This window comes from Streptomyces sp. NBC_01241, from assembly GCF_041435435.1.
Lineage (GTDB): Bacteria > Actinomycetota > Actinomycetes > Streptomycetales > Streptomycetaceae > Streptomyces.
Map to the genome: position 1 here is coordinate 7626824 of NZ_CP108494.1, position 57281 is coordinate 7684104.

Sequence of the window (57281 nt, forward strand, 5' to 3'; positions counted from 1 at the left end):
CGTGCGCTCCGGGCTGCGGGCCTCCTCGGCGTAGATCGCGGTCGCCTCGAAGCCCGTGAACGCGCCGATGACCAGGACGAACATCCCGGCCATGCCGCCGGAGGAGGCCAGTACGGACGGATCGAAGGACGTGATGTCCAGGGCGTCGGTGCCCCGGTCCGCCAGCACCCCGACATCCATCACCAGCAGCACCAGGACCTCCAGGACCAGCGCAACCCCCAGCACCTTCGCGCTCAGTGTGACCCGCAGCCAGCCCAGCACCCCGGTGCCCAGTACGCAGAGGGTCGACAGCGGCCACCAGGGCAGTTCCGCACCGGTGAGATCGCTCAGGGTCGTCGAGGCGAAGTAGCCGAACCCGGCGGCGACACCGGGGGCGACGAGGTTGTACGAGAGCGTCGCCAGGTAGGCGGTGGCGACGCCGAGCGTCCGCCCGAGGCCCCGGGCGACGTACGCGTAGAAGGCTCCGGCGTTGCGTACATAGCGGCTCATCGCGGTGAACCCGGCGGCGAACAGCACCAGCAGTGCACCGGAGACGAGATAGCCGAGCGGGGTGCCCGGACCGCCGATGCCGATGGCGAACGGCGCGACACCGGCCAGCACGGTGAGCGGCGCGGCCGCCGCCACGACGAAGAAGACCAGATCGAAGGTGCCGATCTGCCCCTTGGCGAGGCGCCCCGCCGAACCGCCGGACGGCGGGGCGCTATCCGGGAGGTCGGAGGAGGGGGAGGCGGCCGGCGGGACGGCCGTCGAGGGTTGCGTCATCGGTGGTTCCTCAGGTGCGAACGGGCGGCTGGACGCCGAAGCCGATGCCTGCATCAGGCATGGGTCAGTGGAAAAGACCAGTTCAGGGCGGCCGGATTGGGCGCGGCGCTCAAGCTATCTGGTATACCGAATACCAAGCAAGGGTCTACGGAACCTTTCCGGAATCTGCGATGATCACGGCACGGCAGCCGGAAGAGACCGGCTCCGACGGGCAGGGAGCGAGTCCATGAGCAGCAGCCGAACCGCCGGCCTCACCGCCACCATCGGTGCGGCACATCAGTCGCTGCGCGACCAGGTCTATGTGGAACTGCGCGAGAGGATCATCGACGGCCGCTACCCCTCCGGGCACCGGGTCGTCGAACGGGAACTCGCGGACGAGCTGGGGGTGTCCCGTATCCCCGTACGGGAAGCCATCCAGCGACTGGAGACCGAGGGATTCATCGCTGCGCTGGCACGGAAGGGCGCGTTCGTCGCCCCGCTCGGCCCGGTCGAGGCCGCGGACTTCTTCGACATCCGGGAACACCTGGAGGCGCTGGCGGCCTCGCTGGCCGCCCGGCGCGCCGACCGGGACGGCCTGCGCACCCTGGAAAGACTCCTGAACCGCGCCCGCCGCGTCGCGGACTCCTCCCGCCGGACCCGCGAACTGAGCTCGGTCCATGCAGACTTCCATCAGCAGATCGTCGTCATGTCCGGCAATCCGCTGCTCCAGGGCCTGATGGCGCCGCTCGACGGCCGGTTGCGCCGGCTCTTCAGCCTCACCTCCGAGCCGGGCGACGCTCCCGTGATGTGCGGTGAGCACGAACTGCTCTACGAGGCGATCAGGAGCGGCGACGCGGAGGCGGCGGAGCAGATCGCCCGCCGTCATGTGGCCGGAACGCGCGAGACCGCGATGCAGATGCTCGCCGCCGCCACCGATGAACCCACGGATCCCGATCCCCAGCACCGGCCCTGACCAAGGCGCCCATCCCGCGCACGACGTCGCGCACCACATAAGGAGACCCCGCCCCATGGCGACGCCCGCCCCCGCCTGCCCCCATGTCCTGTTCACCGCCGTCCGGTCCCTCGACGGGCGCACCTGTGACCTGCTGGTCTCCGACGGCCGGATCGCCGCGTACGACCCGGCGGAGCTGCCCGACGGCTGCCTGACCGTGGACGCCGCGGGAGCCCTCGCCCTGCCCTCGCCCGTCGACGCGCACATCCACCCCGACAAGTCGACCTGGGGCGGGCCCTGGCTGAGCCGCGAACCCGCCGGGACGCTCCGTGACCTGATCGAGGGCGATGTCCGGGCCAGGACAGCCTTCACGACTCCGGTGGAGGAGCGGGCAGGGGCACTCATGGACCGGGCCATCGCCCGTGGCACCCGCGCCATGCGGGCCCATGTGGATGTCGCCCCCGTCCACGGCCTCTCCGGGGTGCACGGGGTGCGGGCGGCGGCCGATGCCCGCAAGGACCTCCTCGACGTCCAGATCGTCGCCTTCCCCCAGCTCGGGCTATTGAGCGAGCCCGGCACCGCCGACCTCATGGAGCAGGCCCTGTCCGAGGGGGCCGACGTCGTCGGCGGCCTCGACCCGATCGGCATCGACGACGACATGGACGGCCAGTTGGACTTCGTGTTCGGGCTGGCCGCCCGCAAGCGCGTACCGGTCGACATCCACCTGCACGATGGCGGGCCCGCCGGCCTGCGCCAGGTCACCGAGATCGCCCGGCGTACCGTCGCTGCCGGGATGCAGGGACGCGTCACCCTCGGCCACGCCTTCGCCGTGGCCGAGCTCGGGGGCGACGAACGCGACGCCATGGCGGCGCGGTTGGCCGGCGCCGGCGTCTCCCTGGTCACCTGTGCCCTGGGCGGTGACCCGGTCCTGGACCCCGCACGGCTCACCCCGCATGGCGTGCGGGTGGCCGTCGGCTCGGACGGCGTGCGCGATGCCTGGACGCCGTTCGGTGACGGCGACATGCTCGCCCGGGCCCATCTGCTCGCCTACCGCACGGATGCCCGCACCGATGCCGAACTCGCCGCCTGCTACGAGGCGGTGGCCCAGGGCGGCGCCTCCCTGCTCGGTCTGCCCGCCTCCCGGTTGGAGACCGGAGACCCGGCCGACTTCGTTCTGGTAGCCGCCGGTTCGCTGCCCGAGGCAGTCGTGGACCGCCCGATTCCGTCCATGGTCGTACGGGCCGGCCGGGTCATCGCCCGCGGGGGCCGGCTGATCTAGTGCCGCGACCGGCAATGTTTGCCCGGAAGGAGCGTCGTCCAGTGCGTGCGATCGCAAGGCGGCCGGAAGTCCTTGGACGGCGTCTCCCCTGCTTGAACGAAGTCGAGAGCTTGGGGAAGGAGCTACCAGGGCTTTTGGCCAACGCAGAAGGGGGTCCCCCTGGCCCTCAAGGCCTTGGGGGAGTGCGTGCTGGGCGGCGCGACGGGGCAAAGCTTGCCGGGAGGGGCACTAGCCAGGGCCTCTCGTTCGCACCGTGCCGCACGAAAGACCCCAGGGTCCACCGGGCCGGTCAGCCGCGGTCGAGGGCGCGGTCGGTGAGGGAACCCGCGCAGCCGGTGTAGCGGGCGGGATCGGCCAGTTCGGACAGATCGAGACCGGCGAGTTCGGGTTCCTCGTCCAGCACGTCGGCGAGGACGTCGGCCAGATCCGTGGTCTCCGCGCGGGCCCGGGCGGCGGCGTTCACCAGAACCTCCTTGGCACGCTTGCGGCCGATCCGCTCGGCGAACACGGCGGCCAGCCGCTCCGCGACGATCAGCCCGTCGGTGAGCTGGAGATTCTCCCGCATGGCGTACGGGACGACCCGCAGCCCGTCGGTGAGTTCGGCCGCCGCGTACGCGGCCCCGCCGACGAGCCGCAGCAGCTCGCGCAGCGGCTCCCATTCCGCGTGCCACGCCCCGGCCGGCCGCTCGTCCTCGGCGACGAGCGAGCCGTACAGCGTCGCCGCCAGGCCCGGAGCGCGGCGAGCGGCCGCCACGATGAGGGTGGCACGCACCGGGTTGGCCTTCTGCGGAATGGTGGACGAGCCACCGCCCTGCCCCTCGGTCACCTCGCCGATCTCGGTACGGGACAGGGTGAGCACGTCGGCCGCCAGCTTGCCGAGCGCACCGGCCGTGAAGGCGAGCGCGCCCGCCAGGTCCGCGATCGGGGTCCGCAGGTTGTGCCACGGCAACAGCGGTTCGGCCAGGCCGAGTTCGTTCGCGAATGCCTGGAGCAGGGGCAGCCCAGGTCCGTCGTCCTCGGCGGCAACGGTGCCGGACGCTTCGGCGCCGGCATCGGCTGCGCCCACGGGCGTGAAGGCGCCGAAGACGGCCAACGTGCCTGCCGCGCCACCGAGTTGTGCGGGAAGCGACTCCCGTACGGCGGACAGGCGGTCCCGTGCGTCGAGGATCAGCGCACGCCACCCCGCCGCCTTCAGCCCGAAGGTGGTCGGCACGGCGTGCTGGGTGAGCGTACGGCCGGCCATCGGGGTGTTGCGGTGGGCGACGGCCAGCCGGGCCACCGCGTCCGCGGCCCGCACCAGATCGTCGAGCACCGGGGCCAGGGTCCGCGCGGCGACCAGCATGGCGGCCGTATCGAGGATGTCCTGGCTGGTGGCGCCCCGGTGCACGTACGGGACGACATCGGGCTCCACCGCGGCGGCCAGGTCGGCGACCAGCGGAATGACCGGATTGCCGTCCGTACGGGCGCGCAGCGCCAGGCTCCGTACCTCGAACCGGCTCGCGTCGGCCGCCGCCGCGGTCACCGCCCGCCCGGCCCCGGCGGGCGCGAGCCCGCAGCCGGCCTGGGCGCGGGTGAGCGCGGCCTCGGCGTCGAGCATCGCCTGCAGAAAGGCGCGGTCGCTGGTGGCCGCCTCGGCGGGGGTGCCGGCCCGCCCGGGGGCGAGCAGTCCGGCATCGCTCTCGTACATCAGCTGAACTCCAGGAAGACCGTTCGCCGTTCCCGCCGACAGGCGGATGCCGAACCGATGGATACGCGGGGTCCGTGCGTGCCGGGCGGCGCGACGGGGCAATGCTCGCCGGGAGGGGCGCAGGAGGGTGCTGAAGATCTCGGCCGGATCAGCGAGCGGCGTCCGGTGCGTGCAGCTGCAAGGCGCCGAAGCGGCCTCAGATGGGGCCTCCCCTGCTCGAACGCAGTTGAGAGCTTGGGGAAGGAGCTATCAGGTCGTTTTGGCAACGCCGCAGATGTGCGTGCCAGGCGTCGGGAGCCCGGCCAAGATCTTCAGCACCCTCCTAGCCTTCGTCGCCCGCCCGGTGGATGCCGAACGCCGCGCCCTGCGGGTCCCGGATCACCGCGATCCGCGGCCCGACCGGAACGTCCGTCGGCGGCATCAGCAGCTCGCCGCCCGCCCCCTGCGCGGTGGCCGCCGCCGCGTCGACGTCCGGCACGGCGAAGTAGGGCAGCCAGCTCGGCTGCGCCTCCGGCGGGAACCTGTCGTCCATGATCAGCAGGCCGCCGAAGTCCTCGCCGGCCACGCCCCACTGCGGATACCTCCCGGAAGGGGCGTTCACCGTCCATCCGAAGACCGCGGGATAGAAAGCGAGCGCCGAGTCGGCCTGTCGGGTGACGAGTTCGACCCAGCCGAGCGCGCCCGGGGCGTTCAGCAGCTCGGCACCGGCGAAGGCGCGCCCCTGCCACAACGAGAACACCGCGCCCGACGGATCCGCGACCACCGCGAACCTGCCCTGGTCGAACACGTCCATCGGGCCGACCAGCAGCGAGCCGCCCGCCGACCTCACCTTTTCGACCGTGGCGTCGGTGTCCTCGGTCGCGAACGCAATCGTCCAGGCGGGTGGCTGTCCCGGCTGGTAGAGGGGGCTGAGCGCGGCCACGCGCGCGTCCGCGAGGTGCGCCATGGTGTAGCCGCCCGCCTCCTCGCGCGGGTCGGTCTCGGGGCGCCACCCGAAGAGTGCCGCGTAGAACGACTTGGCCGCGGGGATGTCGGGGGTACTCAGCTCGACCCAGCAGGGACCGCCGGGCACCGGTGCGGTGAGCTTCATTCGGTTTCCTCCATGGACGGGCGGATGCGTGGACGGGCCGATGGGCGGACGGCCGGATACGTGGACGTACCGATGCGTGACTCTCTGTCCTTGTGTCTGAACGCTATTGCTTCGCGGAGAGGTCAGCCATCGGTGTCGTGCGGCAGGGGCGCCGGAAGGAGGGTGATGTTTTACAGGTGTAATACCTGCTAAAGTGTTTGGGTGAGTGATACAACCATCCGGTCCCGTCGGGCCTCCGTCCGCAGACTCCCGCTGGCGGCCCCCCTGCGCCTCGCCCGGCCCTCGGACATGTGGTTCAAACCGGCGCTGAGCGTGGTCGTCGCCACCGCCGTACCGGATCTGGTGCTGTTCGCCATGGACCGACTGGACCTCGTGATGTACACGATGGCCGGTTCGCTCTGTGCGCTGTACGGCCACAACCTCCCGTACGCCCGCCGGGCCCGCGCCGTCGCCGGAGTCGTCGTCTCCATGGTCATCGGCCTGGCGATATCCCTGGTCGCGGCCTCGCTCACCGGATCGACCGCCGTGCTGATCGCGGTGGGCGCACTCCTCGCGGCCGGACAGAAGGTGCTCTGCGACGCCACCCGCATCGGCCCGCCCGGACCATTGATCTTCACGTTCATCACCTCGGCCGCGCTCTTCGCCCCGCAGCACCTCGGGCAGGTCCCGGGCCACCTCGCGCTGACCCTGGCCGCGGGCGCGGTCTCCTGGCTGGTCGCGGTCGGCCCCGCGGCGATCCGCAGGGAGGGCCCCGAGCGCCGGGCGACCGCCCGCGCACTCGACGCGGCCGCGGCATACGTCACTGCACCCGGCCACCGCACCCGGCATGCCGCGGTCGCCGCCGTGCACGCGGCCTGGCAGGCCCTGCTCGCCGCCGGACGCCCCACCCCCGTACGCCGGGCGCTCGAACGCCTCGTCGTCCACGCCGAAGCCGTCCTCGCCGGCGGCGTCCTCGGCGACTTCCCGGGCGGCCCCCTCTCCGCCGCCGCCCCCACCACGGCCGTCGATCCGGACCGGCTGCGCGCCTGGGCCGGGCAGACCCGTGCCCGCGGACCCGTCCCCACCGCGCCGACCGCCCCGGGTGCGGCGGAGCAACTGTTCGGCACCGAGGCCGAACGGGCCGCCCGGCGCACCGAAGGCCGCCGCGACGCCCGCCGCACACTGCTGCGCAGCCTCGCCCCGGGCTCCCCGCTACTGCCCATCGGCGCCCGCGCGCTCATCGGCTGCGCCCTCGCCGGATACGTCTCCCAGGCGGCCGGTGTCGGCCGCCCCTACTGGGCGATCGTCACCGCGGCCTCTCTCTACCAGGCCAATGTGACCCTGACCTGGAACCGAGCCCTCCAGCGGACCCTCGGAAATCTGCTCGGCGTCCTCGTCTTCGCCGCCGTCCTCCCGGTCAGCCGCACCGGCCCCCTGGCCCTCATCGGCTTCTGCCTGCTCTTCGGCTTCGCGGCCGAGGCCCTGATCACCCGCAACTACTGGCTCGGCTCCATCGCCGTCACCCCGATGGCCCTGCTGGTCCTGGAATTCGGCGGCACCCAACCGGCCGGTGAGCTCATCGGAGACCGGGTCCTGGACACCGTGATCGGCGCCGCGGTGGGCCTGCTTGCCGCCGTGCTGGTGACGAACCGCCGGGCCACCGGTCACCTGGAGAAGGCCCTCACCGCCACCGATCGGGCGCGTGCCCACGCCGTGCACGCGCTGGCCGCCCCGCAGCCCACGCCCGCCGCCCTCGACGCCGCCCGTCGCAGGCTGACCGGTTCGCTCGTCGAGCTGCGCGAAGCCCATGACACCGCGGCGGGCGAATGGTGGCAGCGCGCCCGTCCCCAGGAGCAGGTCCTTGCAGCCGAGCAGGCCGGACACCGTACGCTCGCGGCGACAGCAAAGCGGCAGGGGCTGATCGCCCCCGCCCAGGAGAACGGAGCGGTGTGACCGACGACATCGTCGCCTCGGTGGTACGGCAGTGGCAGGCCGTCAACCCGGAGCTGGACACCGGACCGATGGAACTCATCGGCCGCATCAACCGCTGCGCGGCCCTGCTCCAGCAGGCGGAGGACGCCCCGTTGCGCGCCGCCGGCCTGACCCGCGCCGAGTTCGACCTGCTCGGCGCGGTACGCCGTACCGACCGCGAGCTCACCCCCGGCGAGCTGGCCAGGGAGACGTTCTCCTCCGGTGCCGCCGTCACCAAGCGCCTGCGGGTCCTTCAGGAACGGGGCCTCGTCGAGCGCCGCAGCGACGTCCGCGACCGGCGCGTCGCCCATGTCCGCCTCACCGAGGAGGGACGCGAGATGGTCGATCGGCTGCTGCCGCGCCAGCTGGCGTACGAACGCACGGTGCTGTCCGGTCTCGACGAGCAGGCCCGCAGCCGACTCAGCGCTCAGCTCAGCGAGTTGCTGGTGCAGTTGGAGGGGCGTATCGGCGGTGCCGGACGCTGAACCGGTGACCGGTGCCGAACCGGGGGCCGGGCGGCCCCGGCGAAAAATCCCGCGCGACATCGGTACGTCGCTGCTAACGTTCCCCGCATGAAGCGCGCTGCCATGACGACGACGCCGGAGAGTGTCCCGGCGCGCTGACAGCTGTTCAGTCCGAAGCCCCGGGGCGAGTGCCCCGGGGCTTCGCCCTGCGGTCACCCGCCCGACGACCGCGAGGAGACCGCCATGCACGACCACCGCAAGCTCGGCCGCGAGCTGGACCTGTTCGACACCGATCCGCTGATCGGCGCCGGGCTGCCGTACTGGTTGCCCGACGGTGCTGTCGTACGGCACACCCTGGAGGAGTACATCCGCACCGCCGAGCGGCGGGCGGGCTACCGGCACGTGTACTCACCGGTGGTCGGCAAGCGGGAGCTGTACGAGATCTCCGGGCACTGGTCGCACTACAGCGACGACATGTTCCCGCCGATGGAGGTGGGCGGGGAGCAGGTCGTGCTCCGGCCCAGTCTGTGTCCGCACCACGCGCTCATGTACCGCTCCCGCTCCCACAGCTATCGCGAACTTCCCTTGCGCATGGCCGAGTTGGGAGGCATGTACCGCTCCGAACTCTCCGGGGTGCTCGGCGGACTGACCCGGGTGAGGGCCATCCAGCTGAATGACGCGCACATCTTCTGCACCCTGGACCAGGCCGCCGAGGAGGCACGGGACGCGCTGGAACTGATCCGCCGGGCGTACGGGGCACTGGGCATCGGCCCGGCCCGCTACCGGCTCTCCCTCCCGGGACCCGGCGGGAAGTATGTCGCCGCCCCCGAACTGTGGCAGCGGTCCACCGCCCTGCTGACTGACGTCCTCGACCGCTCCGGACTGCCCTACGAGGCGGCCGAGGGGGAAGCCGCTTTCTACGGCCCCAAGATCGATGTCCAGCTCGTCGACAGCGCCGGCCGGGAGTTCACCCTCTCCACCATTCAGGTCGACTTCCACCAGCCGGCCCGGTTCGACCTGCACTACATCGGTGCGGACGGCGCGAAACACCGGCCGGTGATGATCCACCGCAGCATCATCGGCAGCGTGGAGCGCGCCGTCGCCCACCTCATCGAGGAGCACGGCGGGGCCTTCCCTGCCTGGCTCGCCCCCACCCAGCTGGCGATTCTCCCGGTCTCCGAAGCCGAACTGCCGGACGCCGAGGCGTTCGCCAGGCGCTGCACCGCCCTCGGGCTGCGGGCCGAGATCGCCGGACCGGAACGCGGCACCCTGGGAGCCCGCATCCGGGAAGCCCGCCTGGTGCCCTACCAGGCCGTCATCGGTGCCAGGGAAGCCGCCGACGACCAGGTCGCCCTGCGCCTGCGCGACGGACGCCGGCACGACCCGCGGCCCGCCGATGAGGTCCTCGCCCGCATCACCACCCTCATCGACGCCCACAGCACCGACCTCTGGAACTAGGAGGGCCCGGCCGGCATCAGGCCGGGCCGAACAAGGCGGCCGACCGGCGCAGTTCGCCGACCAGGCGGGCGAGCGCCGCGTCGTCGCCGCGGTCGGCGGGTACCGAGGCCATCAGGGCGAGCCGGTCCCGGCGGCTCGACGCGGCCGGCGCAACGGCCACGGCGTGCAGGCCCGGGACCGACTCCCCGCGGCTGAGGGCGTATCCGCGGGAGCGGATCGCGTCGAGCTCCGCGAACAGTGCGGACCGTGAGGTGAGGGTGTTCGGCGTGACCTCGGGAAGTTCCTCCTGCGGATAGAGGGCGTGGAGTTCTTCCGATGTCATCCCGGAGAGCAACATTTTGCCGCCGGCGGTGGCGTGGGCGGGGTGCGTACGGCCCCTCTCCGGCATCACCCGGACCGGGTGCGGCGACTCGCGGCCGTCGGTGACCAGGATCCGGTCGCCGATGAGCGCCGCGCTCTGCACCGTCTCGCCGGTGCGCCGTAGCGCGTCGTCCAGTACGGCTCCGAGCTGTTCGCGGACGGCCGTGCCGAAGCCCGCCGGACGCCCGAGCCGCTCCAGCTCCGGACCTGCCGAGTAGCCACGCCCGGAGGATTCCCGGACCGCGAAGCCGCGTCCTTCGAGGGTGCTGAGTACCCGGTGGGCGGTGGACCGCCCGATGGAGAGCAGCCCGGCCGCCTCGGAGACGGTCAGCGTGTCATGCGTCAGGAACAGCCGCAGCAGCCGCAGTCCGGTGTCCAGCGACTCGATGGTGTAGCCGCGCGCCGGCCCCGTACCGCTCGAATCCTCCGTGCCTCCTGCGCCGGCCGTATCTTCCGCACTGCCCGCACTGCCCGCACTGCCCGCACCGTCGGCACCGCCCGCACCGCCCGTCGCTGTGGCGACCTTGCCGTACATCCGTCCTTCGGTCATCAATGCGCTCCTTTCGATCCGCTTCGATCACATGTGCGCGCGTCCCTCCTTGTGGGACGGCTGTCATGGCGCAGGGGCCAACTCTCGGAATGACCGCGAAAGTGTCCCGCACTGCGGGACGACAGGTGTCCCGGATTGCGGATGTCCCTTGACCGTCACTTTCTGTGCACGCGTGAAGGCGGTGCGTGCAAAAACTCGTGAGTGTATTACCGCGTGAGCGCTCGCGCAGGGGGTTGGGTGAATGTGCCGAAGCCCTGATTCGATCTGACTAAGCTCACGCGCAGCGAAGTCGAGTTGCGACGAATTCGAGCGCTTGTTCCTGGATGTCCTGCAAGCGCGTTTACCTCCCGAATCAACCGCCAGAGGTTTTAGATGGTTCGTGTTGAATCACCGCCGATCGAACGAGAAATCCCGGTCGTCCGCGCCATGTTGCTGCCCGTGCTTCTGATGGGCGGCGCAACCGCCGCCGGGGTGGCGCTGGTTTCCGCGGCCGCGCGGATACCAGTTGTCTGGTGCGGCGCGCTCGCCACCGTCGTGGTCACCGCACTCACCGTTCGACTCGCCCGCCGGACACGCGATATGCGCGCCCAGCGCGCAGCGTACGAACGGCGCTTCGCCGACCTGGAACGGCGCATCGCCACCCACGACGACGAGACCGTGCGGATCAGCAAGGAGCTCCTGCCGGCCGCCATTCACCGGCTACGGGTCGGCAATTCACCCGAAGAGGTGCTCCGGGACGTCGTCGACGCGGACGAGGCGTACCGCGACCTCCCCGACGCCCAACGCACCCTCGTCTACACGGTGCTGAACATCATCGACAACGAAGAGGCGATGCGCGACTCCGCGCAGCGCGCCTTCGTCAACGTCGCCCGGCGCGTCCAGGCGATCGTCCACCGCCAGGCGAGTGAACTGCGGGAGATGGAGGAGCACCACGGGCGCAACCCCGACGTCTTCGACGACCTGCTCCGCATCGACCACGGCACCGCGCTGATCGGCCGTCTCGCCGACTCCATCGCGGTTCTCGGCGGTGCCCGTCCCAGCCGCCAGTGGCCCAAGCCCGTACCGTTGTTCAGCGTGCTGCGCGGCGCCATGTCGCGCATCCTGGAGTACCCGCGGATCGATCTGCACTCGATCGCCAAGGTCGCCGTCATCGGCACGGCCGTCGAGCCGCTCATCCACGCCTGTGCCGAACTCCTCGACAACGCCACGCGCTACTCGCCGCCGCAGACCCGGGTGCACGTCACCGCCGTCGAGGTGCAGACCGGCATCGCCATCGAGATCGAGGACGGCGGCGTCTCGCTCAGCGAGGAGGCCCGGTCACGGGCCGAGAACATGCTCGCCCGGGCCCAGGCCGGCTCCAACATGAACGACCTCGGCGAGTCCCCCCGGCTCGGCATGGCCGTCGTCGGACGGCTCGCGCGGATGTACGACCTCCAGGTCTCGCTGCGGCAGTCCGCCTACGGCGGTGTCCGCGCCGTGCTCATCGTGCCCCGCGCGATGATCACCACCGGCCCCGCTCCCGGTATCGCCCACGGCATCGGCGCCACGTCGAGGCCCACCAGCGACATCGACCAGGAGGCGATGAAGCACGTCGTGCCGCCCCGCCGCAAGCCCCGCCCCGTGGCCCAGCGCCCCGCCACCGGACCCGTCGCACCCGTCGCACCCGTCACCCGGCCTGTGCTCCCCGCGACCACCATGGAGGACGACGTCCCCGTGGTGACCGAGTGGACCGCCGGAGGGCTCCCGCAACGCCGCAGCCGCGGCCGCGCCCCCCTGGGCTCGCACAACCTCCCCGCACAGCCCGTCAACCCCACCGCAGGACAGCGCAACGGCCACGCCAACGGCCACGGCGGGACCGACAGCGGCAGGGAACAGCCCCCCGGACTCTGGCTGGAGGCCTTCACCAACGCCGTCAACGGCGTGCCGCAGGACCCGAAGACCGACGAAGACTCTGACGATTCCTGGGACAAGGGAGACCTGAAGTGATCCAGCAGCGGGGAAATATGGACTGGATGCTCAAGGAACTGGCCGACGACGTGCCCGACATTCACCAGATCGTGGTGCTCTCCGCCGACGGCCTGCGCATCGCCCGGCACGGCGGCGATCCCGATGTCGCCGACCGCCTCGCGGCGGCCTGCGCCGGACTGCAGAGCCTGGCCGCCGCCGTCGCCTCCGAAATCCCTTGCAGCGACGGCCTGATGCGCCTGGTCGTCATCGAAGTCACCGGCGGATTCTTCTACTTGATGGCGGCTGGAACGGGCGCCTACCTGGCCGTGCTGGCCGGTGAGACGGTCGACGCGGGGCTCGTCGGGTCACGGATGCGCGACATGGTCGTCAGGATCGGCGCCCACCTGACGAGCCCTCCGCGCCATGACGGGCAGGCCGGATGAATTCTCCCCGACGAGAATGCCGAGAGGCCGATCCGGCACTGAGCGATCCGGAACGGCTGTACGTGATCACCGGCGATCCCGACGGCAGCGAGCGGGCGCCGCTCGACCTGGTCACGATGGTCGTCGCGAAGGCCCGGCCGACGCCGACGGTCCAGCCCGAGCAGGCCGTGATCCTGCGGCTCTGCCAGGCGCCCTTATCCGTTGCCGAGATCTCGGCGTACCTCGGTCTGCCCTTCAGCGTGGTGACATCGCTCCTCACGGAACTCCTCGCGGCCGACCTCATCGAATCGCGCGCGCCCATCGTCCGCGCCACCCTCCCGGACAGGTCCCTTCTCGAAGCGGTGATGCATGGACTTCAGAAGCTCTGACACGATCACCGGCCCCCGGCGCGAGGACGTCCTTCCCACCACGGCGACCGCCGCGGTGAAGGTCGTGATCGTCGGCGGGTTCGGGGTCGGCAAGACGACCATGGTCGGATCCGTCAGCGAGATCCGGCCACTGACCACCGAAGAGACCATGACCCAGGCCGGTGTCGGCGTGGACGACAACTTCGGGGTGGAGAGCAAGACCGCCACCACCGTCGCCATGGACTTCGGCCGGATCTCCATCAGTGAGGAACTGATCCTCTATCTGTTCGGCACCCCGGGCCAGGAAAGGTTCTGGTTCCTGTGGAACGGCCTGTTCGAAGGCGCCCTCGGCGCGGTGGTCCTCATCGACACCCGCCGCCTCGAAGTCAGCTTCGACGTCATCGGACGGCTGGAGGAACGCGGCGTCCCGTTCGTCGTCGCCGTCAACACCTTCCCCGACGCCCCGAAACACCCGGTCGAGGCGCTGCGCAGCGCCCTCGACCTTCCCGAAGAGGTTCCGTTGATCGACTGCGACGCCCGGCTGCGCGCCTCCAGCCGCGACGTACTGATGACGCTGATGCGCTATCTGCACAGTCTGGCCCTCCCGTTCGCCTGACCGCAGTACCCACCCCCCGCGCGTCCCATCCGTCTGGTCCTTGGAATCCTGATCCCTGGAGCGATCGTGACAACCCCCTTCCACTACGAGCCCCGAGCGGCCCGGGGGCCGGTTCCGCCCCCCGAGTGCCCGGCCCACGGCCTCGGTATCGGCCCCGGCGGGCTACGCCGGATCTACGGCCCGGAGGCCGAGCGGGACCCCAACGGGCTGTACGACAAGCTGCGCGCCGAACACGGCAGCGTGGCCCCCGTCCTGCTGCACGGGGACGTGCCGGCCTGGCTGGTCCTCGGCCACAGCGAGAACCTGCACATGACCCGGACCCCCTCGCAGTTCTCCCGCGACTCGCGGCGGTGGCGGGCCCTGCAGGACGGCACCGTCGCCCCGGACCACCCGCTCGCCCCGATCTTCACCTGGCAGCCGATCTGTGTCTTCGCCGACGGCGCCACCCACGAGCGCCAGCGCGGCGCGGTCACCGACAGCATGGGCCGCATCGACACCCGCGGGGTGCGCCGCCACGTCAACCGCTACAGCAACCGGCTCGTCAACGACTTCTGCCAGGAAGGCCGCGTCGACCTGGTCAGCCAGTTCGCCGAGCGGCTGCCGATGATGGTGATGTGCGCGATCCTCGGCATGCCCGAGGAGTACAACGACCGGATGGTCCAGGCCGCCCGCGACATGACCCGGGGCACGGCGACCGCCGTCGCGAGCAACGCGTACGTCGTCGAAGCGCTGACCCGGCTCGTCCGGCGCCGCCGGCGCGAACCCGCGGACGACTTCGCCACCTGGCTCGTCGAGCATCCGGCGGGGATGACCGACCAGGAGGTCAGCGAGCATCTGCGGCTGGTCCTCATCGCCTCGTACGAGGCGACCGCCAACCTGATCGCCAACGTCCTGCGGATGGTGCTCACCGACCCCCGCTTCCGGGCCCGGCTCAGCGGCGGTCACATGACGGTGCCCGAAGCGGTCGAGCAGACGCTGTGGGACGAGCCGCCGTTCACCGCGGTCTTCGGTCGCTGGGCGGTCGGCGACACGGAACTCGGCGGTCAGCAGATCAAGGCGGGTGACGCCCTGATCGTCGGCATCGCACCGGCCAACACCGATCCCGTCGTACGGCCCGACCTCAAGGCCGACATGGAGGGCAACCGCGCCCACCTCGCGTTCAGCGGCGGCCCCCACGAATGCCCCGGGCAGGACATCGGACGCGCCATCGCCGACGTCGGCGTCGACGCCCTGCTGATGCGCCTCCCGGACCTCGAACTCGCGGTCGAAGAGAGCGAGCTGAGCTGGATCGGGAACTTCATGGGCCGGCATCTGGTGGAGCTCCCGGCGGACTTCGCCGCGCGTCCACCGCAGGACGACAAGGAACCGCCGTCGATGGGAAGGCCGAACCCGCAGCGCCAGGACGGGGAGGTCCAGCCGACGGTCCGGCACACCGCCCCCACACCCGGCCGCGCCCCCGCTCCGGCCCCTGCCGTCATGGGCACGGGGGCGGGTGCGACGCCCGCGGCGTCGGCTGCCGGCGAGCCCGGAGGCACCCCTGTCGGGGAGTCCGCCGGACAGCCCGCCGCCGGGCGCATTCCGCAGCAGCGGGGCGAGACCGCACCGGCGCGGCTGTGGCGTGCCGTTTCGCGCTGGTGGAGCGGCGACTGACCCCGATCCGTCCGCCGCGACGGAGACGAGACCGATCAACGGCCCGGTGGCCGGGAACCCGTGCACCCGCGGGTTCCCGGCCACCGGGCCGGGTGCCGTGCGTGCCGGGTGGCAGCCGCCGACCGGAGTCACTCGGGCCCCGTCCGGACCCGGCCCCGTACGATGCGGAAGCGTGAAGCTGACAATTCTGGGCGGCGGCGGATTCCGGGTTCCACTCGTGTACGGGGCGCTGCTCGCCGATCACGCCGAGGGCCGTGTCACCGCGGTCACCCTCTACGACACCGACGCCGACCGGCTCACCGCCGTGGCCCGGGTGCTCGCCGACCAGGCCGCGACCGTCCCGGACGCCCCCGCCGTCAACGCCACCACCGACCTCGACGAGGCACTGCGCGGCGCCGACTTCGTCTTCTCGGCGATCCGCGTCGGCGGCCTCGCGGGCCGGGCGGCCGACGAACGGGTCGCCCTCGACGAAGGCGTACTCGGCCAGGAGACGGTCGGCGCGGGCGGCATCGCGTACGGGCTGCGCACCGTGCCCGTCGCCGTCGACCTCGCGCGGCGCGTCGCGCGGCTCGCCCCGAATGCCTGGGTCATCAACTTCACCAATCCGGCGGGCCTGGTGACCGAGGCCATGTCCCGCCACCTGGGTGACCGGGTGATCGGCATCTGCGACTCCCCGGTGGGCCTCGGCCGCCGGATCGCCCGGGTGCTCGGCGCCGACCCCGACCGGGCCCGGATCGACTACGTCGGCCTCAACCACCTGGGCTGGGTCCGCGCACTGCGTGTCGACGGCCGCGACGAACTCCCGCGCCTGCTGGCGCACCCGGAACTGCTCGGCTCCTTCGAGGAGGGCCGGCTGTTCGGCGCCGACTGGCTGCGGTCGCTGGGTGCCGTCCCCAACGAGTATCTGCACTACTACTACTTCAACCGGGAGGCCGTGCGCGCCTACCAGGACGCCGAGCAGACCCGCGGCGCCTTCCTCCGCGAGCAGCAGGAGGGGTTCTACGCCCGGATGAAGGACCCCGCCGTCCCCGCGCTGCGGGCCTGGGACCGCACCCGCGCCGAACGCGAAGCCACCTACATGTCGGAGAACCGGGAGGTCGCCGGGGTCGGCGAGCGGGACGAGAGCGATCTGGAGTCCGGCGGCTATGAGAAGGTGGCGCTCGCCCTCATGCGGGCCGTCGCCCGCAACGAACGGACCTCGCTGATCCTCAACGTCCGCAACCGCACGACGCTTTCCGTGCTCGACGCGGACGCCGTCATCGAGGTGCCGTGCCTCGTCGACGCGAACGGCGCCCGTCCCGTCGCCGTCGACCCGCTTCCGTACCACGCCGTCGGTCTGGTCACCGCGGTCAAGGCCGTCGAACGCGCGGTGCTGGACGCGGCGGAGAGCGGCTCGCGGGCCGCCGCCGTGAAGGCCTTCGCGCTGCACCCGCTGGTCGACTCGGTGACGGTGGCCGGCCGTCTCCTCGACGGGTATCTGAAGGCCCATCCCCAACTGGCCCATCTGAACCGCCCTTAGAGCCGGTCCGGCGATGAGAGCGGCCGGTCAACCGCTGTGCGCGAGCTCTTCCCTGTGTACGGCGCGAGCGAATCGCAGCCCCGAGACCAGCCGTTCCACCTCGTCCACCGCCGCGCTCCCGAGCCGCTCCGGCTCATGGCCGAGCGAAACCCGCCAGATGCGGCGTCAGGAAGACGCCCGGCAGGTCGAGAAGCTGCTGCGCGCCGTCACCGGCACGCACGACGTCCATCTCCTCGCGGCGGGCGGCCGGCAGGTCGCCGCGGTCGACTGGCTGACCTTTCGTAAGTGAGCGAGGGGAGGGGGCGGGGTTTCCTGAAAGAACCCCGCCCCCTCTCTCCCTGACGCGGCCGGGAGCGGACCGGGCCGCGTCAGGGAGCGGAGACCGCGCGGGCACCACCGGACGGTGCCCACGACGGTGTGACGCCAGTGACCTGACAAGCCATCAGGAAAAGTGGGATCGGCGGCGTGTACGGCGTGCGGTTGTCGGGCTGGTGGATCAGCCGGGGCTGTACTGCCGCAACGAACGCCCCTTTCGCGTAGGCGACTTGCGGGGGCCAGTCCAGATCGAGGTCGGAACCCGAGGGCACGATCCACCACCAGCGGTCGGCGTCCGCGAACACGCAGCCGGTGCGCGGCAGATGAGACATCAGCCGGAAGCCGTACCGTGCCGGAACCCCCACCGCGTCGCAGCCCAGGCTTGCCGACAGCGCGGGCGGCAGCGGCAACTGCACCATGTCCGAGTCGATGGCGCGCCGGGGCTCGTGGGAGCGCCGCGCTCCGAGCAGATGGGACATCGCGTTCTTCAGCATGACTGCTCCGTGCCGTGCGGTAGTTCTGCCCAGACGATGCGTCCCGAGCCGTTGCCCGCGCCATGGGAACCCCAGGAACTGCTCATCGCGTCCACGAGCAGCAGGCCGCGTCCGTGCTCGTCGTCGGCGGTGCGGCACAGCTGTGGCCCGCCGGGCTGGTGCCCTTGGTCCTGTACGGCTATCCGCAGCCGTCCGTCCAGGCAGCGCAGCTCGCACACGACGCGCGCGCTCATCGTGTGGACCACCGCGTTGGTGAACAGCTCCGAGACGATCAGGACCGCCGCCTCGTGCGCGTCGTCGTCCAGCCGCCACTCGTCGAGCCTGGCCCGCGTCAGCCGCCGTGCGCCGGCCACCGACTCCGGGTGCGCGGGCAGCGTGAAGCAGTACCGAAGCGCCTCCGTGCCGGGTCTGAGATCCATGAGCCGGGGGATGAGCGCACTGCCAGGTGCCACAACCGATTCCTCACAGTGGGGGCTGCGTCACACTCCGCCATCCCATGCGAATAGGGGCGGACGTGACTGCGTGAACTGGTTCACTCACCAACTCTCCCCCTGTCGGGAACACTTGGCAAGGGGCACTCTGAAAAATTCAGAGTGGTTGTGTCGTGGGCGGCCCGCGCATGGCACACTGCTGCCAAACAGCGCATCGGGAGGTCTGAAGTGAGCGAACCGCGGTCCGCCCCGACCGTGGGTCAGGTCGTTCTCGGCAAGCGCCTGCAGGATCTGCGGGAGCGCGCCGGCCTGAACCGTGACCAGGCTGCCAAGGTGCTGCGGGTCGCACCTGCGACGATACGCAGGATGGAGACCGCCGAGGTCGCTCTCAAGATCCCCTACGTCCAGCTCCTGCTGAAGGCGTACGGGATCGCCGACGCCGAGACCGACGCCTTCGTGGAACTTGCCGAGGAGGCCAATAGACCCGGCTGGTGGCAGCGCTACCACGATGTGCTGCCCGACTGGTTCAGCATGTACGTCAGCCTTGAGGGCGCCGCGAGCCTCCTGCGCATGTACGAGCCGCACTTCGTCCCCGGACTGCTGCAGACCGAGGACTACGCGCGCTCGGTGATGCGCAGCGGAGCCGTCGGCCAGGCCAGACCCGAGGACATCGAACGCCATGTGGCGCTGCGGATGCAGCGTCAGTCCCTGCTGGCCGGGCCGGACTCCCCGAAGCTGTGGGTGGTGATGGACGAGACGGTGCTGCGCCGTCCCGTCGGCAGCGCCGACACCATGCGCGGACAGATCGACCGGCTGCTCGAAGCGACCGGGATGCCCCATGTGACGCTGCAGATCGCGGAATTCTCCACCGGTCACCACCCCGGCACCTACGGCCCCTTCGTCCTCTTCCGCTTCGGCGTCCCCGAACTCCCCGACATGGTCTACAGCGAGTACCTGACCGGAGCCGTCTACTTCGACGCGCGCCCCGAGGTGGCCTCCTACCTCGAAGTCATGGACCGCATGGCGGCTCAGGCCGCAACTGCACAACGCACGAAGGAAATCCTCCGGGACTTCCGCAAGGAGCTGTGATGGATCCCATATACAACGGCATGCCGGCCGCCGAACTCGGCTCCGAGGGCTGGTACAAGCCGTGGAGCGGTGGGAACGGAGGCAACTGCGTCGAAGCCATGAAGCTGTCCGACGGCAGGGTCGCCGTACGCCAGTCCGCCGATCCCGACGGCCCCGCCCTGATCTACTCCCCGCGTGAGATCGCCGCCTTCATCCAGGGCGCCAAGTCCGGCCAGGCGGACTTCCTTCTGACCTGAACCAACTGCCCCTCGGCCGAATCCACGGCCTTCCGGCCCGAATCGACGGCCTTCTCACCCGAATCCGCTGCGCCGGAGCCCGTCCCGCCCCACACTCTTGTTGTTCGCCGGCCTATGAACCCATGGAGAGCGCTATGACCGGGCAAGACCCTCAAGCCATCGAGATCGACACCAGCAAGCCGCATCCCGCCCGGATGTACGACTGGTTCCTCGGCGGCAAGGACAACTACCCGGTCGACGAACAGATGGCCCGGCAACTGCTGGCCCTCGACGCCAGGGGACGCGACATGGCCCGGGTCAACCGGGCCTTCATGCACCGGGCCACCCGGTGGCTGGCCGAGAACGGCATCCGCCAGTTCCTCGACATCGGCACCGGCATACCCACCGAGCCGAACCTCCACCAGATCGCCCAGCGGACCGCCCCGGACTCCCGCATCGTCTACTGCGACAACGACCCGATCGTCCTCGCCCACGCCGCGGCCTTGCTGCGCTCCACCCCACAGGGCGCCACCGAGTACATCCAGGCCGATGCCCGCAAGCCGGAAGTCATCCTGGAACAGGCCGGCAAGGTCCTCGACTTCGACAAGCCGATCGCGCTGTCGCTGCTGGCTCTGCTGCACTTCGTGGACGACGAGGACGGCGCGGCCGAACTCGTCGACCGCCTGGTCGAGCGGCTCGCCTCCGGCAGCTATCTGGTGCTCTCGCACACCACCGGGGACTTCGCGCCGGAGAGCGCGGCGGAGGCGTCCGCCCTGTACAAGGCCCGCGGGATGACGCTGCGCCTGCGTTCCCACGCCGAATTCAGCAGGTTCTTCGACGGACTCGAACTCGTCGAGCCGGGCGTCTCGCTCTCCGCGGACTGGCACCCGGAACTCGGCGAGCCCGTCGACGTCGCCGGCGACGAGCCGATCCCGGGCTACGCCGGCGTGGCCCGCAAGGCCTGACCACCGGCCGGTTGCCGCCGCCGCACCCCGGTCCGCACGGCCGGCCGGGCCGCGGGTGACAATGGACGCATGTCACGACGCACCACACGACCGAGGCGCTCAGCCACCGCCGGAGCTCGGCCTTCCGCGATCACCGCGGAATCGCCGTGCCCGTGCGGCCTGCCCGCCGCCTACGCGGACTGCTGCGGCCGCCTGCACGCCGGGGCCCTTGCCGCGCCGACCTGCGAGGCGCTGATGCGCTCCCGGTACGCCGCGTTCGTCGTCCGGAACGAGGCATACCTGCTCCGCACCTGGCACCCCGACACCCGGCCGCCCGCCGTCGACTTCGATCCCGGGACGCGGTGGGTGCGCCTGGAGATCCTGGAGACGACGGACGGCAGCGCGTTCCACACCACGGGCACGGTCACCTTCCGCGCGCACTGCACGGTGAACGGGCGGCCCGAATCGCTCCATGAGAAGAGCCGCTTCGTCCGGCACGACGGCGCCTGGGTGTATGCGACCGCGGTCTTCGCCGACTGACCCGGTACCTCTCGTGCGGATCGTGCCGGGCTCGCGAGCCCCGGCGCCGCGACCCCGCTCCCCGATCCGGCCCGATCCGAACGAAAGACCCCAGTCGCGCGGTGGCGCCCGTTTCAGACGGCGGCCCCCGCTCGTGACTTCTCCGGCGAGAGCTCCTGCGCCAGGTCCTCCGCCAGCAGCTGCTTGGCGATCCGGTCCACCGCCGCTCGCAGCTGCCGGTCGTCCGGGCGGGCCCCGTGTTCGTCCAGCCGTTCATTGAGCCACCGCGCCCACGCGTCGTTGATCGCCGCGGCCTCCCGGCTCCCGGCGGCCGTATGCGTGAACAGATGACCGTCGCCGGTGAGATAGCCCTCCTCGATCATCCGGTCGAAGACGGGCACCAGCACCTCCGGTGGGACCCGGTGCCGGGCCGCGATGAGGCCGAGACCCGCATGGCCCACCATGCGGGTGAACAGCTCCACCTGCATCACCGCCCAGGCCCCCGCCATGTCCAGCCGGGTGTCCGAGGCCGCGACGATCCGCCGGGCCGTGTCGGGACCCGCTCCGTGCAGGATCTTGGCCACGGCGAATTCCAGAACGTTGGCCGAGTCACCGGCGCCGGGCTGGGCGAAGCCCTCGCCCATGTCCGTGGATCCGACCCGCGCCGTGTCCCGCAGCTCCACCTGCTTCAGGAAGAGCGCCACGACGAACCCCAGGATCGCGACCGGCACCGTCCACAGGAACACGGTGTGCAGCGTGTCGGCGTACGCCTGGGCCAGCGGCGCGGACTGCGCGGCGGGCAGGGCATGCAGCCCTGCCGGGCTCTGCGCGGCCTTCGTCAGCACCGCGGGGTCGCCGCCCGCCCGCGCCGCCGCGGCGATGCCGTCGGACAGGTTCGGCTTCAGCGCGTTGGCGTAGATCGTGCCGAAGACCGCGGTGCCGAAGGAGCTGCCGAGCGTACGGAAGAACGTCACACCCGACGTCGCCGTACCCAGATCCGCGTAGTCGACCGTGTTCTGCACGGCGATCGTCAGCACCTGCATGGCCAGACCGATGCCGACACCGAGTACCAGCATGTAGAGGGACTCCAGCCCCACCCCACTGTCCGGACCCATCCGGGACAGCAGGAACAGTCCGACCGCCATGATCAGCGAGCCCACGATGGGGAACATCCGGTACTGCCCGGTCTTGGAGACGACGTTGCCACTGAAGATCGAGGCGACCAGCAGCCCGAGGACCATCGGCAGCGTCCGCACCCCCGACAGGGTCGCCGAGTCCCCGTCCACGTACTGCAGATACGTCGGCAGGAAGATCATCGCGCCGAGCATCGCGAAGCCCACGATGAAGCTCAGGATCGAGCAGACGGTGAACACCGGGTTCCGGAACAGCCGCATCGGCAGCATGGGTTCCGCTGCCCGGAACTCCACCAGGCAGAAGAGGGCCAGTGCCACGGCGCCGCCCGCGAAGAGACCGAGGATGACGGGCGACCCCCACGCGTACGCGCTGCCGCCCCAGCTGGTCGCCAGGATCAGGGCGCTTGCGCCGACCGTGACCATCGCGATGCCCAGGTAGTCGATCACCGGCCGTCCGGCGGCCTTCACCGACGGGATCGTCCGGGCGGCGGCGACGACCACCACGATCGCGATCGGCACGTTGACGTAGAACGCCCAGCGCCAGCTCAGGTGGTCGGTGAAGAGCCCGCCGAGCAGTGGCCCGATCACCGTCGACACCCCGAAGACCGCGCCGATCGCACCCTGGTACTTGCCGCGCTCGCGCAACGGGATCACGTCGGCGATCAACGCCATCGAGGTGACCATCAGCCCGCCCGCGCCGATGCCCTGCAGTCCGCGCCAGACGATCAGCAGCGTCATGTTGGTCGCGAAGCCGCACAGGAACGAGCCGGTGATGAAGATGATCGCCGACAGCTGGAAGATGATCTTCCGGCCGAACAGGTCGCCGAACTTGCCGACCAGGACCGTCGCCACCGTCTCGGCGAGCAGATACGCGGTGACCACCCACGACATGTGGGCGGCACCGCCGAGGTCCGAGACGATCGTCGGCAGTGCGGTGCCGACGATCGTCTGGTCCAGGGCGGCCAGCAGAATCCCCAGTACGATCGTCGCGAAGACGATGTTCCGGCGGCGCGGATCGAGCACGGGCGGCGCGGCGGCACTCTGCGCGGCGGGGGCGGTCTCGCTGGCAGTGGTCACGCTTGCACCCTCACACCGGCCCCGCGCCGGCGCATGTGGGGGACGGCCGGACGGGGCGTCAGGCCAGCAGATCCCGCACGGACGCCTTCATGCGGGCCACGAACGCCTCCCGCACCGCCTCCGCCACCCGGTCCAGCGAGAGATACGGATTGAGGTCCTCCAGCTCCACGAGCAGCAGTTCGCCCCGAGCCGTCCGGCAGGCGTCGACCCGTTGGATTCCGTGGTCGAGGGTGTTCCACTCCACGAACTTCCGGGCGAACTCCAGATCCGCCGCGCTCGGCGCGTACGGCTCCAGCACCCACCGCTCGTCCGGGCGCGGCGCGTACAGCGCGTACTGGAAGTCACGGTCGATGAAGTAGAAGGACACCTCGTGGCGGAAGTCGATCCGGGGCTGGACGAGCAGCGTGCCGTCGGCACCTTCCGGCAGCGCGGGCTCCCGTACGAACCGCAGGCCGACCGAGTCCGCCCCCAGCTTCGGCTTGACCACGTACTCCGGGGCCTCGGGCAGCAGCCCCAGGTCCGCGGCCCGGTCCACGGTGGGGATCACCGGAAAACCGGCCCGGCTCAGATCGACCAGATACTGCTTGCCCGCCATGTCGCCGCGGCCGTGCAGCGGGTTGTAGACCCGTGCGCCCAGCTCCCGCGCACGGGCGCGGAAGGCGTCGTACGCCTCCTGGTAGTGCAGCACCGGACCACTGTTGCGTACGACGACCGCGTCGAACCCGTCGAGCAGCGCCGCGGCGTCCCGGGGGTGACAGAGCGCGATATCGAACTCCTCGCGCAGTCGGGACGTCAGAAGGATGTCCTCGTCGCAGTAGCGGCGACCGCGTGCCTCGTATGCGAGGTCGGTGACGTAGAGAACGGACGGGCGCGGGCCGGCGGGCATGGTGTTCTCCCAGGGGGTGTGTAGGTGGACGGCTGGTCAATAACCTTGACGGCGTTGCCCGTTCACGACCCTGGAGCGTCATGACGTCTGCCCCGCACGAGTCGGCCGCATCGCAAGCGTCGCCACTGCCCGACATTCTCTCGCCCGCCTTCGCGGCCGATCCCTACGGGGCGTACCGGATCATGCGCGAGAGCGCCCCGCTGATCCGGCACGCGGCCACGAACAGTTACATCGTCTCCCGGTACGAGGACGTGGAGCGGGTCTTCAAGGACAAGGCGGGGGAGTTCACCACCGACAACTACGACTGGCAGATCGAACCGGTCCACGGCAGGACGATCCTCCAGCTCAGCGGCCGGGAGCACGCCGTGCGCCGGGCGCTGGTCGCCCCCGCCTTCCGTGGCACGGACCTCCAGGAGAAGTTCCTGCCGGTCATCGAGCGCAACGCACGCGAACTGATCGACACCTTCCGGCACACCGGCGAGGCCGATCTCGTCGACGCGTTCGCGACCCGGTTCCCCGTCCTCGTCATCGCCGACATGCTCGGCCTGGACCGGGCCGGCCACGAGCGCTTCCACGGCTGGTACACCACCGTCATCGCCTTCCTCGGCAACCTGGCCGGCGACCCCGAGGTGGCGGCGGCCGGTGAGCGGACCCGCCAGGAGTTCGCCGCGTACATGATCCCGATCATCCAGCAGCGCCGGAACGCGCCCGGCGACGACCTGCTCTCCGCGCTCTGCGCCGCCGAGGTCGACGGGGTGCGGATGAGCGACGAGGACATCAAGGCGTTCTGCAGTCTGCTGCTCGCGGCGGGCGGCGAGACCACCGACAAGGCCATCGCCTCCCTCTTCGCCAATCTGCTCACCCATCCCGAGCAGCTCGCGGCGGTGCGGGAGGACCGCAGTCTGATCGACCGGGCCTTCGCGGAGACCCTGCGCCACACCCCGCCGGTCCACATGATCATGCGCCAGACGGCGACCGAGGTGGAGCTCAGCGGCGGTACGGTCCCGGCCGGCGCCACCGTCACCTGCCTGATCGGCGCCGCCAACCGCGACGAATCGCGCTACAGCGAGCCCGACCGGTTCGACATCCTCCGCGCCGACCTGACCAGCACCACCGCGTTCTCGGCGGCGGCCGACCACCTGGCGTTCGCACTCGGCAGGCACTTCTGCGTCGGTGCGCTGCTGGCCAGGGCGGAGGTGGAGACGGGGGTGAACCAGCTGCTCGACGCGATGCCGGACCTGCGGCTCGCGGACGGCTTCACCCCATCGGAGCACGGTGTCTTCACCCGGGGCCCGCGGTCGCTGCCGGTGCGGTTCACCCCGGTCGCCGGCTGACCGGTCCGCCCCGGCCGGGGACGGGTCGGCCGACGCGCGTACGGACGTCGTCCGCGGAGCCGTGGACCATGTGCGGCGTCGGTCGGGGCCGGGCTTCTTGACGGTGCGGCTCGCTTCGAGGCCCCGCTCCTGCGCAAGACGGGCGCCGGAGTCACCAGGAATTGCCGGGGCGCACCGTCAGCCGGGGGTGGTGGGCGGCCAGGATCTTGTTGGCGCGCGCCAGCTCGGAGAGTGCCTGCTCGCGGTCGGCCTGGTCCTCGGCGCAGAGCCGCGGGCCGCGGAAGCTGCGGACCTCGCGCGCGGCGCACTCGGCGTCGAACTCCGTCTCCAGGATGTACGGCGGGATGCAGGACCCGATCAGCGCGGCGACCCGGTCGGGGATCGGCACGGGGACGAGGAGGTGGGAGGCGGTCATGGGGGGCCCTCTCGGATGGTCGGCCAGGAGGTGGACGTCGGTACGGCCGCCGGGTGGGCGGCCGACTCCTCCATGTCTACGGGACGCAGTTCCGGGTTTCTCGTTGAGAACGTCTCCGTGTGGCAACCGTTTGGGAGTGATCGGGCATTTCCCCTTACCCGTAGGTAAGTTGACCCATCGTGACGTACGTGCTGTGGCTAGAGGGACGCGTCGGTGCTGCGCTCACGGAGCTGAAGTGCCCGTAGTACGGCCTCGGTCGAGAACCGGCTTTCGGGATCGACCAGTTGTTCACCGAAGATGGTCTCCAGATTGCGCATCCGGTAGCGGACGGTCTGAGGATGCACATCGAGCAGCTCGCCCATATGGGCCGCTGTCCCTCGGGTTTCGAGCCAGACGCGGAGCGTTTCGGTCAGCCGCTCGCGCCGAGTGGTACTGATCCCGGCGATCGGAGCCAGCTCGCGCCGCGCGAGTTGATCGAGGAGGGCCGGATCGGACAGGAGCCACAGCGTGATGAGGTGGTCCTCGCACAGAACGAGCGGCGCGTCCGCGATGATCCCGGCGTCGACGAGTTCGAGGACCCGGCGGGCCCAGCGGATCGAGTCCGAGGCGAGCGCTGTGGGGACGGTCAGCCCGATGGCGGCCCGGGTGCCGAGAAGAGCGCGTTCGAGCATCTGTCTTCGCACCTCGTCGAGCGGGCCCGGAATGAGTAAGTGGGGCTGGGGGGCACTGAGATCGACCAGGACATCGCGGCCCAGGCCGGCCCGGTCCAGTCCGGCCGGGGCTCGGGCGGCGACCAGGGTCACCTCCTCCGGCAGCGCCCAGCCGGTCTGCTCGCAGAGCTCGGCGATGGCGCTGCGCGGCACCGGCCGCCCGGCGAGAACCAGATGCAGCAGACGCCGGCGCATGGCCTCGCTCTGCTCGCCGGACTGCGACTGCACCTCGAGGAAACCCTCACGGGACAGCGATTCCAGCTCGTCGATGTAGGCGAACAGCGCGTCGGCGAAGCTGAGCATCAGGGTGGGCGAGAAACTGTAGCTCCGGCCGACCTTCTTGACCCGCCGCAGCGCCACCCGGGCACCGAGCCGATAGGCGCCCTGCAGCGTTTCCATGGTGCGGCCCTCATAGGCCTCGAACCGTCCGAAACGACGGCACATGTCGTCGCGAAGCGTGGTGGACGTGGAGGGCTCGGCGACCAGATCGACGAACGACGCGAGGCTTTGTTCCACGCCGACGCGAATGGCCTGACCGTTGGGTCCGTTGAGCAGTCGCGCGTATTCCGGATAGGCCCGGGTGACCTCGACGCCGATTTCCTTGATCAGGCTCGGCAGTTCGGGCCGCATGATTGCGGCGAATTCCTGCGGTAGCGGGCCCAGCGGGTCTCCGGTGTCCGACAGCTGTATAAGTCCTGGCATGTCTGTCCCCTTGCTCTCCGGCGCCCGGTGGGGGTGAGGCGGTGGGGGGAAAGCACTCCCATCAACCGGCAGGTGCGTACCAAGTTCGCGATGAAGATAGACCAAGTCAGCTGCGCTGCCCACCACTTGTACAAGATCGAAGTGCAGGGGGCATGCATCTCGGCCGCATTGTGGACTTCGACGCAGGTGGGCGGCAGTGCTCACTTTCGGACAATGTATTTCGGCCGCTTGTTTCTCGGCGACAAAAGACCGGCGTCGGTGAACCCGGGGCAGCGGTCGGCGGTCGGTGAGCGGTGGACGGCGGGATCGGTGGCCGGCAGGAGCGGCTGTCGACGGCTTCGCGTGTGGTCACGCCGTCCCGGGCCCGCCTCCCCGGTTCCCCGCGGCCGGGCGCCGCCGCCGGTCGGGCTTCCCTCTGCGGGATGGTGTCCCGTACCCCGCGAGCACGCCCTTCGCGCCTCTGCATGCGCATTCGTTGACAAGCCCTCGGCGTCCGTCTGCTCATTTCTGGATCAAAAACCGGGTATCGCAAAAGATCTTAACCGGCAGGATTGTGTCGCCGTGTTTCTCGCAAGTAACATCACGGCTCGGCCAATTAAGGCATGCAATTCGCCGGGAAATCACTGCTCGGTCTTCCGGCTCCGGATCCACCCGCGACGTACTACTGAAACCGGGCCGTCAGCGTTCGACCGACGCAGCCGTGCCCCAGAAAGTCCCGCACACAACGCACGCAGTCACTCTTGGCGCCGATGCCGCCTGCGTTGAAACCGGCCAACTCCATGTACGACGCCGCCCAACGGGACGGCAGTCAAGAGGGGACGACATGAGAATCGCTTCGACCGGAGCGCGCGTGGGGCTGCTGGCAGCCTGTACCGCGTTCGTCGCCGTGCTCTCCACCGGAACAGCCACCGCAGCCACTCAACTGAACGGGCACTGGGCGCCGTTCGACCGATGCCCGGTGGACGCGCCCGCCATGCTGGCGGCCGACGGCGTGACGAACATCGCGACCTGCATCTCCTCGCACTCGGCCGGCGGGTCGATCAAACTCGGCAATACGCAGGTGTCGACCGGCAACACCGACCTCCAACTCGGAGTGATCCAGCACAGCGACGGCACCACGTCGCTGGTCGCCCCCGCGGAGGGCGCGCTCGTCGCCGACTCCGCGGATCTGCCGGGTGGTCTGCTCGGCCTCATGTGCCCGAGCGGAATCCCCGTCGTCTCCGGAATCTGCAACCAGATCACCAACAGCACTCTCAACAAGGTGACCGCTACGATCGAACCGGCCGGTGCCCCGAGGGACTTCAATATGGCCGCGAGCTTCGGCGCCGGCCAGCCGATCCTGTCGATTCCGGTCCGCGTTCATCTGCGGAACCCGTTCCTCGGCGACAAGTGCTACATCGGGACCACCTCGAACCCGATCGTGCTGAAGCCGCAGAACACGACGGTTCCCTCCCTCTCGCTCCAGCAGTTCGCCGGCGACGGGACGCCCAGTGACAGCGGTGAGATGGGGCGTTACACCTTCGGCGGCGCCGACCAGGGCGACTCCGGCTACGCGGTGCCGGGTGCCAGCGGCTGTGGCGCCGGCCTGCTGGACTGGGCGGTCAACCTGAAGACCAGCCTGCCTTCGGCGGCGGGCAAGAACAGCGTCGTGCTGAACGACACCGCGACGTACTTCGCGAGCCCGTACGACCCGGCGGGCCTGGCCCCGGACGAGGGCAAGGCGTTCTCGCGGTACTGGCACTCGGCCGCGCGGTAGAGCCCGGTTTTCCGCAGCCACGGCAGGCGCCGCGCTACCGGAATGCAGAGCGAAAGAAAGGGCGGAGCGAAAGAAAGGAGGGGGCGTATCTGATTTCCGGCGAATCAGCAACCCGCTCGCTACATCGGCGGGAGTACCTCCTCGAGAAAATTCTACGGTGGGTCGTGACTGTCCTTTCTTTTTGCGTCGCACCCCCACTGATTCAGCAACGGGACAGGAAAAGGGAGAAGTTCTATGCGTAAGAAGACGAGCATCCTGACAGCGGCTGCCGCCGCTGCCGCCGCGGTCGCCCTGACCGCCCCTTCGGCGATGGCCGGGCCCACCGCGGCCTGGAACATCACGCCGACGGGCAACTTCACCGGCACCGCCGGCCAGACCATCCTCACCGACAATGTCGGCAACCAGATCAAGTGCGCAACCGCCACGGCGAACGGCAACGCCCCTGCCTCGCCCGTCGCCGGGCCCGTGCTCGCCCAGATCACCACGGCCACGTTCAACGCGCCGTGCACCGGCCCGTTCAGCAGTACGTGGACCGTCACCAGCGAGACCTCCGGAGCCAACGGTCCGTGGCGGCTCAACGGCAATACGCCGGGCGGCTACACGGCGGGCATCGGTGCCAACAAGACCGGTCTGACCAAGGGATACATCGACAACATCAAGGCCACGGTCTCCGGTTCCAGCGTTCTCGGCCCCTGCACCTTCGTGGTGACGGGCTCGGTGGACAGTGAGTACAACAACCCGACCGCCGGGGGCGCCAACGGCACCCTCGCCGTCGCGCCCGCCGCGACCGGCCCGCGCACCCTGACCATCAGCAACAAGGTGGGCGGCGGCTGCGGGATCGTCGGTGCGACGGCGACCTTCAAGGGCACCTACACCGTCAAGAGCGGCAGCGTCTCGCCCGTCATCACCTACAGCTGACCGGTCACGCGCTCGATCTCCCGCTCGGAGCGGATGGCCCGGCCGCAGCAGTGACGGCCGGGCCATCCGGTGTGGCGCCGGTGCCCCGGGACGCGAGCGCGACACTCAAGAACTGACAGTTTCCCACTCATTGATTGTCACGGACTGCCAAGAAGAACAGCGGTCGTCGTGGCGCATGAATCGTTCAAGATTCACTGCTTCCCCTCAGTTGCGACGGCGCGTACCGTACCGTCCAGTAAGTCGGGCGGTGCTGCCGGTGGATCAAAGGTCCACGCGATGTTCTGAATGTGAGCCCCGGAGGTATCGAGACATGGCAAGCAGCGTGCGCTGGACAACTCGCCAGCCCGCACGAATTGCCGCAGGTGGCCTCCTGGTCGTCGCGGCCACTTTTCTTCCGGGCGCGGATTCGGCGGCCGATGCGCAACGGGCGGAGATATCCCTCGACTACAACTGCCAATTCCCGGAAGGTTCGTATGCGGTGAAGGCCGTAGTCGCGGGACGATTTCCGGTAGGCGGCAGAGTGGGCCGACCGGTGGAGCCCCGCGACGTGACGGTGGACGTCGACCTGCCGAAGGCCGCGCTGGACGAGTTGGCCGGGCCCGACGCCACAGCGGTGTCGGCCGTCGTGCAACTGAAGGTCCTGCATGCCATGTCGAAGGAGTCCGCCACCGCCGACTGGTCCGGGCTCACGGCTCCCGCCCAGGACATCGCCGGGCAGGACGGTCTCAAGCTCGAAGCCGCGGGCGCGGTCCCGACGGCCACGTTCGGCTCGCCCGGCACCGCCACCCTGTCGGCCTCGGACCTGACGCTGGCCCTGAGCCCGTTGAAAGAGGACGGCTCAGCCGCCGTACCGGACGGCATCGACGTCGCCTGCCGGCTCGTGGACGGAGCGGACGGCACGCTCGCCTCCTTGACCATTGGCGGCCCGGCGGAGGAGAAACCCGCCGAGCCCACCCCCGAAGACCTTCCCGACCTTCCCGACCTCGCCGGGAAACTCCCGCCCAGCCAGCGGGAGAAGCTGAACGACGCCCGCCACACGGCCAGGGCGGAGGGTGACACCGACCCCGAACCGTGCCCCTTCCCGCCGTTTTCCGTTCCCACGCCGGCCGAGACCTATGTGGCGGGGTTCACGAACGTCAAGAAGCTCAACTCGGCGGCGCTGCTCGGGCCCGCACGTCTGAACGTCATTCTGATGAAGACGTACATCGCCGATCCGTGCACGGACACCTTCACGGTGCTCAGCGAGGCGGACTTCGACTACAACGGGCGTCGGCAACTGCCTCCGTCGCAGGGGACGTTCCTCACCTACGGATTCATGCCGACCACCGCGACCATGGTGTTGTCCCAGGTCGGCCCGCCCGCCCTCATCACGTCCGTCAGCCACAACTCCGACCCCAGGATCCCGGAGGACACGACCGTCAGCGCCGATTTCGAACTCACCATCAGTGATGTCCGTGTCAATGGCGAACCCCTCGACGTGGGCCCCAACTGCCGGACGGTCAAACCGATCAAACAGACCCTTTACGCGTTCGGTACGGGTAATCCGCCCTCGGGATACACGGTCAACCGCGGCGGCACCATGAGTGGTGAGACCTATATCCCGGCATTCACTGGCTGCGGTGTCGACGAGGACCTGTCACCACTGATGACGGCGTCCATCTCCGGCGGCGGAAACTTCATCAAAATGACGCAGGCCCCGCTGTGCGTGGTCAGCAACCCCGACAGCCCGGACTGCCCCGCGAAGAAGCCCATTCCGGAACGCTGACCCCGCCCAACGGCCGCCGGCCCCGACCCTGCAAAGGGCCGGGTCCGGCGGCCGTACTGTTGTGCGGCCGGGCGCGCGCTTCTCCGTGGAAACCGCACCATGCGGGCAGGTGCCAATCCCCGAGCGGACGACCTCCCCACGCCCTTCGGAATTCATCACTCCCGGACAGCTTTTTCCTGTCGACCACTCACTCGATTACAAGTGATCGCCGCCCCTCGGGCACCGCGGAGAAAGTTCGGCGTCCAGTATTGCGAAGTCAGGTTACTCAGTCGTAGCGTCCCGTATGGCCAGCACGGAAATGCGCCAGTATCCGCTTGTCGGGGCCCCGCGGCCCCGGCGCGTCGGACCGTGGGCCCCAACCTCTCCACCCGAGTACTTGCGCATGTTTCGACAAAGCCGGGCGACTGATTTGTCAACGAGTGACAAGTGATCCACTCCCCGCCCATGGTTCGTCGATTTCCGCTGTTCAACGGCTTGTCCTGGCGGTTTCGACGGACATACCGTGCGCCTCCTGGTGCACGGGTGACGAGCCGCCATTGGATTTCTCAGAGCCGGAGCGCTGACAGATGACTACGTTCACCACAACGTCGAGGGAGGGCCGATGGGAATCGAAGTAGTCGTCGAGGGCCTGACGAAGTCTTTCGGCAAACAGAACATCTGGCAGGACGTCAGTCTCACACTGCCCGCCGGTGAGGTGAGCGTGATGCTCGGCCCTTCCGGCACCGGAAAGACCGTCTTCCTGAAATCCATCATCGGCCTGCTCAAGCCCGAGCAGGGCCGCGTCCTCATCAACGGCGTCGACATGGTCAACAGCCCCGAGCGCGAGATCATGGAGACCCGCAAACTCTTCGGCCTCATGTTCCAGGACGGCGCGCTCTTCGGCTCGATGTCACTGTTCGACAACATCGCCTTTCCGCTGCGTGAGCACACCCGCAAGAAGGAATCGGAAATCCGCCGGATCGTCATGGAGCGGATCGACATCGTCGGTCTCCTCGGTGCCGAGGGCAAACTGCCCGGCGAGATATCCGGCGGCATGCGCAAGCGCGCCGGCCTGGCCCGAGCCCTCGTCCTGGACCCTCAGATCATTCTCTGCGACGAACCGGACTCCGGACTCGACCCGGTCCGCACCGCCTACATCTCCCAGCTGCTCATCGATCTCAACGCGCAGATCGACGCGACGATGCTCATCGTCACCCACAACCTCGACATCGCGGCCACCGTCCCCGACAACATGGGCATGCTGTTTCGCCGCAACCTCGTCACCTTCGGGCCGCGCGAGGTGTTGCTCACCAGCGATGTGCCGGTCGTCGCCCAATTCCTCGCGGGGCGCCGCGAGGGCCCCATCGGGATGGCCGAGGAGAAGGACGCCGCCACCCTCGCCGCCGAGGAGACGAACGGCTACGGCGTCGGCATCAGTTCCGCCAACGGCCCGCGCACCGTCGTACCGCAGCTGGAGCCGTCGCCCGGCATGCCCGTACGGCAGGCAGCGCTGCGCCGCCGGGAACGGGTCCTCTCGATGATGGGCCAGCTGCCGGAGGCCGCCCGTACCGCCATCATGAAGAGCTACACCCCGGCCGCGGGCGGTGGACGCCCGTGACGGCCCCCATGCCGGTGCGGCCCCCCGAGCCGCCCGCGGCCGGCGCGGCCGACGCCACCGGACCGAAGGCACCGGAGCAGCGGCCTCCCGCGCGGCTGCTCGCCCCGCTGCGCGAGACCGGGAAGCTGTTCTCCCTCGCCGGGACCGTGAGCCGCGACATCTTCCGCAGGCCTTTCCAGGTACGGGAGTTCATCGAGCAGTTCTGGTTCGTCGCCAGCGTCACCATCCTGCCCGCCGCCCTCGTCTCCATCCCGTTCGGCGCGGTCATCGCCCTCCAGGTCGGCTCGCTGACCCAGCAGCTCGGTGCCCAGTCGTTCACCGGCGGCGCCAGTGTCCTCGCCGTGATCCAGCAGGCCAGCCCCATCATCGTGGCGTTGCTGATCTCCGGTGCGGCGGGCTCGGCGATCTGCGCGGACCTCGGCTCGCGGAAGATCCGCGAGGAACTCGACGCGATGGCGGTCATGGGCGTCTCGCCCATCCAGCGCCTCGTCGTCCCGCGCGTCCTCGCCACCATGCTCGTAGCCGTCCTGCTCAACGGGCTGGTCTCCGTCGTCGGCACGCTCGGCGGCTACTTCTTCAACGTGATCCTGCAACACGGCACCCCCGGGGCCTACCTCGCCAGCTTCTCCGCCCTCGCCCAGCTCCCCGACCTGTACATCAGCGAGGTCAAGGCGCTGATCTTCGGCTTCATCGCCGGCGTCGTCGCCGCCTACCGCGGACTCAACCCGCGCGGCGGCCCCAAGGGCGTCGGTGACGCGGTCAACCAGTCGGTCGTCATCACCTTCATGCTGCTGTTCTTCGTGAACATGATCCTCACGGCGATCTACCTCCAGATCGTCCCCGCGAAGGGGAGCTGACCGATGTCGATGCTCAGCTGGCTGGATCGATCCGGCGAACAACTCACCTTTTACGTACGGGCGTTGATCTGGATCCCGCGGACTCTGCGTCGCTACCTGCGCGAGGTCCAGCGACTGCTGGCCGAAGTGGCGTTCGGCAGCGGAGGTCTCGGGGTCATCGGCGGCACCATCGGCGTGATGATCGCGATGACCCTCTTCACCGGCACGGTCGTCGGCCTCCAGGGGTACGCCGCCCTCAACCAGATCGGCACCTCCGCCTTCACCGGCTTCATCTCCGCCTACTTCAACACCCGGGAGATCGCCCCGCTCGTCGCCGGACTCGCGCTCTCCGCGACCGTCGGCGCCGGCTTCACCGCCCAGCTCGGCGCGATGCGGATCAACGAGGAGGTCGACGCCCTGGAGGCGATGGGCGTGCGGTCCATGCCCTACCTCGTCACCACCCGGATCATCGCCGGAGTCGTCGCGATCATCCCGCTGTACGCGATCGGGCTGCTCTCCTCGTACCTGGCGTCCCGCTACATCACGATCCTGTTCAACGGACAGTCCGCGGGCACCTACGACCACTACTTCAATCTCTTCCTCTCCCCGGACGACGTGCTGCTGTCGGTGCTCAAGGTGCTGATCTTCAGCGTGATGGTGATCCTCGCCCACTGCTACTACGGCTTCCACGCCACCGGCGGGCCCGCTGGAGTGGGGGTGGCCGTCGGCCGGTCGGTGCGCAACGCCATCGTGCTCATCAGCGTCACCGACTTCTTCCTCTCGCTCGCCATCTGGGGCGCCACGACGACGGTGAAGGTGGCCGGCTGATGAATGCCCACCGGGCGCAGACCGTGCGCCGCAGACTCGCCGGAATCACCTTCCTCCTCGTGCCCGCCGTGCTCGTATGGGTATCGGTCTCCGTGTACAACAAGGACTTCACCGACGACGCCACCGTGACCGTACGCACCGGCAGCGTCGGCAACGAGATGCACGACAACGCGGATGTGAAGCTGCGCGGCGTCGTCGTCGGCCAGGTCCGCACCATCTCGGCCGACGGGAACGGGGCCCGGCTCACCCTCGCGATCCAGCCCGACAAGCTCACCCGCATCCCCGCCGACGTGAGCGCGCAGATGCTGCCCACCACCCTCTTCGGGGAACGGTTCGTGGCGCTCGTACCGCCCGAGGTGCCGTCCGCGCAGTCCCTGCGGGCCGGGGCCGTCATCCCGCAGGACCGCTCCAGCAACGCCATCGAGCTGGAGGAGGTCCTCGACAACGTCCTGCCGCTGCTGACCGCCGTCAAGCCGGAGAAGCTCGCCGCCACCCTCGGCGCGGTCTCCCAGGCACTCGAAGGACGCGGCGAGAAGCTCGGCGACACCCTCCTCACGCTCGACGCCCACCTGAAGAAGTTCAACCCCCAACTCCCCACGCTCAATGCCGACATCAAGGAACTCGTCAAGGTGAGCAAGGTGTACGGGGATGCCGCGCCCGATGTCCTGGACGCACTCACCGACTTCACCACCACCAGCGGCACCATCGCCGAACAGCAGGCGGAACTCGCCGATCTGTACGGGTCCACGACCGCCTCCGCGCAGGACATCACGTCCTTCCTCCGGGAGAACAAGGACAACCTGATCCGGCTCTCCGCCACGGGCCGGCCGACGCTCGAACTACTGGCACGGTACTCGGACGAATTCCCCTGCACCCTGCGGACCATGGCCGGCTTCGTCCCGGCCATGGACAAGGCGCTCGGCAAGGGCACGGACCGGCCCGGACTCCATGTCACCGTCAAGGCCGTGAAGTCCAAGGGCAAGTACGTGCCCGGCAAGGACACCCCGGTCTACGACGCGACCGGCGGACCGCACTGCTATTCCGTGCCGTACGTCGGCCGGACCGTACCGACCGCGGACGCCCGTACGGCCGAGGCGGTCGCACCGGCCGGCCGGCCACGCGCCGACGAGCCGGCCGGCACCGCGCCCCGGGACACGAAATCAGCCCTCGGCATGCCCAATTCCCCGCAGGAGAGCCGGCTCGTCAACGAACTGGTCGCTCCCTCACTGAAAGTCCAGCCGCAGACCCTGCCCGACTGGAGCAGCGTGCTCATCGGTCCGGCCTTCCGCGGTGCGGAGGTGAAGCTCAAGTGAAGCGCCGCTCTCTCGCCGGGCCGCTCGCGAAGTCGATCGTCTTCATCCTGGTGACCGTTCTCGCCACCACCGTCCTGGCCCTGTCCATCGCCAATACGGGCGTCGGCGACACCACCCCGTACAAGGCCAGGTTCACCGACGTCACCGGGCTGGTCGTCGGTGACAGCGTCCGGATCGCCGGGGTGAAGGTCGGGCAGGTCGAGTCCATCGACGTGGCCGACAAGCGGCTCGCCGAGGTCGGCTTCGCCGTCCGCAAGGGGCGCAAGCTGCCCGCCTCGGTGACCGCCTCGATCAAATACCTCAACATGGTCGGCCAGCGGTACATCGACCTCGACCAGGGCGCCGGACCGGTCGGCCGCAGCTTCGCCGCCGGGGCGACCATCCCGCTCTCCCGCACCACTCCGGCGCTCGATCTCACCCAGCTCTTCAACGGCTTCCAGCCGCTCTTCGAAGGGCTCTCCCCGCCGGACGTGAACCAGCTCGCGGGCTCCATCGTCCAGGTGCTCCAGGGCGAGGGCGGCACCGTCGACAGCATCCTCCAGCACGTCGGCTCACTGACCGCAACGGTCGCCGCGAAGGACAAGGTGATCGGCGAGGTGATCAAGAACCTCAATACGGTCCTGAAGACCGTCAACGACCGCGAGGCCGGCTTCAACGACCTCGTCGTCACCCTCCAGAAACTCGTCACCGGCTTCTCCGGCGACCGTAAACAGCTCGGCCGGGCGGTCACCGCGATGGGCGCGCTCACCACCGTCACCGCGGACCTCCTCGACGACGGCCGTAAACCCCTCAAGGACGACATCAGACAACTCGGCCGTCTCTCGGACCAGTTGGGCAAGGGCACCCCGCAGATCGAGAACTTCCTGCGCAAGACCCCGGCCAAGATGGAAGCGATCAGCCGCCTCGCCTCGTACGGCTCATGGCTCAACCTCTACCTCTGCGAGGCCAAGGTCAGCGGTGTGACCAACGATGACGGCAGCGCACCGCCCACCGGCATCGTCGTCGCGAAGCCGAGGTGCCAGGCATGAGAATCAAACCCGTACGGGAACGCAACCCCGTCGCCGTGGCCCTCGTCGGACTGATCGTCCTCGCCCTCGTCGGCCTGGCCGCCTACCGCGCCGACTCGCTGCCCCTCATCGGCGGCGGCACCACCTACAGCGCCGACTTCACCGAGTCCGCCGGACTCGACGAGCGCGACGAGGTACGGGTGGCCGGGGTGAAGGTCGGCGAGGTCACCGGCGTCTCGCTCGACGGCTCCAAGGTGAAGGTCCGCTTCAAGGTCAAGGACGTCTGGATCGGCAACTCCTCCACCGTCGGCATCGCCATCAAGACACTGCTGGGCGAGAAGTACCTCGCCGTCGACCCGCTCGGTGACGCCCCGCAGGACCCGCACGAGCGCATCACGGTCAGCCGCACCACCTCCCCGTACGACGTCACCCAGGCGTTCAACGGGCTCGGCGAGACCATCGAGGAGATCGACACCCAGCAGCTCGCCAAGAGCTTCGAGACGATCTCCGCCACCTTCAAGGACTCCCCGCCGGACGTGAAGAGCGCCGCCGACGGGCTCTCCGCCCTCTCCAGAACGGTCTCCGAACGCGACGCCCAGCTCGCCACCCTCCTCAAGGGCAGCAAGCAGCTCACCAAGACGCTCGCCGGCAAGAAGAGCAGCTTCGAAATGCTGCTGGAGGACGGCAATCTGCTCCTCGGCGAGATCCAGGCGCGCCGCGACTCCATCCATCTGCTGCTCACCGGCACCCGGAACCTGGGCACCCAGCTCACCGGCCTCGTCGAGGACAACAACAAACAGCTGAAGCCCACCCTGGACTCGCTCGGCCGGGTCACCGCGGTGCTGGTGAAGAACCGCAAGAGCCTTGACAAGGTGCTGTCGCTCGCCGGTTCGTACAACCGGCTCGTCGGCAACACCCTGGGCAGCGGCCGGTGGTTCGACAACTACGTCTGCGGGGTCGTCCCGAAGAACTACCTGCCCGCCGGGACACCCGCAGGAGCCGAATGCAAGCCACCCAAGCAGCAAGGCGGCCGATGAGATGAGAATGACGCGCATCGTCGGCATCGGCGCCGGACTCGCCGTCGTGGCCGTCGCGGCCACCACCGGTGTGATGGCCATGGACGACGAAGGAACGACGACCATCACCGCCTACTTCGACCAGGCCACCGGGGTATACGCCGGATCGGACCTGCGGATCCTCGGCGTCAGGGTCGGCAGGGTCGAATCGGTCACGCCGCGCGGCGGCGAGGTCCGGGTCACCCTGCGGGTCGACAAGGGCGTCAAGGTCCCCAAGGAGGCGCACGCCGTGGTCGTCGCCCCCAGCCTCGTCGCCGACCGCTACGTCCAGCTCGCCCCCGCGTACAACGGCGGACCACAGATCGCGGACAACGCCGTACTGCCCGCCGCGAGCAACGCCACCCCCGTCGAGGTCGACCAGCTGTACGAGTCCATCACCCAGCTCTCCACGGCCCTCGGCCCCGACGGAGCCAACGCGGACGGCGCGCTCTCCGGACTCCTCGACACCGGCGCCAAGAACCTCGACGGCAACGGAAAAGCCATCGGTAACTCCATCGAACAGTTCGGCAAGGCGACCAAGACCCTCGACAAGAGCAGCGGGAACCTCTTCGACACGCTGTCCTACCTGCAGACCTTCACCACCATGCTGAAGGACAACGACGGCAATGTGCGCGCCGCCGAACAGCAACTGAACTCCGTCACCGGCTTCCTCGCCGACGACAAGGAGAACCTCAGCGCGGCACTGAAGGAGCTGGGCACCGCCCTGGGCCAGGTCAAGAGCTTCATCCAGAAGAACCGCGGCGCCCTGAAGTCGAACGTGGACGCACTGGTGCCGCTCACCCAGACCCTGGTCGACCAGCGTGCCTCGCTCGCCGAGTCGATGGACACGCTGCCGCTCGCCGCGGACAACGTGGTCAACGCCTACGACCCGGTGAACCGCACCCTCAACGGCCGCACGAACCTCAACGAGCTCTCCATGGGCGGGCCGCTCACCGAGACTCCCGCACTCGCGGGCCTCGCACCGGTGGACACCGCGCGCCAGAAGGCGCTGCCCGTCCTGCCGCTCCCGACCGTCGGCACCGTCTACGGCACCCCGGCGAAGACCGCCACGGAGAAGAAGGGGGCGAACCGATGAGCCGCGCCCTGCGCAGACCCGGAGTCCGTACGACCGGCGTCGTCGCGGTGCTGGCCGTGGGCGTCGGACTGGCCCTGGTCGTCACCGGCACCGGCCTGCCGTCGTTCACCGGCATCGACCAGGTGCCGCTGCCCGGCGGCGCCGACCTCGGCGACCACCCGTACGAGATCACCGCGGAATTCGCGGACGTCCTCAGTCTCGCCCCGCAGTCCTCGGTGAAGGTCAACGACGTCGCCGTCGGCCGTGTCACCAAGATCTCCCTGAACTCGGGCAGTTGGAACGCCAAGGTCACGATGCGGGTCAACGGCAAGGTCGAACTGCCCGAGAACGCCTACGCCCACCTCGAACAGTCCAGCCTCCTCGGCGAGAAGTACATCCAGCTCTCGCCGCCCGCGAGCGGCACCGCCCGGGGCAGGCTCGCCGACGGAGACCGCATCCCGCTGACCCGGACCAACCGCAACCCCGAGGTCGAAGAGGTCTTCGGCGCCCTGTCGATGCTCCTCAACGGCGGTGGCGTCAACCAGCTCAAGACCATCACGACCGAACTCAACAAGGCGCTGGCCGGCCAGGAACCCCAGGTCCGTTCCATGCTCAACCGGGTCGACACCCTCGTCACGAACCTGGACGGCCACAAGGGGGACATCACCGACGCACTCGACGGCGTCAACCGGCTCTCCGCCACCCTCGCCACCCGCAAACAGGACGTCGGTACCGTCCTCACCGGACTCAGCCCCGGCCTGAAGGTCCTGGAGAAGCAGCGCGGCTCGCTCCTCACCATGCTCCGCTCGCTCGACACCCTCTCCACCGTCGCCGTCGACACGGTCAACAAGAGCAAGGCCGACATGATCGCCGACCTCAAGGCCCTCGCCCCCACCCTCAAGGCGCTCGCCGACTCCGGGAGCGACCTGCCCGACTCCCTCCAGGTGCTGCTCACCTACCCGTTCACGGACGAGGTGCTCCGCGGGGTCAAGGGCGACTACCTCAACGTCTACCTGGATGTGACGGCCATGCCCGGCACGCAGCTCATCCCGCCGCTGGACCCGGACACCGCCCAGCCCACCGCGAGCGGCACGAGCGCGGTATCCGGCTCGGCTCCGCCCCTGCCACTGCCCGCGGTCTCCACGGCGGTCACGGACGGGAGCGGCCGGTGATCACCCTCGCCATCCGGCTGAAGAACATCGCCTTCCTCGTCATCGCGGTGCTCGTCCTCGGCTACCTCGGGGTGCGATACGCCGACCTCGGCCACTACATCGGCCTGCGCGGCTACTACACCGTCACCGTCCAACTCCCCCGCACCGGCGGCCTGTACACCCACTCGGATGTCACCTACCGAGGCGTGTCCGTGGGCCGGGTCGGGCCGATCGAGCTCACCGACGACGGAGTCGAGGCCGAACTGCGCATCGAGAAGGACGCCCCGAAGATCCCGGACAGCCTCACGGCGGTCGTCGCCAACCTCTCCGCGGTCGGCGAGCAGTACGTCGATCTGCGGCCCACCCGCACCGACGGCCCGTACCTGGCGAACGGCTCGGTCATCGACCGGGCCGACACCACCGTCCCGGCCCCCGTCACCAACGTCCTCACCAGCGTCAACGACCTGGCGGGCTCCGTCGACCTGGAATCCCTGCGCACGGTCGTCGACGAGTTCGCCGCCGCGTTCGAGGGGCGCGGCGACGATCTCCAGGTCCTCCTGGACACCGGGAGCGATTTCGTCCGGGCGGCCGACGACGCACTGCCCGTCAACACCCGGCTGATGGCCGACGGCGAGACCGTGCTGCGCACCCAGGCCGAACAGGGCCAAGCACTCAAGGGCTTCGCCTCCGGTGCCGAGCAACTGGCCGCAGAACTCAAGGGATCGGACACCGACCTGCGCAGGCTGATCGCGGTCACCCCGGACGCGACCGGTCAGATCAGCGGACTGCTGCGGGACCTCGACCCGAGCTTCGGCGTCGTCGTCGCCAACCTCCTCACCACCTCCGAGGTCGCCGTCACCCGGCAGCGCGGACTGGAGGAACTCCTGGTGAAGCTGCCCGCGGTGGCAGCCGCGGGTTCGAGCGCGGTGGACGAGAACGGCGCCCGGTTCGGCATGTCGGTCACCTTCTTCGAACCCCTGCCCTGCACCGCCGGATACGGCTCCACGGTCTACCGCAGCGGTCTCGACACCTCGGCCGGACCGCCCGTCAACACCAAGGCCCGCTGCACCTCCTCGCCCGGCACCGGCATCAACGTCCGGGGCAGCGCCAACGCGCCGAAGGGCGGCGCCGTGCCCGCGCCCGCCAAACCCGGATCGATGCTCCTCGGACCCGGCTCGGCGCACCGGCTCCCCGGCACCCTCGGCGTCACGGGGGCCACCACGACGGCCGCCGACGGCATGGCCGGCCTGCTGGGACTCGGACAGGGAGGCGGCGCATGACGCCCCGTACGAAGACCCTGAGCGCCTGGGCGGCGCTGCTCGCCGCCGCGGTGATCTGCTCACTCGGCGGGTGGTCGTACGCCGACGCGCGCGGCGACGAAGACCTGTCGTACGCGAAGAGCCGCGATGTCGCGCTGGCCGACGGAAAGCGCCACCTTGCCCGGCTGAACAGCCTCGACGGGAAGGACGCCAGGAGTGTCGGCGCCGGCCTCGACGCCTGGCTCGACTCCTCCACCGGGCCGCTCCACGACCAGCTGGGCCGCACCCGGAGCACGGACGCGAGCGAACTGACGAAGTCCGGCTCCACCGCGCGCGGCAAGGTCACCGACGCGGCGCTCACCGCACTCGACGAACGCACCGGCACGGCACAACTGATCGCGACGGTCGACGTCGACGTCACCCCGCGCACCGGCAAGGGCGGCACCGAACGCAAACGCTTCGAAGCCACGCTCGCCCGGACCGCGGACGGCTGGAAGGTCAAGGCCCTCACGGCGATTCCGGTCGGGGGCAGCGCATGAAGAAGCGGGGAGGGGCGGCGGTCATGAGTACGGACGTGGACGCGGAGGCCGTCGAGGACGTGGAGAAAGCCGACGCGCCGGCCGGTGAGGACAACGTCGAGGACGCGGAGAAAGCCGACGCGCCGGCCGGTGAGGACACCGTCGAGGACACGGAGAAGACCGACGAGGCTTCCGGTGAGGACGGCACGGTCCCGCCCGGCGCGGGCCGCCGGTGGCCGCGCGTCGTGGCAGCGGTTCTGGTCGTGGCACTCCTCGCGACCGGTGGCGGACTCTTCGCCAAGGGCAGGCAGTTGCGCGACACCCCCGCCACCTCGAACCGGGCGCTGACCGACAGCGCGGCGACCAGCCGGGTCACCGGCGACGTCAGCAACGCGCTCGGCAAGGTCTTCTCGTACAGCCCACGGGCCACCGGCGTCACCAAGGAGTCGGCGAAACAACTCCTGGCGGGGACGGCGCTCAAGCAGTACGCGGCCCTGTTCGGCCAGGTCGAGAAGCAGGCCGCCGACCAGAAACTGACGCTCACCACCCACGTCGTACGCGCCGGAGTGACCCGGCTGACGGACAGCAGCGCCCACCTGCTCGTCTTCCTCGACCAGGTCTACGAACGCGAAGGCAAGCCGGCCACCACGGCGGCGGCGCAGCTCTCCGTCACGGCCGAACTGCGGGACGGCCACTGGATCGTTGTCGACATCACCTCCAGATAGCAGAGCCCACACTCGTCCAGTTCAGCACGGATCGGCCGCAGGGGAGAGACAGCAATGGCACGGGTACGGATGACGAGGAACCCGCTGGTGGCGGTGGCGATCGCGCTGACGGTCGCGGCGGCCGTCGCGGCCGGCTGGGGCGGGGTGTCCCGGTACGACGCCGCGCACGACGATTCGGCGGCTTACGCACAGGCCCGCGACGACGCCCTGGCCGCGGGCGAACAGGCCGTGCAGAACATGAACACCCTGGACCACCGGAAGCTGGCGACGGGCCTCGACAGCTGGGAGGAATCCACCACCGGCGATCTGCACCAGCAACTCGTCGACGGACGCGACGCGTTCGTGAAGCAGATCCAGCAGGCGAAGACCGTCAGCACGGCCCAGATCCTGTCCGGGGCGGTGACCGAACTCGACGACCGGGCCGGCAAGGCCGGGGTCATGGTGGCGCTGCGGGTGACGGTGACCGCACCCAAGGGCAAGCCCGCGGTCAAGGAGAGCCGGATGCTCGGGCAGCTCACCCGTACCTCCGAAGGGTGGAAGCTCAGCGCCCTCGGCCAGGCGCCCGTCGGCAACACGGCCGGCTGACGCTACCGACTCCCACCCCGCCACCCGAGAGGATCCCGGACATGTCGACGACTCGTCACCTCGTCAACCGTCAGCGCCGTCTGGCCACCGTCGCCGCGGAACGCGCCACGACTGCCGCCCCGTCCAGCAGGCCCGCGCCCCCCGGCGCCTCACGGGACGAGCCCGCGGGGGCCACGGCCGGGGAAGACACCACCGTTGAGGACGAGGCCACCGACGACGCCGACACGGGGGAGGAGGCGGCACCTGGACGCAAGCGGATACCCCGCCTCCGTCTCCGGCTGCCCGCCGTCTTCTGCGTCCTCACGGTGCTCCTCGGCGCCTTCGCCGCCTGGGCGTTCGGCTCGGCCGCGAACCTGCGCGACGACCCGGCCCGCCGGAACACGGCCCTCACCGACATCGGCCGCACCAGCGAGCTGAAGGGGCAGATCTCCGAGGCGGTGGGTGCGGTGTTCTCGTACAACTACGCCTCGCCCGCCAAGTCCGAGCGTGCGGTGAAGAGTTACCTGGTCGGCAAGGCGGTCCAGCAGCACGCGGACATGCTCGCGCAGGTACGGGCGCAGGGGCAGAAACAGAAGCTCGTGCTGACCACGACCGTCACGGACAGCGGTGTGGAACTCCTCGACGGCGACCGGGCCCGGCTGCTGATCTTCGCCGACCAGAGCAACACCCGTACTGGCACGTCGGACGAGACGACCTACGCGGCGGCGATGTTCGCCGTGGACGCTGTTCGCCGCGGCGACACCTGGCGGATCTCAGGCATCGATACGTTCGCCCGGTGACCCGGGGGAGAGGGGAGCACGCATGAGGTTCAACGGCACCATGCGCCGCGGAATCGGCGGCACAGCAGCCGCGGTCGCCGCGATGGCCGCGCTCACCGGGTCCCAGGCACCGGGACTCGTCCGCCATGAACAGACCGCGACGGAGCGACAGGAGTCCGACGAGGTCACGTGGTCGCACGTGCCCAACGACGACTCCTACCACACCGAACTGCCGCCGCTGCGGTCGCCGACGCCGCCGAAGGCCGGTGTGAAGCAGAGCCCGGCCGTCGCGCAGTCGTGGGCCGAGGCGGGCATCCCGGCCACGGTGCTCGCCGCCTACCGCAAGGCGGAGAGCGCGCTCGCGCGTACCGACCCCGGATGCCATCTGCCGTGGCAGTTACTCGCGGCGATCGGCAAGGTCGAATCGGGCCAGGCGGGCGGGGGACGGGTCGATGCCCACGGCACGACGCTCGACCCGATCCTCGGACCGGTCCTCAACGGCGCCGGATTCGCCAACATTCCGGACACCGACGGCGGCGTGTACGACGGCGACAGCACTTATGACCGGGCCGTCGGCCCGATGCAGTTCATCCCGTCCACCTGGGCCCACTGGGGCAAGGACGGCAACGGCGACGGCCGCCGCGATCCGAACAACGTCTTCGACGCCGCCCTCGCCGCCGGGTACTACCTCTGTGCCGGACCGGGCGATCTGTCGGTGAAGGCCGACCTGGACCGGGCGATCCTCAGCTACAACCACTCGGACACCTACCTGCGCACCGTGCTGTCCTGGCTGGAGTTCTACCGCAAGGGCGTTCACCCGGTGGCCGACGGCAAGGGCACCGTCCCGAAGAGCCCCGGCGCGGGCGGACCGAACAAGCCGAAGCACCCGGTGGGCGGTCCCGGAGCCCCGGGCGGCGGCATCGTCATCGGCCCGCAGCCCGGCGGTTCGCACAGCCCCTCGCCCTCCACGCCCCCGAAGCCCTCCGGCTCACCGACAAGTTCCCCGGCCCCCACCGCCTCCCCGGACCCCACCGATCCGGGCACCGCCTCACCGGGCCCGACCGACAGCGGACCGGCCTCCCCGGACCCCGGCACCAGCCCCGACCCCAGCACCTCGGCCCCCGGCCCCGGCACGGACCCCGGCTGCCCGAGCGACTCGCCGTCACCGGACCCCACCGGCTCGACCGGAACCACCGAGTCCCCGACACCCGACCCGGGCACGACCGAGGAACCCTGCGCCACGGCCTCGGGCTCAGCGCCCGCCGGCTGACAGCACCTCGGCCAGGTCGTACCGCACCACCTCTTCCAGCTGCGCGTACGTGCAGCCGTCCGGGGTGCGGTCCGGCCGCCACCGGCGAAACTGCGCGGTGTGCCGGAAGCGGTCGCCCTCCATATGGTCGTACGCCACCTCACAGACCCGCTCCGGGCTGAGCGCCACCCAGGACAGGTCCTTCTTGCCCGACCAGCGACTCGGTGCCCCGGGCAGCCGCGACCCCTCGTGCGCCGCCGCGTCCGCCCAGGCCGCCCACGGGTGAGCGGCCGGCTCCACGCGCAGTGGTTCCAGCTCCTCCAGGAGCTCGGCGCGCCGCTTCATCGAGAAGGCCGCACAGACCCCGACGTGCTGCAGGACGCCCTCGGCGTCGTACAGGCCGAGCAGCAGCGAGCCGACGACCGGGCCGCTCTTGTGGAGGCGGTAGCCCGCCACCACGCAGTCGGCGGTCCGCTCGTGCTTGATCTTGTACATCACCCGGGTGTCGGGGCGGTACGGCAGATCGAGCGGTTTGGCGACCACACCGTCGAGCCCCGCGCCCTCGTACCGGTCGAACCACTCCTGGGCGAGTGCCGGGTCCGTGGTCGCCGGCGCGAGGTGGACGGGCGGCGACGCGGCGGACAGGGCCGCCTCCAGTACGGCGCGCCGGTCCGACTGCCGTACGGAGAGCAGCGAATCGTCGCCCACCGCCAGGATGTCGAAGGCGACCAGACTGGCCGGGGTCCGCTCGGCGAGCAGCCGCACCCGGGAATCGGCGGGGTGGATGCGCTCGCTGAGCCGGTCGAAGTCCAGCCGGCCCCCGTACGCGACGACGATCTCGCCGTCGATCACACAGCGCGGCGGCAGATTGTCGCGGACGGCGGTGACCAGTTCGGGGAAGTACCGGGTGAGCGGCTTTCCGGTGCGACTGCCGATCACCACCTCGTCGCCGTCGCGGTGCACGATCGCGCGGAAACCGTCCCACTTGGCCTCGTACTGCATACCGGGCGGGATCTTCGCGACGGACTTGGCGAGCATCGGCTTCACAGGCGGCATCACCGGCAGATCCATGCCCCCGATTCTTGCCGACGGACGCCCACCCGTCTCCCGATATGCGGCATATGTGGACCCGGCCTACCGTGACCGTCATGGGTGCAGCGGGCAAAGCGGTGGAGCTCGAAGCCGGCGGACGGGCCGTGCGGCTGTCCAGTCCGGACAAGGTCTACTTTCCGGCGAAGGGTTATACGAAGAGGGACGTGGCCGAGTACTTCCTGGCCGTGGGCCCCGGCATCACCCGCGCCCTGCGCGACCGGCCGACCACCCTCCAGCGCTTCGTCGACGGCGTCGAGGGCGACTTCTTCTACCAGAAGAGGGCCCCGAAGAACCTTCCCGACTGGATCCCCACGGCCAGGATCGACTTCCCCAGCGGCCGCTTTGCCGACGAGATCTGCCCCACCGAACTCGCCGCCGTCATCTGGGCGGCCAACCTCGGCACGCTCACCTTCCACCCCTGGCCCGTCCGCAGGGCCGACACCGACCACCCGGACGAACTGCGCATCGACCTCGACCCACAGCCCGGAACGGACTACGCGGATGCGGTGCGGGCCGCCCACGAGCTGCGGTCCGTCCTCGACGAGCACGGTCTGCGTGGCTGGCCCAAGACCTCCGGCGGCCGGGGCATCCACGTCTTCGTCCCCATCGAGCCGAAGTGGACCTTCACCGCCGTCCGACGCGCCGCCATCGCCACCGGACGGGAACTGGAACGCCGGATGCCGGACCGGGTGACCACCGCCTGGTGGAAGGAGGAGCGCGGCGAGCGGATCTTCGTCGACTACAACCAGACCGCCCGCGACCGCACGATCGCCTCCGCCTACTCCGTACGCCCCTTCCCGCACGCCCCGGTCTCCGCCCCGCTGCGCTGGGAGGAGATCGACGACGTCGAACCGCGCGACTTCGACATCAGGACCATGCCCGGGCGTTACGCCGAGGCCGGCGACGTGCACGCGGACATGGACGAGCACGCGTTCCGGCTCGACGGCCTGCTGGAGCTGGCCGACCGGGACGAGCGGGAGCATGGGCTCGGCGAACTGCCGTACCCGCCGGAGTACCCGAAGATGCCCGGCGAACCGAAACGGGTCCAGCCGAGCCGGGCCCGGCACGACGGGGACGGCGCTGGATGAGCGCACCCGGCCTGGAGCCCGTCACCCCGCGCGGGGAACATGCCCGGCCCCCGGCCCGCGGTGACCGGTGGGCGGCGTTCAAGGCGTCCCCGTATCTGCCCGCCGTCGTGCTCCTGTTCATCATCGCCGCCGCGGCCGGTCTCTTCGCGGGCTCCTACACGTACGCGATGGCCAACCCGACCCCGCGCAACATCCCGGCGGCCGTGGTCGGTCCGCTGGACACCCCGCGCGACAAGGTCTTCCTCGACCGGCTGGAGGGCGCGCTCGACACCTCGCTGGTGCTGCACGAGTACGCCACCGGGGCCCGGGCCCGCACCGCGCTGGAGGAGCAGAAGGTCTTCGCCATCCTGCGGTCCGAGAACGGCGGGGTCGCCATGGACGTCGCGAGCGCGTCCGGGGCCACGGTCGCCCAGCTGCTCGCCGAGTCCACGCTGAAGGTGGGGGAGGCGGCCCATGTGCCGGTGAAGGTCACGGACGTGAAGCCCCTGCAGCGGGGCGACCCGCGCGGCCTGGCTCTCTTCTACATCTCGCTCGCCGCGGTGATCGTCGGGTTCGTCGGCGCGATCCAGCTGAGTGTGCACGCCAAGGGGCTGGAGCCCCTGGAACGGATCGGGTTCACCGTCGCCTACGCCCTGCTCGGCGGGTTCTCCATCGCCGCCGTGGTGGACTGGCTGCTCGGCTCCGTCGACCTGCCCTTCGTCCAGTCGTGGTTGATCCTCGCCTTCACCATGTTCACGACGGGCATGGTCTTCACCATGTTCAACACCCTGATCGGGCGCTGGGCCATGCTCCCCACCTGGGGACTGATGGTGATGCTGGGAAACCCGTCCTCCGGTGGTGCGGTGTCGTGGCCGCTGCTGCCGTCGGTGCTCGGCTTCATCGGCCGCTGGCTTCCCCCGGGCGCCTCGGTCAACGCCCAGCACGCCGCCGTCTACTACCAGGGGCACCAGCGGGTCTTCCCGTATCTGGTGCTCGCCGGATGGGCGCTGGTCTCCTGCACGGTGTTCTGGTTGTGGCGCCACCGGCACCCGGGAGGCCGTGACCACATGCCTCGGCACGCGGCCACGGCCACCTGACCCCGGTCCCGGTTATGCCCATGCCGTCCACCGTGGTGGAGCTGGTGATCGTGCCGTCGGCGTTGAGCCCGAACCTGCCGCCACCGACCTGCTGCCACTTGGCGAACGACGCCGCCGTGCCGTCGAAGAGCTTCTTGTAGCCCTCGTCCTGGCCCGGCTTGCCGATCCCCGACAGATGAGGACCTGGTCGGCCGCCGCGCCCGCCGCGCCTGCCGGAGCCGCCGTACGGCCGTACGCCGCCGTCGAGGTCAGCCCAGCCCCAGCACTATGAGGAACGAACCCAGCAGCGCAAGCCACAACCGGACGGGCCGGTACCGCTGTCGCGAGAAGATCGATCGGTGTCTCACCGCACGGCCGCCTTCCTGGCGAGATCCGCGGCGGCCGGGGTAGGACCACCGCCCTTGTACGTCACACGCCACAGCGCGGACTTGGAGTCGGAGGTGAAGAAGCCGCGCCTTGCCGGAGTAACCGTTGCTGAAACCGGAGGAGTTGTTGTCACCGGTCGCGATGTACAGGTTCCCCTTGGAGTCCCGGGCCATCCCGCCGCCCGCGTGGCAGCAGCTGTGGACCTGGACCGGCCAGTGCAGCAGCACCTTCTCGAAGGACAGATCCAGCTTGTTGGTGGCCAGGTCCAGAGTGAACCGCGAAACCTGACGCACCGCCATCTGTCTGTCGCGGTCGATCTCCGAGTGCGGTGTGTAGTGCAGATACACCCAGCCGTTCTTCTCGAAGTCCGGGTCCAGCTCGATCCCGAGCAGTCCCTCCTCGACCTTGATCAGCTCGTCGCCGCCCTTGTTGCCGAAGATGGTCAGCTCACCGGCGAGGGTGACCTTCTTGGTCTTCGGGTCGTAGACGTGGATCTGTCCGAGACCCTTGCCGATGTCGGGGTTGTTCCAGTCGGTGACGACCGGCTTGCTGCTGTCGGCGCCGCCGCGTCCGATGTACAGCGCCCGCCCGTCGGGGGCGACGGTCAGGCCGTGCGGTTCGCCGATCTGGTCGTTCAGGCCCGGCTGATTGGGCTGAGTGAGGTGCTCCGCCTTGTAGTTGGAGGTGATCGTCGCCCTGCAGTCGGCCTGCGAGAGCCGTGTCGTCCAGTTCAGCGCGCCGCGCAGATGGTCGCGAAAGCCGGTCTCCGCGAAGCTGTCGACCGTACAGCCCATCGCCGTGTAGAAGGAGCGGCCGCCGTCGTAGTCACGGCACCAGGAGACCGGGTGGTCCCAGTCGTTGGCACTGGCGCCCGGCTGGTACGTGATCTCCCGGACGCGCGCCACGGTGTGCACGTCGCCGGACGGATTCTTCGTCCAGTTCAGCCACTTGTCCGGGCGCTTTCACTCCAGCGGCAGGTCTTTCGTCGCCGGATGCTGCCGGTCGCCGATCTCAACCGTCGCTCGCTGTACGTTCGTTGGACTGCCGGCCGCCGGACGGGCCCCGATCAGACCGGTGAACCAGTCCGAGTACGGCTCGGTGCGCGCCGCGTCATGGATTCCGAGGAAGCCGCCGCCCGCCTCCATGTACGCCTCCAGGCCGGCCTCCTGCTCCGGGTCGAGCACATCGCCGCCACCGGTCAGAAGGACGACGGCGTTGTACTTGCCGAGCTGCTTGCCGTTGGTGAAGACGGCGGGGTCGTCGGTGGCGACGGTCTGGAACCGGCCGGCCTCCGGCCCGGTGAGCCCGATCTTCTCGATCGCCGCGATTCCGGCGTCTACGGTCGGGACTCCTCGGTGGCGGAGGCGTGGAACACCAGCACCTTGACGTTGGCGCCGCCCGGTGGTGAGGGGAGGGATAACGTTGTCGCCAGGATTTGCGGGCCCGGTTCCGGATAGGGCCTGGCACTGGCGGCGTTGCCGCCGAGCAGGGAAGCGGTCAGTGCGCCGGCCGCCAGGGCCGCCGCAAGTCCGCGTCGCGATCTGGACCTGTGATGTGGTGTGCGCTGCATGTGGTCACCCATCCCTCTTTGGTCACTGCAACAGCCGACGAAGCTAGACCTCTTTTCGCGACTCGCCCGTAGCCATGGCAGTAAAAGAACGAACTTTGTCCTGGGTGTGGATAAATGGAGATCCCCCGGCTGCGGTGTGGGCCGTCCGGGGGGCACCCGCGCCCCACCAACCCCGGTAACGTCCGAAGCCGCCGCGATCGCCGTAACCTCCGTAACGACCTCACCCGCGATAGAGAGCGGGCTCCCGACGCCATGCGACTCCGCCTCCGGCGTTGTCGTCGGTCAACGACGCTCCGCGTCGCTTCCCTCCTCCGTCTTGGATTCGAAGCCGCATGACGCCGCTCGCTGATCCGCTCTCTATCGCGGGTGAGGTCGTAAATCCGCAGTCCCGCAGTCTCCGCGACCTGGCAGTCTCTGTGATCCGGGCAGTCCCCGCGATCCGGGCGCGTGCGTAAAACTCCGTAAATTCCTTAGTGCAGTGAGGAGTTCGTCATGGACAGAAGGAGCTTCAACCGGCGGTTCCTGGTGGGCGGCGGGGTGGCGGCCGCGACCGGGGTGACATCGTTGTCGCTCGGTGCGGTCGAGGCCGACTCGGCGGAACCCCCGCCGAAGACCGCCCCGGCAGGGGGTGTCGTCCGTCATCTCAAGCTGTACGCGGAGAAGCTGGCGGACGGTCAGATGGGATTCGGCCTGGAGAAGGGCAAGGCATCGATCCCGGGTCCCCTCATCGAGATCAATGAGGGCGACACCCTGCACATCGCGTTCAAGAACACGATGGATGTGCCGGTCGGCCTGCACCCGCACGGCGTCGACTACGACATCGCGAGCGACGGCACCCGGATGAACAAGAGCATCGTCGAGCCGGGTGACACCCGCACCTACACCTGGCGCACCCATGCGGTGGGCCGCCGCAAGGACGGTACCTGGCAGCCGGGCAGCGCCGGCTACTGGCACTACCACGACCATGTGGTCGGTACGGATCACGGCACCGGCGGCATCCGGAAGGGCCTCTACGGTCCGTTGATCGTCCGCCGCAAGGGCGACATCCTGCCGGACAAAACGATCACGATCGTCTTCAACGACACGACGGTCAACAACAAGGCCGCCCACGAGGCCCCCGACTTCCGGGCCACGGTGGGGGACCGGCTCGAAGTGGTCATGATCACGCACGGCGAGTACTACCACACGTTCCACGTCCACGGTCATCGCTGGGCGGACAACCGGACCGGGCTGCTCACCGGCCCGGACGACCCGAGCCGCGTCATCGACACGAAGATTGTCGGCCCGGCGGACTCCTTCGGCTTCCAGGTCATCGCGGGCGAACACGTGGGAGCGGGTGCCTGGATGTACCACTGCCATGTGCAGAGCCACGCCGACATGGGCATGGCCGGGCTGCTCCTGGTCGCCAAGGCCGACGGCACCGTGCCGGGCTACGACCCGCACGCCCAGATGAACCACGACACGCCCGCCCCCGGCAAGACGGCTCCGGGCGACACCGTGCCCGGCAAGACGGCTCCGGACAAGACGGCTCCGGGCAGCACCGTGCCCGGCAAGACGGCTCCGGACAAGAAGGCTTCGAGCGGGGCCGCTTCCGGCGACGTGGCGAAGGACACGGGCCCGCCCGCCCATGACCCGGCGGCACACGGGTCCTGACCGGTCAGCGCTCCGAAACCGCACCGGCCGCCCCGGCCGCTCCCGTGGCGAGACGCAGCTGTTCCTCCTCGACGATGCGCCGGGCGAGAGCCCCGTCCGACACGTCCACGGCGTCCGGCGTCGTCTCGGCGACGTCGCTGCGCCGTGCGTACAGGTCGAACAGCCGCTCCTTGCGGGCCAGGATGCCGAGCATCCGCTCGTCGACGCTGTCGGCCGCGAGGAGCCGGTGCACCCGGACGGTCCGTATCTGACCCATCCGATGGGCGCGGGCCACCGCCTGATGCTCCATCGTCGGCTTGATCTGCGGTTCGCAGATGATGACGACGGAGGCTGCCTGCATGTTCAGTCCGACACCTCCCGCCTGGATCTGGCTCAGCAGGACCGCGTGGCCGGCGACGGCAGCGAAGCCGTCGATCAACTGCTGGCGCCGGGCAGCCGGGAGGCTCCCCGAGAGCGGACCGAACACGCCCGGCCCCAGAGCCTGTTCGACCGTGCGGAGCACCTCGCGGAAGTACGAGAACACGACGACCTTGAGGCCGTTCTCCGCAGCCTCGGCGACCAGCTCGCGCAGCCGGTTGAGCTTCGCGGACGTGGCGGGCCGGGCGTACGCGGCGCGGCGCATCCGCATGAACTCCCCGGCGCCCACCGCCTCGCGGTAGGCGTCGAGATCGGCCGTGCTGAACTCCTCCCACTCGTCGACCTGCACCAGCGCCGGGAGTTCGGTCAGCACGTCCTCCTGATTGCGCCGCAGATAGGCGGGGGCGACGGCCCTGCGGAACGCGTACGAACCGGCGGCCCCGTGGGTGCTGTGGATCGAGGGGGCCAGTTCGGGCTGGAGATGGCGGACGAGGCTGCGGAACTCCTCGACCCGGTTCTCCATCGGCGTACCGGTCAGGAACAGCACCCGCTCGGTGCGTTGCGTCCAGCCGGACACTGCCCGGGAGCGGCGCGTCTCGGGGTTCTTGACGTAGTGGGCCTCGTCGACGACCAGCATGCCGGGCCTCATGCCGCAGTCCCGCGCGGCCGGCAGGGTGTGCAGGGCGTCGAACGTGGTGAGCGCGACCCCGCCGCTCTCGCGCCACTGGGCGAAGGCGCCCTGCCGCTCGGGGCCGTGCACCGGCAGCGCGCGCAGGGTCGAGCGGGCGCGGACCTCGCGCGCCCAGTTGATCAGCACGCTCGCCGGGCAGACCACCAGGAAGTGCGTCTCGCCCCGCGCCGCGAGGTGCGCGAGCGCGGCGATGGCCTGGACGGTCTTGCCGAGCCCCATCTCGTCACCGAGGATGACCCGCTTCTGCGCGAGCGCGAACCGGGCGCCGAACGACTGGTAGCCGCGCAGCGAAACGCGCAGATGGGCGTCGTCCAGCCGCAGACCGCGCACCCGGTCCGCGATCCCGGACGGCAGGAACCCCTCGGCGGCGTCCCGGTCGGGGCCGGTGCCCGACATCTCGGCGAGCAGGCTGTAGTACTCGGCGGACCGCAGCTCGAAGTCTACCCACGCCGCGACATCCGAATCAGCGGCCCGCAGCAGATCGACGGAGACCTGACCGAACAGCAGCGCGAGCTCGCGCGCGCTCGCCTCGTCGACCGCGGCCCGTACCGAGGCGACGGCCTCCAGCACCTGGGTACGGGTCCGGCGCCGGGTGAACCACATGCGCAGTCGCCGCCGCGCCGGTCCCGCCGCGGCCAGCAACGGATCGAGACGCCCGACGAGCCGGCCCGCCGCGTCCACCGCCCGGCGGACGTCCGGACCGGCCTCGACCAGCCGGTGCAGAGCGATGACCAGCGCGGTCGTGGAGTCGTCCGGGGTGTCCACATCTATCCGGACCGCGACCGTGTCCCGTACCGCGTGGGCGATCTGGCCGGCCGCGGCCAGCGCCTGGTCGGCCGTCTGCGCGCCGACGCCGGGGATCTGGCGGAGCTCGTAACGGTTCGCCTCATGCACCTGGCCGACGGTCGTGAAGCCGGCCTGCTCGACCGCGCCCAGCCGCAGCCGACCCTCGGTGACGTCCTTGAGCCGGGCGATCGGGATGGCCGCCAGTTCGCGACGGATGAGGGAGTCGAGCAGCGGCTTCAGCGCCGCGTGCACGGCATCGATGGCGCGGGCGTGATCGGTCAGCACCGCGCGCGCCATGTCCAGCAGCCGCTCGGCCTGCGCCAGCAGCTCCCGGGCGGCCCTTCCCGTGCTCGCCCCGGCCTCCGCCGGTCCGGCCTCTGTCATGTACGTCCCTCTGTCCGCGCAGCCCCGCTGCCGTCCTGCCCGGCACCTGCCCCGGGCGATTCATATCGTGCCACGCGGCGCCGACAGCGCCTTCGGCTCGGGGCGTTGGCGGTCGGCGTTCCGCCGGGGGAGAGCAGCAGCCGCGTAGCCGTGAGCAGGAGCACGTAGCGTTGATCAAGAGCGCGCAGCCGTGACGAAGAGTGCGCAGCCGGCGCAGCCTCCGGACAGCTGACCGGAAGCCATCGGCGCGCCGCATTGATGGAGCGTTGATCAGTCGTTTATCGCGACCGGGCACTGTGGGTGCCATGCTGATCAACACCGCGGCCGTCCCCGCGCTCGCCTGGCAGGAGACAGCGCTGTGCGCCCAGGCGGGGCCCGAATTCTTCTTTCCTGCCCCCGGCAGTTCCACACGTGAGGCCAAGCAGCTCTGCAACGCCTGTGAGGGGCGCGAAGCCTGCCTGGAGTACGCCCTGGCCAACGACGAGCGGTTCGGCGTGTGGGGTGGCCTCTCGGAGAAGGAGCGGGACCGGCTGCGCAGAACCGGTCGCGAGCGGGCCTGAGCACCCCCTGTCCGTGCCACGCCGAGACCCGTCCGGTACGGGGCCGCACCTCCGCCGTGCGGGCGGCGCCGAGGCAGCCACACGGGACCGCTGACCAGGGACAATCTCCGTATGAATGATCACGTGAATGATTACGACAGAGACACCCTGCTCGCTACGGCCGTGCGGCTGCGCACCGAAGGCCGCCCCGAGGAGGCCCGACAGCGACTGCTTGCCCTCTGCGCCGCCTTCCCCGCGGACGCGGAAGTCGCCTACCAGACCGCGTGGGTCCATGATGTGCTCGGGCTGGAAGCCGAGGCCGTGCCGTTCTACGAACGCTGCCTCGCCGGGACGGGGCTGTCGGAGGAGGACCGCCGGGGCGCGCTGCTCGGTCTCGGGAGCACCTGCCGGGTGCTCGGGCAGTACGAGAGAGCCGTCGGGGTGCTGCGCGGCGGCGTCGAGCGGTTCCCCGACGACGGGGCGCTGCGAACGTTCCTCGCCATGGCCCTCTTCAACACCGGCGAGCACCATGAGTCGACGCAGTTGCTGCTGGGACTGCTCGCCGCCACCAGCGAGGACCCGCACGTCCGGCAGTACCGCTCGGCGATCGAGTACTACGCCCGGGACCTGCACGAAACGATATGACCCGGGCGCGCGGTTGCCGGGGAAACACCCACGGCTGCGGAACGGGCCCCGGGCCGCCGGACAGGCCCGCGGAGCGGTGGGCCCGTCCGGCGGCCGGCGACGACTGTGTGGACGTCAGGCCTGGGCGCGCGCGGCCATCCGCGCCTTGCGGGCGGCGAGCTTCTCGTCGAACTTCGACGCCTCGCTGTCCAGGCCGCCCATGTACAGGCCCAGTTCCTCCTGGGCCTTCAGACCGTCGGGTCCCAGGCCGTCGATGTCGAGAACCTTGAGGTAGCGCAGCACGGGCTGGATCACGTCGTCGTGGTGGATGCGCATGTTGTAGATCTCGCCGATCGCCATCTGCGCGGCGGCCCGCTCGAAGCCCGGCATGCCGTGACCGGGCATCCGGAAGTTGACGACGACATCGCGCACGGCCTGCATCGTCAGGTCCGGGGCGAGTTCGAAGGCCGCACCGAGAAGATTGCGGTAGAAGACCATGTGCAGGTTCTCGTCGGTCGCGATGCGCGCCAGCATGCGGTCGCAGACCGGGTCGCCCGACTGGTGGCCCGTGTTGCGGTGCGAGACGCGGGTGGCCAGCTCCTGGAAGGCGACGTACGCCACGGAGTGCAGCATCGAGTGTCGGTTGTCGGACTCGAAGCCCTCCGCCATGTGCGCCATCCGGAACTGCTCCAGCTTGTCCGGGTCGACGGCGCGCGAGGTGAGCAGGTAGTCCCGCATCACGATGCCGTGCCGGCCCTCCTCCGCGGTCCAGCGGTGCACCCAGGTGCCCCAGGCGCCGTCACGGCCGAAGAGGGAGGCGATCTCGTGGTGGTAGCTGGGGAGGTTGTCCTCCGTCAGCAGATTCACGACCAGCGCGATCTTGCCGATGTCGGTGACCTTGGACTGGTCGGCCTGCCAGGCCTCACCGTCCTCGAAGACCCCCGGGAAGTTCCGCCCGTCGGAGAACGGCACGTACTCGTGGGGCATCCAGTCCTTGGCGACCTTGAGATGGCGGTTGAGCTCCTTCTCCACCACCTCTTCCAGGGAGTACAGCAGCTGGGCGTCGGTCCACGCCTTCGGACTGCCAAGGTGGGGAGCGGTGATCGTCACGGGGGACTCCTGGGGACGGGAGAAGTACCTACGGATACGTAGGTTACGAGACCGTAGGTTAAAGCGGCGGTAAGGCCACCGCCAAGCCCACCCTCCCGATGTCCGATTACGTGACGTTATGTGCGCAGGTTGAGAGGGTGTGGAGGCGGGGAGTCCGCCCGACTGCCGGGGTATTCGGAACTTCCTCGGATTCACCGATACGGGGGCCGGAAGCGCTGTCTGGCCGCATCGTC

52 protein-coding genes and 1 pseudogene (1 of these 53 cut by a window edge) are annotated in these 57281 nt (G+C 70.0%); 39 read left to right on the top strand and 14 right to left on the bottom strand.

Translation table 11 applies throughout. From position 1 onward, the window contains the following. On the bottom strand, positions 1-762 hold the 5' portion of the coding sequence (locus OG306_RS34640) for an APC family permease (protein ID WP_266750215.1). The gene continues 747 nt to the left of window position 1, outside the view; only the first 762 of its 1509 coding nucleotides appear in the window; its start codon is at positions 760-762; the stop codon falls past the left edge of the window. 226 nt (positions 763-988) lie between these two features. Between OG306_RS34640 and OG306_RS34645 the strand changes: the two genes are divergently transcribed. Beyond that, positions 989-1714 (top strand): GntR family transcriptional regulator, encoded by a 726-nt coding sequence (locus tag OG306_RS34645; protein WP_266750216.1) that lies wholly within the window; start codon positions 989-991, stop codon positions 1712-1714. 55 nt (positions 1715-1769) lie between these two features. Continuing rightward, a complete protein-coding gene (locus OG306_RS34650) occupies positions 1770-2972 on the top strand; it encodes an amidohydrolase (RefSeq protein WP_266750218.1) in 1203 nt (400 codons plus the stop codon). A 289-nt stretch (positions 2973-3261) separates the two neighbouring features. On the opposite strand, the gene pcaB is transcribed toward OG306_RS34650, so the two are convergent. Continuing rightward, positions 3262-4659, bottom strand: a complete 1398-nt coding sequence (gene pcaB / locus OG306_RS34655; protein WP_266750219.1) for a 3-carboxy-cis,cis-muconate cycloisomerase — start codon at positions 4657-4659, stop codon at positions 3262-3264. Between the two features lie 322 nt (positions 4660-4981). Further along, the gene (locus OG306_RS34660; RefSeq protein WP_266750221.1) at positions 4982-5749 is read right to left on the bottom strand and encodes a VOC family protein; all 768 of its coding nucleotides are present in this window, start codon (positions 5747-5749) and stop codon (positions 4982-4984) included. 201 nt (positions 5750-5950) lie between these two features. Between OG306_RS34660 and OG306_RS34665 the strand changes: the two genes are divergently transcribed. From OG306_RS34665 to thrS, 3 genes are all read left to right on the top strand, one after another. Continuing rightward, entirely contained in the window at positions 5951-7681 is a 1731-nt protein-coding gene (locus OG306_RS34665; protein ID WP_266750223.1) for an FUSC family protein, read from the top strand. Beyond that, complete coding sequence (locus tag OG306_RS34670) at positions 7678-8184, top strand: MarR family winged helix-turn-helix transcriptional regulator (protein ID WP_266750225.1); 507 nt, start codon at positions 7678-7680, stop codon at positions 8182-8184. Before OG306_RS34665 ends, OG306_RS34670 begins: the two co-directional genes overlap by 4 nt. A gap of 222 nt (positions 8185-8406) precedes the next feature. After that, the gene (gene thrS, locus OG306_RS34675; protein WP_266750227.1) at positions 8407-9621 is read left to right on the top strand and encodes a threonine--tRNA ligase; all 1215 of its coding nucleotides are present in this window, start codon (positions 8407-8409) and stop codon (positions 9619-9621) included. 16 nt (positions 9622-9637) lie between these two features. Here thrS and OG306_RS34680 read toward each other — a convergent pair whose 3' ends face one another. Then, a complete protein-coding gene (locus OG306_RS34680) occupies positions 9638-10531 on the bottom strand; it encodes an IclR family transcriptional regulator (RefSeq protein ID WP_266750228.1) in 894 nt (297 codons plus the stop codon). Positions 10532-10903: 372 nt separating this feature from the next. Between OG306_RS34680 and OG306_RS34685 the strand changes: the two genes are divergently transcribed. From OG306_RS34685 to OG306_RS34715, 7 genes are all read left to right on the top strand, one after another. After that, on the top strand, positions 10904-12517 hold the full coding sequence (locus tag OG306_RS34685) for a sensor histidine kinase (RefSeq protein ID WP_266750229.1): 1614 nt from the start codon (positions 10904-10906) through the stop codon (positions 12515-12517). Then, on the top strand, positions 12514-12921 hold the full coding sequence (locus OG306_RS34690) for a roadblock/LC7 domain-containing protein (RefSeq protein ID WP_266750231.1): 408 nt from the start codon (positions 12514-12516) through the stop codon (positions 12919-12921). Before OG306_RS34685 ends, OG306_RS34690 begins: the two co-directional genes overlap by 4 nt. Next, positions 12918-13289: a DUF742 domain-containing protein gene (locus tag OG306_RS34695; protein ID WP_371666055.1), complete on the top strand. Its 372-nt coding sequence runs from the start codon at positions 12918-12920 to the stop codon at positions 13287-13289. The genes OG306_RS34690 and OG306_RS34695 overlap by 4 nt, the downstream gene beginning before the upstream one ends. Beyond that, positions 13270-13884 carry a GTP-binding protein gene (locus tag OG306_RS34700; protein ID WP_371666056.1) on the top strand — a complete coding sequence of 205 codons (615 nt, stop codon included), beginning with the start codon at positions 13270-13272 and terminating at the stop codon, positions 13882-13884. The genes OG306_RS34695 and OG306_RS34700 overlap by 20 nt, the downstream gene beginning before the upstream one ends. Positions 13885-13950: 66 nt before the next feature. After that, positions 13951-15534: a cytochrome P450 gene (locus OG306_RS34705; protein ID WP_371666057.1), complete on the top strand. Its 1584-nt coding sequence runs from the start codon at positions 13951-13953 to the stop codon at positions 15532-15534. Between the two features lie 172 nt (positions 15535-15706). Next, complete coding sequence (locus OG306_RS34710; RefSeq protein ID WP_371666058.1) at positions 15707-17053, top strand: 6-phospho-beta-glucosidase; 1347 nt, start codon at positions 15707-15709, stop codon at positions 17051-17053. A gap of 157 nt (positions 17054-17210) precedes the next feature. Further along, on the top strand, positions 17211-17342 hold the full coding sequence (locus tag OG306_RS34715; RefSeq protein ID WP_266750238.1) for a hypothetical protein: 132 nt from the start codon (positions 17211-17213) through the stop codon (positions 17340-17342). A gap of 79 nt (positions 17343-17421) precedes the next feature. Here the strand turns inward: OG306_RS34715 and OG306_RS34720 are convergent, their stop codons facing one another. Then, positions 17422-17862, bottom strand: coding sequence for a hypothetical protein (locus OG306_RS34720; RefSeq protein ID WP_266750239.1), 441 nt, complete (start codon positions 17860-17862; stop codon positions 17422-17424). Further along, positions 17856-18314, bottom strand: a complete 459-nt coding sequence (locus OG306_RS34725) for an ATP-binding protein (protein WP_371666059.1) — start codon at positions 18312-18314, stop codon at positions 17856-17858. The genes OG306_RS34720 and OG306_RS34725 overlap by 7 nt, the downstream gene beginning before the upstream one ends. A 207-nt stretch (positions 18315-18521) precedes the next feature. Between OG306_RS34725 and OG306_RS34730 the strand changes: the two genes are divergently transcribed. The 4 genes from OG306_RS34730 to OG306_RS34745 all read left to right on the top strand — a co-directional run bounded on the left by OG306_RS34730 (position 18522) and on the right by OG306_RS34745 (position 21081). Then, positions 18522-19382, top strand: coding sequence for a helix-turn-helix domain-containing protein (locus OG306_RS34730; RefSeq protein WP_266750242.1), 861 nt, complete (start codon positions 18522-18524; stop codon positions 19380-19382). Beyond that, positions 19382-19618: a DUF397 domain-containing protein gene (locus tag OG306_RS34735; RefSeq protein WP_266750243.1), complete on the top strand. Its 237-nt coding sequence runs from the start codon at positions 19382-19384 to the stop codon at positions 19616-19618. Before OG306_RS34730 ends, OG306_RS34735 begins: the two co-directional genes overlap by 1 nt. 134 nt (positions 19619-19752) lie before the next feature. Then, positions 19753-20562: an SAM-dependent methyltransferase gene (locus tag OG306_RS34740; RefSeq protein ID WP_266750244.1), complete on the top strand. Its 810-nt coding sequence runs from the start codon at positions 19753-19755 to the stop codon at positions 20560-20562. A 69-nt stretch (positions 20563-20631) separates the two neighbouring features. Next, positions 20632-21081, top strand: a complete 450-nt coding sequence (locus OG306_RS34745; RefSeq protein WP_266750245.1) for a YchJ family protein — start codon at positions 20632-20634, stop codon at positions 21079-21081. Positions 21082-21194: 113 nt separating this feature from the next. Here the strand turns inward: OG306_RS34745 and OG306_RS34750 are convergent, their stop codons facing one another. Next, positions 21195-23270 carry an MDR family MFS transporter gene (locus OG306_RS34750; RefSeq protein WP_266750246.1) on the bottom strand — a complete coding sequence of 692 codons (2076 nt, stop codon included), beginning with the start codon at positions 23268-23270 and terminating at the stop codon, positions 21195-21197. Between the two features lie 58 nt (positions 23271-23328). Then, positions 23329-24156: a hypothetical protein gene (locus tag OG306_RS34755; RefSeq protein ID WP_266750248.1), complete on the bottom strand. Its 828-nt coding sequence runs from the start codon at positions 24154-24156 to the stop codon at positions 23329-23331. A gap of 80 nt (positions 24157-24236) precedes the next feature. On the opposite strand from OG306_RS34755, the gene OG306_RS34760 reads away from it, so the two are divergent. Continuing rightward, positions 24237-25490, top strand: a complete 1254-nt coding sequence (locus OG306_RS34760) for a cytochrome P450 (protein WP_266904757.1) — start codon at positions 24237-24239, stop codon at positions 25488-25490. A gap of 151 nt (positions 25491-25641) precedes the next feature. On the opposite strand, the gene OG306_RS34765 is transcribed toward OG306_RS34760, so the two are convergent. Continuing rightward, positions 25642-25905, bottom strand: a complete 264-nt coding sequence (locus OG306_RS34765; protein WP_266750251.1) for a hypothetical protein — start codon at positions 25903-25905, stop codon at positions 25642-25644. Positions 25906-26102: 197 nt separating this feature from the next. Beyond that, positions 26103-27317, bottom strand: coding sequence for a helix-turn-helix domain-containing protein (locus OG306_RS34770; protein WP_266750252.1), 1215 nt, complete (start codon positions 27315-27317; stop codon positions 26103-26105). Positions 27318-28140: 823 nt separating this feature from the next. Between OG306_RS34770 and OG306_RS34775 the strand changes: the two genes are divergently transcribed. The 17 genes from OG306_RS34775 to OG306_RS34855 all read left to right on the top strand — a co-directional run bounded on the left by OG306_RS34775 (position 28141) and on the right by OG306_RS34855 (position 45733). Continuing rightward, a complete protein-coding gene (locus tag OG306_RS34775) occupies positions 28141-29073 on the top strand; it encodes a hypothetical protein (protein WP_266750254.1) in 933 nt (310 codons plus the stop codon). A 234-nt stretch (positions 29074-29307) separates the two neighbouring features. Beyond that, positions 29308-29991 (top strand): hypothetical protein, encoded by a 684-nt coding sequence (locus OG306_RS34780; RefSeq protein WP_266750255.1) that lies wholly within the window; start codon positions 29308-29310, stop codon positions 29989-29991. 310 nt (positions 29992-30301) lie between these two features. Next, positions 30302-31756: a DUF6801 domain-containing protein gene (locus tag OG306_RS34785; protein ID WP_266750257.1), complete on the top strand. Its 1455-nt coding sequence runs from the start codon at positions 30302-30304 to the stop codon at positions 31754-31756. A 601-nt stretch (positions 31757-32357) separates the two neighbouring features. Continuing rightward, the gene (locus OG306_RS34790) at positions 32358-33353 is read left to right on the top strand and encodes an ABC transporter ATP-binding protein (RefSeq protein ID WP_266750259.1); all 996 of its coding nucleotides are present in this window, start codon (positions 32358-32360) and stop codon (positions 33351-33353) included. Then, a complete protein-coding gene (locus tag OG306_RS34795) occupies positions 33350-34210 on the top strand; it encodes an MlaE family ABC transporter permease (protein WP_266750260.1) in 861 nt (286 codons plus the stop codon). The genes OG306_RS34790 and OG306_RS34795 overlap by 4 nt, the downstream gene beginning before the upstream one ends. Before the next feature lie 3 nt (positions 34211-34213). Continuing rightward, complete coding sequence (locus OG306_RS34800) at positions 34214-35017, top strand: MlaE family ABC transporter permease (protein ID WP_266750262.1); 804 nt, start codon at positions 34214-34216, stop codon at positions 35015-35017. After that, positions 35017-36330 carry an MCE family protein gene (locus tag OG306_RS34805; protein ID WP_266750263.1) on the top strand — a complete coding sequence of 438 codons (1314 nt, stop codon included), beginning with the start codon at positions 35017-35019 and terminating at the stop codon, positions 36328-36330. The genes OG306_RS34800 and OG306_RS34805 overlap by 1 nt, the downstream gene beginning before the upstream one ends. Continuing rightward, complete coding sequence (locus OG306_RS34810; protein ID WP_266750264.1) at positions 36327-37358, top strand: MCE family protein; 1032 nt, start codon at positions 36327-36329, stop codon at positions 37356-37358. Before OG306_RS34805 ends, OG306_RS34810 begins: the two co-directional genes overlap by 4 nt. Next, positions 37355-38374, top strand: a complete 1020-nt coding sequence (locus tag OG306_RS34815; protein WP_266750265.1) for an MCE family protein — start codon at positions 37355-37357, stop codon at positions 38372-38374. Before OG306_RS34810 ends, OG306_RS34815 begins: the two co-directional genes overlap by 4 nt. Before the next feature lies 1 nt (position 38375). Continuing rightward, positions 38376-39488 (top strand): MCE family protein, encoded by a 1113-nt coding sequence (locus OG306_RS34820; RefSeq protein ID WP_266750266.1) that lies wholly within the window; start codon positions 38376-38378, stop codon positions 39486-39488. Continuing rightward, on the top strand, positions 39485-40639 hold the full coding sequence (locus OG306_RS34825) for an MCE family protein (protein ID WP_266750267.1): 1155 nt from the start codon (positions 39485-39487) through the stop codon (positions 40637-40639). Before OG306_RS34820 ends, OG306_RS34825 begins: the two co-directional genes overlap by 4 nt. Further along, on the top strand, positions 40636-41898 hold the full coding sequence (locus tag OG306_RS34830) for an MCE family protein (protein ID WP_266750269.1): 1263 nt from the start codon (positions 40636-40638) through the stop codon (positions 41896-41898). The genes OG306_RS34825 and OG306_RS34830 overlap by 4 nt, the downstream gene beginning before the upstream one ends. Continuing rightward, positions 41895-42416 (top strand): hypothetical protein, encoded by a 522-nt coding sequence (locus OG306_RS34835; protein WP_266750271.1) that lies wholly within the window; start codon positions 41895-41897, stop codon positions 42414-42416. Before OG306_RS34830 ends, OG306_RS34835 begins: the two co-directional genes overlap by 4 nt. Before the next feature lie 23 nt (positions 42417-42439). Continuing rightward, on the top strand, positions 42440-43120 hold the full coding sequence (locus OG306_RS34840) for a hypothetical protein (protein ID WP_266750272.1): 681 nt from the start codon (positions 42440-42442) through the stop codon (positions 43118-43120). Positions 43121-43174: 54 nt separating this feature from the next. Then, entirely contained in the window at positions 43175-43705 is a 531-nt protein-coding gene (locus tag OG306_RS34845; protein WP_266750274.1) for a nuclear transport factor 2 family protein, read from the top strand. Between the two features lie 41 nt (positions 43706-43746). After that, entirely contained in the window at positions 43747-44484 is a 738-nt protein-coding gene (locus OG306_RS34850; RefSeq protein ID WP_266750275.1) for a hypothetical protein, read from the top strand. Between the two features lie 22 nt (positions 44485-44506). Further along, a complete protein-coding gene (locus OG306_RS34855; protein WP_266750277.1) occupies positions 44507-45733 on the top strand; it encodes a lytic transglycosylase domain-containing protein in 1227 nt (408 codons plus the stop codon). Here the strand turns inward: OG306_RS34855 and OG306_RS34860 are convergent. Next, the gene (locus tag OG306_RS34860) at positions 45716-46783 is read right to left on the bottom strand and encodes an ATP-dependent DNA ligase (protein WP_266750279.1); all 1068 of its coding nucleotides are present in this window, start codon (positions 46781-46783) and stop codon (positions 45716-45718) included. The genes OG306_RS34855 and OG306_RS34860 overlap by 18 nt on opposite strands. A 98-nt stretch (positions 46784-46881) precedes the next feature. Here OG306_RS34860 and ligD point away from each other — a divergent pair, with 98 nt between their 5' ends. Both ligD and OG306_RS34870 read left to right on the top strand, forming a co-directional pair. Continuing rightward, a complete protein-coding gene (gene ligD, locus OG306_RS34865; RefSeq protein ID WP_266752595.1) occupies positions 46882-47892 on the top strand; it encodes a non-homologous end-joining DNA ligase in 1011 nt (336 codons plus the stop codon). Further along, entirely contained in the window at positions 47889-48968 is a 1080-nt protein-coding gene (locus tag OG306_RS34870; RefSeq protein ID WP_266750280.1) for an ABC transporter permease, read from the top strand. The genes ligD and OG306_RS34870 overlap by 4 nt, the downstream gene beginning before the upstream one ends. A 458-nt stretch (positions 48969-49426) precedes the next feature. Here the strand turns inward: OG306_RS34870 and OG306_RS34875 are convergent. Then, positions 49427-50904: pseudogene (locus tag OG306_RS34875) on the bottom strand (ThuA domain-containing protein); the annotation flags it as partial. Positions 50905-51396: 492 nt separating this feature from the next. Here OG306_RS34875 and OG306_RS34880 point away from each other — a divergent pair. After that, positions 51397-52557, top strand: a complete 1161-nt coding sequence (locus OG306_RS34880) for a multicopper oxidase domain-containing protein (RefSeq protein WP_266750281.1) — start codon at positions 51397-51399, stop codon at positions 52555-52557. A 4-nt stretch (positions 52558-52561) separates the two neighbouring features. Here OG306_RS34880 and OG306_RS34885 read toward each other — a convergent pair whose 3' ends face one another. Further along, positions 52562-54775: a DEAD/DEAH box helicase gene (locus tag OG306_RS34885; protein WP_266750283.1), complete on the bottom strand. Its 2214-nt coding sequence runs from the start codon at positions 54773-54775 to the stop codon at positions 52562-52564. A gap of 305 nt (positions 54776-55080) precedes the next feature. Between OG306_RS34885 and OG306_RS34890 the strand changes: the two genes are divergently transcribed. After that, entirely contained in the window at positions 55081-55335 is a 255-nt protein-coding gene (locus tag OG306_RS34890; protein WP_266750284.1) for a WhiB family transcriptional regulator, read from the top strand. Positions 55336-55446: 111 nt separating this feature from the next. After that, the gene (locus OG306_RS34895; RefSeq protein WP_266750285.1) at positions 55447-55959 is read left to right on the top strand and encodes a tetratricopeptide repeat protein; all 513 of its coding nucleotides are present in this window, start codon (positions 55447-55449) and stop codon (positions 55957-55959) included. A 114-nt stretch (positions 55960-56073) separates the two neighbouring features. Here OG306_RS34895 and OG306_RS34900 read toward each other — a convergent pair whose 3' ends face one another. Continuing rightward, positions 56074-57048, bottom strand: coding sequence for an acyl-ACP desaturase (locus OG306_RS34900; protein ID WP_266750287.1), 975 nt, complete (start codon positions 57046-57048; stop codon positions 56074-56076). Between the last annotated feature and the right edge of the window lie 233 nt (positions 57049-57281).

Bases quoted from the DNA above. Each gene is read 5' to 3' on its own strand.
- OG306_RS34825 (WP_266750267.1), top strand. From the start codon at position 39,485: ATGAGCCGCGCCCTGCGCAGACCCGGAGTCCGTACGACCGGCGTCGTC.
- OG306_RS34885 (WP_266750283.1), bottom strand. From the start codon at position 54,775: ATGACAGAGGCCGGACCGGCGGAGGCCGGGGCGAGCACGGGAAGGGCC.
- OG306_RS34745 (WP_266750245.1), top strand. From the start codon at position 20,632: ATGTCACGACGCACCACACGACCGAGGCGCTCAGCCACCGCCGGAGCT.
- OG306_RS34770 (WP_266750252.1), bottom strand. From the start codon at position 27,317: ATGCCAGGACTTATACAGCTGTCGGACACCGGAGACCCGCTGGGCCCG.
- OG306_RS34820 (WP_266750266.1), top strand. From the start codon at position 38,376: ATGAGAATGACGCGCATCGTCGGCATCGGCGCCGGACTCGCCGTCGTG.
- OG306_RS34735 (WP_266750243.1), top strand. From the start codon at position 19,382: ATGGATCCCATATACAACGGCATGCCGGCCGCCGAACTCGGCTCCGAG.
- OG306_RS34695 (WP_371666055.1), top strand. From the start codon at position 12,918: ATGAATTCTCCCCGACGAGAATGCCGAGAGGCCGATCCGGCACTGAGC.
- OG306_RS34650 (WP_266750218.1), top strand. From the start codon at position 1,770: ATGGCGACGCCCGCCCCCGCCTGCCCCCATGTCCTGTTCACCGCCGTC.
- OG306_RS34805 (WP_266750263.1), top strand. From the start codon at position 35,017: ATGAATGCCCACCGGGCGCAGACCGTGCGCCGCAGACTCGCCGGAATC.
- OG306_RS34765 (WP_266750251.1), bottom strand. From the start codon at position 25,905: ATGACCGCCTCCCACCTCCTCGTCCCCGTGCCGATCCCCGACCGGGTC.
- OG306_RS34755 (WP_266750248.1), bottom strand. From the start codon at position 24,156: ATGCCCGCCGGCCCGCGCCCGTCCGTTCTCTACGTCACCGACCTCGCA.
- OG306_RS34775 (WP_266750254.1), top strand. From the start codon at position 28,141: ATGAGAATCGCTTCGACCGGAGCGCGCGTGGGGCTGCTGGCAGCCTGT.
- OG306_RS34880 (WP_266750281.1), top strand. From the start codon at position 51,397: ATGGACAGAAGGAGCTTCAACCGGCGGTTCCTGGTGGGCGGCGGGGTG.
- OG306_RS34870 (WP_266750280.1), top strand. From the start codon at position 47,889: ATGAGCGCACCCGGCCTGGAGCCCGTCACCCCGCGCGGGGAACATGCC.
- OG306_RS34815 (WP_266750265.1), top strand. From the start codon at position 37,355: ATGAGAATCAAACCCGTACGGGAACGCAACCCCGTCGCCGTGGCCCTC.
- OG306_RS34660 (WP_266750221.1), bottom strand. From the start codon at position 5,749: ATGAAGCTCACCGCACCGGTGCCCGGCGGTCCCTGCTGGGTCGAGCTG.
- OG306_RS34845 (WP_266750274.1), top strand. From the start codon at position 43,175: ATGGCACGGGTACGGATGACGAGGAACCCGCTGGTGGCGGTGGCGATC.
- OG306_RS34780 (WP_266750255.1), top strand. From the start codon at position 29,308: ATGCGTAAGAAGACGAGCATCCTGACAGCGGCTGCCGCCGCTGCCGCC.
- OG306_RS34700 (WP_371666056.1), top strand. From the start codon at position 13,270: ATGGACTTCAGAAGCTCTGACACGATCACCGGCCCCCGGCGCGAGGAC.
- OG306_RS34855 (WP_266750277.1), top strand. From the start codon at position 44,507: ATGAGGTTCAACGGCACCATGCGCCGCGGAATCGGCGGCACAGCAGCC.
- pcaB (WP_266750219.1), bottom strand. From the start codon at position 4,659: ATGTACGAGAGCGATGCCGGACTGCTCGCCCCCGGGCGGGCCGGCACC.
- OG306_RS34890 (WP_266750284.1), top strand. From the start codon at position 55,081: ATGCTGATCAACACCGCGGCCGTCCCCGCGCTCGCCTGGCAGGAGACA.
- OG306_RS34835 (WP_266750271.1), top strand. From the start codon at position 41,895: ATGACGCCCCGTACGAAGACCCTGAGCGCCTGGGCGGCGCTGCTCGCC.
- OG306_RS34645 (WP_266750216.1), top strand. From the start codon at position 989: ATGAGCAGCAGCCGAACCGCCGGCCTCACCGCCACCATCGGTGCGGCA.
- OG306_RS34680 (WP_266750228.1), bottom strand. From the start codon at position 10,531: ATGACCGAAGGACGGATGTACGGCAAGGTCGCCACAGCGACGGGCGGT.
- OG306_RS34685 (WP_266750229.1), top strand. From the start codon at position 10,904: ATGGTTCGTGTTGAATCACCGCCGATCGAACGAGAAATCCCGGTCGTC.
- OG306_RS34850 (WP_266750275.1), top strand. From the start codon at position 43,747: ATGTCGACGACTCGTCACCTCGTCAACCGTCAGCGCCGTCTGGCCACC.
- OG306_RS34840 (WP_266750272.1), top strand. From the start codon at position 42,440: ATGAGTACGGACGTGGACGCGGAGGCCGTCGAGGACGTGGAGAAAGCC.
- OG306_RS34785 (WP_266750257.1), top strand. From the start codon at position 30,302: ATGGCAAGCAGCGTGCGCTGGACAACTCGCCAGCCCGCACGAATTGCC.
- OG306_RS34800 (WP_266750262.1), top strand. From the start codon at position 34,214: ATGTCGATGCTCAGCTGGCTGGATCGATCCGGCGAACAACTCACCTTT.
- OG306_RS34860 (WP_266750279.1), bottom strand. From the start codon at position 46,783: ATGGATCTGCCGGTGATGCCGCCTGTGAAGCCGATGCTCGCCAAGTCC.
- OG306_RS34760 (WP_266904757.1), top strand. From the start codon at position 24,237: ATGACGTCTGCCCCGCACGAGTCGGCCGCATCGCAAGCGTCGCCACTG.
- OG306_RS34715 (WP_266750238.1), top strand. From the start codon at position 17,211: ATGCGGCGTCAGGAAGACGCCCGGCAGGTCGAGAAGCTGCTGCGCGCC.
- thrS (WP_266750227.1), top strand. From the start codon at position 8,407: ATGCACGACCACCGCAAGCTCGGCCGCGAGCTGGACCTGTTCGACACC.
- OG306_RS34790 (WP_266750259.1), top strand. From the start codon at position 32,358: ATGGGAATCGAAGTAGTCGTCGAGGGCCTGACGAAGTCTTTCGGCAAA.
- OG306_RS34895 (WP_266750285.1), top strand. From the start codon at position 55,447: ATGAATGATCACGTGAATGATTACGACAGAGACACCCTGCTCGCTACG.
- OG306_RS34720 (WP_266750239.1), bottom strand. From the start codon at position 17,862: ATGCTGAAGAACGCGATGTCCCATCTGCTCGGAGCGCGGCGCTCCCAC.
- OG306_RS34740 (WP_266750244.1), top strand. From the start codon at position 19,753: ATGACCGGGCAAGACCCTCAAGCCATCGAGATCGACACCAGCAAGCCG.